Origin of the sequence: Lactobacillus bombicola (genome assembly GCF_900112665.1) — a bacterium.
Taxonomy (GTDB): Bacteria; Bacillota; Bacilli; order Lactobacillales; family Lactobacillaceae; genus Lactobacillus; species Lactobacillus bombicola.
The window spans coordinates 288,859-341,186 of sequence record NZ_FOMN01000001.1 but is presented as its reverse complement, the minus strand read 5'-3'; the positions used below and the strand labels follow the sequence as shown (position 1 = coordinate 341,186).

Here is a 52,328-nt window from a genome sequence, read left to right as displayed (position 1 = left end):
TCATGTGCCCCAGTATTTATTAGATAAGCATTACTATCGAAAGCATGGTCAAGGAGCATATTACGGGCAAAATAATGCCCAGTCGCAGACCCATGCGAAAAGAAAATAAAGTTTTAAATTAGGAGACAATAATTATGACAAACACTATTTATACTAATCCGTTAATTATCCAAAGGGCTGATCCGTTTATTTATAAGCATACCGATGGTTACTATTATTTCACTGCTTCAGTTCCATCCTATAACAGAATTGAGTTAAGAAGGGCAAGAACGCTTGAAGGTTTAGCGCACGCTACTCCAAGAACAATTTGGCGAAAACATGATAGTGGAGAAATGAGCCAATTAATTTGGGCACCAGAGATTCATTATATTAATGAAAAATGGTTTATTTACTTTGCTGCTGCAGAAACTACTAAACTTGACAAAAACGGAATGTTTCAGCACAGAATGTTTTGTATTGAATGTGATGAAGAAAATCCAATTACTGATGAAAAAAATTGGATTGAACATGGACAAGTGAAAACAGGAATAGATAGTTTTTCGTTAGATGCTACTTGTTTTGAGTATAAAAACAAGTTGTACTATGTTTGGGCACAAAAAGATCCAAATATTAGAGGCAATTCTAATATTTATATTGCTCAAATGAAAAATCCATGGACGTTAAAAACAAAACCAGTTATGTTAACTAAACCTGAGTATGACTGGGAAACTAAAATATTTTGGGTAAATGAGGGTCCTGCTGTAATACATCACGATAATAAATTCTTTTTAACTTATTCTGCTAGTGCTACCGATGAAAATTATTGTATGGGAATGTTAGATGCACTTGATGATGATGACCTACTTAATCCTAATAGCTGGCATAAGAGTAAAAAACCTGTGTTTCAAAGTGATTTAGAACACGGTCAGTTTGGTCCAGGGCATAATTCTTTTACTAAAGCAGAAGATGGAAATACTGATATTCTAGTTTACCATTGCAGAGATTATACAGATATTAAGGGGGATCCGTTATATGATCCTAACCGACATACTAAAGTCCAATCATTTACTTGGAATCAAGATGGAATGCCTGTATTTGGGAAACCAGTTCCATATAATTATGAATAGGATGGGGAATAAACATGAGTAGTGAAATAAAAAATGAAAATAAGCATTTTTGGGGTTTTCCATTTACCCACTTTGCATACTTCTTTATTTGGGCCACAGTAAATGGTTATTTAACACTATGGATGGAACAAGTTGGACATTTGAATGGAGCAGAGTCTGGGCTTGTATTTTCTATGATGGCAGGTATATCACTAATTTTTCAGCCATTTTTTGGAGTTATTTCTGATAAATTACTATTTAGGAAAGATTTAATAATAACTATTGGAGTTGTTGGAATTTTTATTGGACCTTATTTTCAATGGGCATTTTTACCATTAATGAAAATTAATTCATTTCTAGTAGCGATAGTGACAGGTATATTCTTAAGCTTTGTTTTAAATGGTGGAGTTAGTGTAATCGAACAGTACGTTCAACGGGCTAGTTTAGCAAACGGCTTTGAGTACTCCCATTCACGTTTAGGTGGTTCTTTGGCAGGTATTGTGGCTTCTTTAATTGCAGGTCGACTATTTCTGTGGAAACCAGACTCAATTTTTTGGTTGTGTTCTATTTCAGCAACAATATTTGTGGGGTTGCTGTTATTTAGTGACAAGATAAATATGGATAATGCTTCTGCAGCAGGTGATACTTCAAATTCATTGAACATGGAAATTGTAGGCTCTGTTTTTAAAAATAAAAATTTTTGGGTCTTGTCAATATTTTATATGGGAGCTTCGGCAATTTTTGATGTTTTTGATCAACAGTTTATTATTTTCTTTAAGACATTTTTTACTACAGCAGCGCAGGGTACATTAGTATATAGTTATATGTCTTCAGCTCAAACTTTAATTGAATTTTTTCTAATGATACCAATGCCATGGATTATTAATAAAATTGGAGCACGAACGGGTTTAATTGCATACGGATTTTTAACTTGTATACGTATATTGGGATCAGCCCTGTCACCAACCTGGGGCTGGGTAGTATTCTTTAGATTACTTGCTGGATTAGAGATGCCTTTACTTTTGACATCAATTATGAAGTATATTGCTGGAGCATTTGATATTAGATTATATGCAACAGTTTATTCATTAGCATCTAATTTTGCTAAACAGATATCTGTATTTATATTTTCAACATTAGCAGGACATATGTATGATGGCTTTGGTTATCAACATACATATGTTATGATGGGTATTTTTGTATTTATTATTACATTATTTGCGGCGATTACATTAAAAAAAGAAAATCGTGTTCAAGCTGGTGAAATTGAAGATGAAACTGCTAGTTCAAGTAATTCTGCAACTGATTCTACGAGGTAGCAGAAATGATAAAGGCTAATTTTAAAGTAACTGCAGATGTGGTTATTGGTAAGATTGATCCCCGAATGTGGGGCTCATTAACTGAGCAACTTGGTAGATCTGTTTATAACGGAATCTATCAACCTAATCATCCCTTAGCTGATAAAAATGGTTTTCGCCGAGATGTAATTGATGCAGTCAAAAAGCTAAAAATACCATTGGTTCGGTATCCAGGAGGGAATTTTGTTTCTGGTTATAACTGGGAAGATGGTATCGGTCCAAAATCAAAGCGACCAATTAGACTAGATTTAGCTTGGAAAAGTATCGAACCTAATCAATTTGGCTTACATGAATTTTTAACTTGGTGTAAGACAATTAATGCTCAGGCAGATATGGCTATTAATCTTGGAACAAGAGGAATAGACGCTGCGCGCAATCTAGTTGAGTACTGTAATTTCCCAGCTGGTACTTATTGGAGCAATCTTCGCATTAAAAATGGACAAAAAAATCCGTTCAATGTTAAATTGTGGAGCTTGGGTAACGAAATGGATGGTGAGTGGCAGATTGGTCATAAAACAGCCTATGAATATGGACGACTTGCACACGAAACTGCTAAAGCAATGAGAATTATTGACCCGTCAATAGAATTGATTGCTTGTGGTAGTTCGTTACATTCCATGCCTTCATTTGGTAGCTGGGAAGAAGAGATACTGGATAATGTTTATGATGATGTCGAGTATTTATCATTACACCAATATTATGATGATAATGATCATGATATTAAGAAGTTTTTATCTTCATCTATTGATTTAGATAGTTTTATTAACGAAGTAATTTCAATTTGTGATGCGGTTAAAGCCCGCAAACATCAGACTAAGACCATGTATTTAGCTATGGATGAATGGAATGTTTGGTATCATTCAAAAGAATCTGATACTAAACAAAAACCTTGGCAACAAGCACCTAATTTACTAGAGGATCATTATACTTTTGCAGATGCACTAGTGGTCGGTTCATTGGCACTAACTTTAATTAAACATGCTGACAGGATTAAGATTGGATGTTTAGCTCAATTAATTAATGTTATTGCTCCAATTGTGACTAATAATGAGGGAACGCCAACAATTTGGTACCAATCAATTTTTTACCCATTTATGCAAGTTGCAAATTACGCTCAGGGAACTGCTTTAAAGGTAAATAGTAAAGTCGCTGATTATACAGTTTCCAATCGGGTAGTTCCATATGTTAGTTCTTCTGCTGTGTATAATCAATCTAAGTGTGAAGTTGTTCTATTTATTGAAAATAAAGCGGCTGAAGAAGTTGATTTTGATTATAAATTAGCTGATTTTCCACAGGTTACGTTAAAAGAAGCAACTCAATTTGCAGGCTATGACTTAGATGAAACTAACGAAAAACAAACTATGCAAATTGAGAATTTAAAGGATATTAATGTTAATAATCAGAATTGTGTTAATGGAAAAATTGCACCATATTCCTGGAACATGATTCGTTTATCAGCAATCAGTCATGGCTGATAGCAACTAAAATCGTAATTAAGATAGTTACTTACTACTATCTGACTAAAGAAATTTTGAGAGGTTAATAATGAAATTAAATAAAGGAAAAGGCCTACTCTTTTCATTAGGAGTTGCGTCATTAGGATTGTCACTTCTAGGTGGAATTAATGAAAAAGTCAATGCTGATTCAAGTACGCCAATAACTACCATTGCTAGCAAAAATCAAATACCAGGAACTAAAAGTCCAAGTTTTCTGTATGGTAGGGGACTTGTAACTACTCATACCGATAAAAGTCACAATGGCAAATTATATGCTACATCCGAACACTATGTGAATGGTACGCCAACATTTTTAATTTTTGAAAGTTTAAATAATGCAAAAAGTTGGAAAAAAATTAGTGAAATTAATGATACCCACAACTTTTTAGCCAATAACACCCCATGGGGCAATCGCTACCAACCATTTTTGTATGAATTACCTGAAAAAATTGGCAAAATGCCTGCTGGAACAATTATCTGCGCTGGCAATTCGATTCCTAATGACTTGAGTAAGACTTCAATCGATTTATATTTTAGTAAAGATCATGCCCGTAGTTGGCAATATCTGAGTACGGTTGCTGTTGGTGGACATGCTGATGTTAATACCACAAGTAACGGTCCAGTTTGGGAACCATTTGTTAGCGTGATTGATCATAAATTAGTCTGCTATTTTTCTGATGAACGTGATAAACCACTTCACAGTCAAAAACTATCACACCGGGTATCAAAAGATGGTATCAACTGGGGTAACGAAGTAGATGATGTTGCATTCAAAGAACCAGCAGCTCGTCCAGGTATGGTTACTGTAGCTCGAATGAAGAATGGTAAATATATCATGACATACGAAGTGGTTAATTCAGGTGAATGGAGGACTAACTACAAGATTTCTGCTGATGGTTTAAACTGGAATGCAAGCGATGAAGGAACTAGATTAGCTTATGGTGGTGCACCTTATGTAGTTACTTTACATAATGGTGATATTGTTGCTAATACTGATGGTAGCGGGGACTTATACATTAACAAAAATAATGGTGATGTCAGAGCATGGCAAGATATCAAAACCAATATTCCTTTAGCTTATTCTCGTTCACTAACAGTTTTACCTAATGATGATTTGTTAATTGTAAGTGGTGGGCCTTTGAAGGCACCGACAGATCCGAATAGTAACGATTTAACATCAACTATTTTTAGTTTTAAATAAAAAAATTAAAGTATCTAGTGAATTACGGTGAATCACTAAATATATAAGTAATGCAAGGAGATTTTTTAAAATGTTAGAAGTACCTAAATATGAATTTTGGTTTGCAGCTGGAAGTCAACACTTGTATGGTGAAGAAACATTAAAAGAAGTAGCTGAAAATTCAAAGAAAATTGTTGCAGGTTTAAATGAAAAAGGTAATCTTCCATATAAAATAGTCTTTAAAGCCGTTTTAACTACAGCTGACGAAGTTACTAAGTTTATGAAAGAAGCTAATTATCAGGATAATGTTGCTGGTGTAATTACTTGGATGCATACTTTTTCACCTGCAAAGAACTGGATTCGGGGCACAAAATTATTGCAAAAACCGTTATTACATTTTGCAACACAATATTTAGACTATATTCCTTACGACACTATCGATTTTGATTATATGAACTTAAATCAAAGTGCCCATGGTGATCGGGAATATGGCTATATTAATGCCCGTTTACAAAAGCACAATAAAATAATTTATGGTTATTGGCAAGACCCTAAAGTGATGAAGCAAATTGCTGATTGGGAAGATGTAGCAGTAGCATATGACGAATCATTCAAACTAAAGGTTTGTCGCTTTGGGGATACAATGCGTGATGTTGGGGTTACTGAAGGAGACAAAGTTCAAGCTCAAATTCAATTGGGCTGGACTGTTGACTATTATGGTGTCGGTGACTTAGTTGCTGAGATGGACAAAGTGAAAGAATCAGAAATTGATGAGCAATTTGCTGAATTAAAAAATGAGTATACTTTAGTTCCTGGCGATATGGCTGAAGCTGAATATGAAAAAACGGTTCGCTATCAGTTGAAGCAATACATTGCTTTAAAACGGTTCTTAGAACGGGGTGGTTACACTGCATTTACTAGTAACTTTGAAGATCTTCATGGTTTAGAGCAATTGGAAGGATTGTCAGCTCAGCTGTTAATGCGTGATGGTTATGGCTTTGCTGGTGAAGGTGATTGGAAAACAGCCGCTTTACTTAGAACATTTAAGATTATGACCCATAATCAAAAGACGGCCTTCATGGAAGACTATACACTTGATTTACGTGAGGGCCATAAAGCAATTCTGGGTTCACATATGTTAGAAGTAGATCCTTCTATTGCTTCAGAAAAACCACGTGTTGAAGTTCATCCGCTAGATATTGGTGGAAAAGCCGACCCAGCCCGTTTAGTATTTTCAGGTTCAGAAGGTGACGCAATTGATGTTACTCTGGCAGATTTTAGAAATAACTTTAAGTTAGTTACTTATGAAGTTGATGCGCATAAAGCTGAAAAAGAAACGCCACATTTACCAGTTGCTAAACAAATGTGGACACCAAAAGTCGGCTTAGAAAAGGGATCTAAGCAGTGGATTCAAGCAGGTGGTGGACACCATACAGTCTTTTCATTTGCGGCAACTGAAGAGCAAGTTAGCGATCTGGCTACAATGTATGGTATTGATTTATGTAGCATAAAGTAAGGACAATTATTAAAAATAAATACACTATTTCAATGTTTTTTGGAGTAGTGTATTTTGCTAGTAAGGAAGAAAAATGGAAATTATTACACAAAAATTTGAAAAATATCAAGCTCAAGAAATTAAAAAAGTTACTCTAAAAAACGATTGCGGTGTGGCAATTTCATGTTTATCAATGGGGGCAACTTGGTATGAATTTTTAGTACCAGACAAAGATGGAAATAAGCACAATTTGATAATGAATTTTGCACACTGTGCTGACTATTATTCAAATGGCTTGTGTTGCTGTCAATCAATTGGACGGGTCGCTGGGCGAATAAAAAAAGGACATTTTAAGTTAAATCAGCAAGAGGTTCAATTGCTACCTAATGAGAATGGCAATACTTTACATGGTGGTAATCATGGCTTCCGTTTTTTGAATTGGAAGATAACTACCCAAAAAGAGCATAATAGTGTTAGCGTGATTTTTAGCAATAAAATCAGCGAAAAGATTGATGGGTTTCCTGGGGATCTTAATGTAGAGATTAAATATACACTAAATAATCAAAATCAAGTAATGATTTTGTATACGGCTAAAGGTGGTTCGAAATCGACATTATTCAACCCAACTTGCCATGCGTATTTTAACTTGAGTGACCAGCCTAATTTAGCTTCACATAAATTAAAAATTAATAGTACACAATATTTAGAATTAGATACGGAATTAATCCCAACAGGAAATATGCTTGCGGTTGAAAATACTCCCTATGATTTTCGCGACTTTCAAAATCTTGAATCTGCCATAAGTAAGAATAATGGCTTTGACGATGCCTTTGTCATTGATGGAGCAAGCACTAATTTACGACCAGTTGCAGTTTTAAGTGAACAGACAAGTGGTCGAGCAATAACAATATCTAGCGATAGTAATTGCTTAGTTGTGTATACTATGTCGCAAAATCAACCGGGGGTTAAGTTTATACGTGATGGAGGTAAATTTGCTCAACCTAGTGAAGCAGTGGCATTAGAGGCACAAACATTGCCTGACGCAATTAATAATGACGATTTTGGTAATATTGTTTTGCCAGCAAATACAACAAAAAGTCATGAAATAGTATTTACCTTTACGCAAAAATAAGATTGGCTATTTTAATTTATTTCTTTATTATTGACACCGCTTACATAAAAAGATAAATTTACTAGGTAAGTTAATTTGTAAATTTAGAAATGAAAAGGAATATACCATGAAGTACCATGAAATTACTCAAGCTGATTGCGCTAATTTATCTAGATTTATCTCAGAAGCAGATCAATTTATTACTAATCCAACGCAGCACTGGGATCATGATCAATTCAAAACAATTACGGCTATGCCTGATTTAGTTATTCAGCCAGTAAATAATGAAGAAGTAATAAACGTTGTTAAATATGCTAATGATAATAATATTCCTATTGTAGCTAGGGGAAACTCCACTGGCTTAATGGGAGCCAACTTAACTGTTAAGGGTGGCATATCTTTAGATATGGTTAAAATGAATCGGGTTCTAGAATATGATCCGAAAGGATTGACTATGACAGTTCAAGCTGGTATTAGACTAAAAGATATTGAAGAATACCTTGCAGATAAGCCATTTACTTACATGCCAGCGCCAGCGATGCATTGGGCAACACTCGGAGGTAATGTATCGACAAATGCTGGGGGACTTAAAGCAATTAAGTATGGTGTTACTAGGGAACATATTCGGGAGTTAAAAGTTGTTTTAACTAATGGTCAGCTATATAAATTTGGTTCAAAAGCAGTAAAGTCTTCATCGGGTTATTCATTAAAAGACTTAATTATTGGTGCTGAAGGCACGTTGGGTGTTATAACTGAAATTACGATGAGACTTTATCCTAAACCACGTAAGTCAATTAATGCCATCATTCCATATCCTACATTAAATGATGCAATCAAGTCTGTTCCGGCAATTTTAGCATCAGGCGTCGTGCCGACAACAGTTGAATTCATGGGGCGGAAAGTAATAGAATTATGGGAGGAATATTCTAATGAGCAATTTCCAATTTCAAATGGAGACGGCTTCCTTATTATCGGTCTAGATTCATTTACTGATGAAGAATGGCAAGCTCAATTAAAGCAAACACTAACAGTAGTAAAAGACTTTAAGGCTGAGGATGCAATAATTTTAGCAGCTGATTCAAAAGAAGCTCAGAAAATTTGGCAATGTCGGGAACAACTTTTGCTTGCAATCCAAAAATCGACTCCCAAAATGGATGAAATTGATATTTGTGTGCCAATTAATCATATTCCAGATGTTTTAAAACGAATTGCCGAATTGGAAAGTGAATTAAAAATTCGTATCCCTAATTTTGGTCACGCAGGTGATGGCAACTTACATATTTATCTTTGTTCAGATAACTTAACCGATAATGAATATAAAAAAATAAACGCTAAAGTTATTTCTGAACTTTATAAAACTGCTAAATCTTATGATGGTAATATGTCCGGCGAACATGGTATTGGCTTTGCCCGTGCTAATAACTATGAAGACTTTTATGGTAAAGAATATACTGACTTATTACGACAAATTAAAAATTTATTTGATCCGAAAAACGTTTTAAATCCAGCTAAGATTTTTAATCTTTGAAAAGACCAAAAAAGGTATGGTTAAGCCATACCTTTTTTAAATAAATGTTATTTAATCATGTATCTCCTAGTCATCGGTAGATTTTCACCTGATGGTCCTTTGGTTAGTAGATACTGGACTACATCAATATTGCCAGATTCAAAAGAGGCTGCACAGGCTTGCAAGTATAAATCCCACATTCTAGTAAACCGCTCACCCATTTTCTTTTGAATAAGATTACGTTGTTTATTAAAATTTTCATCCCATATCTCTAATGTTCGTTGGTAGTGACGGCGTAGCATTTCTAAGTCATCAATTTGTAAACCACTAGCCACAATATGATTGATATTTTCGCCTAAACCTGGAACGTAGCCACCAGGAAAGATATATTTGTTAATCCAAGCATTTTTTGCCCCACCTTGTTGACGGGTAATACCATGAATTAAGGCAATGCCGTCTTTTTTTAGATATTTAGCGACATCGTTAAAATATTGACCTAAGTTTTCTTGCCCAACATGTTCAAACATACCTACGGAGGTAATATAGTCCCATTCTTGGTTACCTAATTCGCGATAATCTTCTAGTTTAACTTCAGCCATGTCTTGCATATTTTGATCATAAATTTTCTTTTGTACGAATTTATATTGCTCTTCGCTTAACGTTACTCCCGTAACCTTCAGACCATATTTTTTAGCAGCGGTCAGCATTAAGGTTCCCCAGCCGCAGCCAATGTCAAGTAGCGTTTTACCTTTTTGGGGATGTAACTTTTCAAGAATATGATTGATTTTAGCTATTTGGGCTTTTTCTAAATCATCCTTATTGTCTTCATCAAAATATGCACAAGAATAAGTAAGGGTAGGATCTAACCATAATTTATAAAAGTCATTCCCAATATCATAATGGCTTTGAACATCTTTTTCACTTTGAGCTTCCGTATGCTTTTCATGTGGTAAAAATTTACGAAATTTACTTGAGCGCATAAAACTACCAGCACTTTCATAAGCTCCCAAAATCAAGTGTTGGATATTACCTTTGATTTCAATTTTTTTATTCATATAAGCTTCACCCAAAGCCAGTGAAGCATTATTAGTAATAGAAGACACAGGAATTTCTTCATTAAAAATAATTTCAATATTTGGCGTGCCATTTCCATAAATTTCACTTTTTCCGTCCCAATAAGTTACTTTTACAGGGAAGGGAAAAGACTTGCTCAACATTGTTCGATAAAATGTTTTTTCTAACAATTTTCGAATACCTCCATTCCGTTGTCACTATTTTTATTCTAACACTAAAAAAAGAGATCGAATTCATTATGAACTCGATCTCTTTTATCTTTTATTTTGGTTGATAATGAAAAGCTGGATCTTGTTCATAATCTAACTTTTCCCAAGCAGTTTGTAACTGGTTATCTAAAATTTTTTCATTTTCATGAGTTAATTTGATTTTACGATCAATTTGAATAGGATCACCAAAGCAAATTTCAAGTGGTTGCCGCTTCAATACCCCTATAAAGGTCAATGGTCCTTGATAAACGACGGGAACAATTGGTTTACCGGACAATTTGGCGATTGCAATGGTGCCACCTTTTAGTTCGGAAGAATGGCGTGTACCAGATGGAAAAATAATTAATGAATAATTTTTTTCTTTTAATCCCTTAATAGGTGTTTTGATTGCAGAGGGACCGGGATTTTGTCGATCTACTGCAAAAGCGTGAGCATGCTTAAGGATGAAGCGCAATGGTGGGAATTTAAATAGTTCGATTTTGGCCATGAACATAAATTCTGCAGGGCTTGCAGCTAAAGCAAATAAAATTGGTTCCCACCATGTTCGATGGGGTGCAGCTAAAATATAGTTTCCTTCAGGAATGCGATTTTTATGGTTAACGTGTAAGTGACCGTTAATTACCCAAACAATAAACCGGGCAACGGCGCGAATAAAATGATAAAACATAATTTCCTCCATTTGATGTAAAATATTATAACAAAGCTTTTGAAGAGGATAAAATTTTATGGTAAATTTGGAAAAAAATGAGCGCATAGATTATATGTATAGTGACAATTTAAAGATTATTCAGGACAAAAGTTCCTTTAGTTTTTCACTTGATACGTTATTATTAGCTGCAATGGCAAAAGAATCAATTCGTGATCGATCTAAGGTGGCTGATCTTTGTGCTGGTAATTGTGCAGCAACAATGTATATGGCATATTTTAATCGAGCTAAATACGATGCAGTAGAAATTCAACCTGAAATTGTTTCTCAAGCTAGACGTTCAATTGAGTTGAATCATATGGAAAACCGCATAACCGTTTATCAAAAAAATGTTAAAGATGTAGCTGTTTTCTTACCTAAAGATTCTTATGATCTGGTGGTGGTTAATCCACCTTATTTTAAAGTTGTCGAAAATCATAAAATTAATCCTGAGCGACAGAAGGCAATTGCTCGCCATGAGATATTAATTAATTTAGAAGAAATAATTTCTTCTGCTAGCAGTTTGCTTAAAATGAAGGGCAAATTATTTATGGTGCATCGCCCAGAGCGCTTAAATGAAATTGCTTATTTTTGTATGAAACACGACCTTAGTATAAAAGTGGTTCAGCCATATGTTTCTCACCGCGGTGAAAATAGTAACTTGATTGTTATTGAAGCGGTTAAACATACAGGGACAGATGGGTTGATTTTAAAAGATGCAATTGAGGTACATGATGAACAGGGAAATTATTTGCCTGCAATCCAGTATATTATTCATGAGCCAAATCCCAATTCAGAGGATAAGCGAGCACAAAAAACATATTACTTTTATGTTCTATTATGTAATGACAATAGTTTTTATGGCGGTTTTACTGATGATTTACAAAAACGCTTAACAGCACATAATGATGGTAAGGGTGCTAAATATACCAAGGCACGTCGACCGGTCAAGCTGATTTACCACGAAAAGTTTGCTGATAAAAAGTTGGCTCTTAAACGTGAATACTGGTTTAAACACCACTCCAGACAATGGAAGGAAGATTTTTTAAGGGAACACCGTGTTGACTTTTAGTCTTGCATCTTTAATAAAAATTTAGTATCATTTTCTAGTGTGCTATAAGTACATGGATAAAACATCAAGGGCGATTAACGTTTTGGTGCCAGACATTGGTGAATCGTTAAAATGACCGCTTGAGAGGAACAAAACCATAGGAGGAATTTATTATGTCAGTAGTTTCAATGAAACAATTACTTGAAGCTGGTGTTCACTTTGGACACCAAACTAGAAGATGGGATCCTAAGATGGCTCCATACATCTTCACGCAAAGAAATGGCATCTACATTATTGATTTGCAAAAGACAATCAAGATGCTAGATGATGCGCATGACTTTATTAGAGCTGTTGCTCAAAATAATGGTGTTATTTTATTTGTTGGTACTAAGAAGCAAGCGCAAGATTCAATTGCTGAAGAAGCCACTCGTGCTGGTCAATATTATGTTAACCAACGTTGGCTAGGTGGTACTTTAACTAACTGGAAGACAATCCAAAGCCGAGTACAAAGACTTAAAGACTTAAAGAAGATGTCAGAAGATGGTACTTTTGACAGATTACCAAAGAAGGAAGCTTCACTTCTTACTAAAGAAATGGATAAATTAGAGAGATTCTTAGGTGGTATTGAAGATATGCCAAGAATTCCTGATGTATTATTTGTAGTTGATCCTAAGAAGGAAAAGATTGCAGTTCATGAAGCTAATATTTTAGGTATTCCGGTTGTTGCTATGGTTGATACTAATACTGATCCGGATCCAGTTGATGTTGTTATCCCTTCAAATGATGATGCTATCCGTGCTATCCGTCTAATTTCAGGCGCAATGGCTGATGCTGTTATTGAAGGTAAGCAAGGTCAAGATGATAATGAAGAAAAAGTTGAAACTGAATTGACTGAGAGTAGCGAAGAAGTTACTGAAACTGAAGAAGTTTCAGATGAAAATTAGTTTTTATTTGGAAGGAAACTTTAATGGCTAACATTACTGCTAAACAAGTTAAAGAGTTACGTGATCGTACTGGTGCCGGTATGATGGACTCCAAGAAGGCTTTAGTTGAAGCTAACGGAGATGTGGAAAAGGCAATTGATATCTTAAGAGAAAATGGTGTTGCTAAAGCTGCTAAAAAGAGTGGTCGTATCGCAGCTGAAGGTCTAGCTGAATTTGCATTTGAAGGCAACGATGCTGTTTTAGTTGAGATTAACTCCGAAACTGATTTTGTTTCATCAAACGATAAGTTTATTAAATTAGTTGATGACGTTACTAAGGCAATTTTAAGTGCTAAACCAGCAAATGTCGAAGAAGCATTGAAGGCACCTATGGGTGACTCAACTATTGGTGATGAGATTACTAACTTAACGGCTGTCATTGGTGAAAAGATCACTTTAAGAAGATTTGACTTGATTTCTAAGAATGATGATGAAGTCTTTGGCGCATACAAGCATAACGGTGGTGCAATTGTTGCTGTTGTTACTTTAAAGGGTGATAACGAAGAAGCAGCTAAGAATATTGCAATGCACGTAGCAGCAATAAATCCTGAATATTTGAATAAAGAATCAGTGCCAAAGGCTGACTTTGATCGTCAAAAAGAAGTCTTTACTAAGGAAACTGAAAATGAAGGCAAGCCTGCTAACATTATTCCTAAGATTGTTGAAGGTCGGGTTAATAAGTACTTAAGTGAAATTTGCTTGGTTGATCAACCTTACGTTAAGGATGGCGATATGACAGTTGCTGAGTACGCTAAATCAGTAGGTTGTGAAGTAGTTGCATTTACTCGCTACGAAGTGGGCGAAGGTATTGAAAAGAAACAAGAAGATTTTGCGGCTGAAGTACAAGAACAAATGAAGTAAGTCGGGTATAAATAAATAGGGGATGTCTCTAAAAGAGACCCCCTTTTTTATTTATTACAATTATTGGTTAATTTGAACTAATTATCTAATGCTTTTCCATTAGTTTTGATTATGTTTTTTTATCCATTTAAACGATTTTTTTGGAATTCTTTTTAAACCACCATTTCCTAAGTCATCCATATCTACATATACAAAGCCATATCTTTTTTTCATTTCTTCGGTTGAAAGTGAAATCAAATCAATTGGAGCCCACATGGTATAGCCAATACATGAACTTTGTTAATATTAATTGCATCAGCCATTGCTGAAAGATGTTTCTGTAAGTAGTCAATTCGATAATTATCTTCTACATAATTATTTTCGTCTAGCTGATCAATAGCTCCTAAGCCATTTTCTACAATAAAGATTGGTTTTTGAATTCGATCATAAATCATGTTCATTGTATAGCGTAAGCCAAGAGGATCGAGTCCCCATAACCATTTGGTTACTTTTAAATATGGATTAGGTAAATACACCGATATTAAACCAAGAATCACCGGTTTTTGAAATGGTCGAACGGTAATAGCTAAAGGCAATAAAATCCAATTGACTATTTTTAAGTGTAGTTATATCTTCAGCTTCCATTTTAATCTTGTTTAGACCACTAATTCCATAAGGAAGTCTCATAATTCAAAATTCTTACCGGGAGGGTAAAAAGTGTTGGCGTTCCAACTAATTTGGTTGTAGCGCCATATGCGACTACAATTGGCATGAAGTAAATAGGGGCATCTCCGATAGCAGAAAGTAGCATATAACTAGAGGTTTTAACAAAATTTGAATTAACAAATGTAGTAATTAAGATCAAAACTACTTTGATCATTCCTCCTGCGATAAGTCCTGGGATCATTGGAGTAATGCTGCTGGAATAAACCCTATGGTTTTACTACCAACGTTTTGCTAGATATTTGCTGGGTTATCAAGATTTTCATTGACAGGTTTTTCTGTAGTTAAGTTAAAGTTTTGAACGACTGCACTATAAGTTGGAAGTAAGTTTGACCCTAAAATTCTAGGTATTACTCACCTGCACACACAACACCTAGGATTTTATCAATATCTTCTAAATTTTTTTATTTGTTCTGGTAATATCTTTAAGTGAAAATCTAAGTCTGATCATAACTTATTTAGTTACTTTTAATCCAGATGCGAGTCTCAGAAAAGACTTTAGGCATTTAATTGTTTTGCCAGGTAGTCATTTGTCTATGACGCTTCATTTGATATCCAGTCATTAGTTTCTCTTTTTGTCGAGTTAATCATTGAATGTATGGTTAAAATTGAAGAAAACAGCTAATTATAAAGTAAGAAACATGAAAAGTTTTACCATTAAGTTTATTCTTTCAGTTGTTATTTTTACTTTTTCTATTGTAAAATTATAGAATCTAATTAAGATATTAGAAAGTTATAAATGAAAGAAAATTATGAAAAACTATTTAAGCATTGATATTGGCGGTACTGAAGTTAAGTACGCCCATTTAAGTTCATCTGGGAAAATTATTAATAAGGGTAAAATTGAAACTTCAAAAAATAAAGTTGATTTTCTTAATAGTATCGATAAGATAATCCAACAAGATGTAGCTAACCTGAAGGGGCTGGCAGTTTGCGCTCCTGGTAAAATTGATAAAACAAAAATTTGCTTTGGTGGGGCGCTACCTTTTTTAGATGGCATTGATTTTGCACAAGTATATGGCGATAAATATGATTTTCCAGTAGCAGTAATTAACGACGGAAAAGCAAGCATTTTAGCAGAAAGTTGGTTAGGTAATCTAAAAGGGGAAAAGAATTGTGCCGCTATTACTTTGGGTACGGCAGTTGGTGGTGGCATCATGATTGATGGTCATTTATTATCTGGGGTACATGCACAAGCTGGAGAATTGAGCTTTATGATTTGTGATAGTTCGCAGGCAAAGACAATGCTGGGTAGTATGGCATATCGCGGTTCAGCTGTGCAGTTTATTAGAAAAATTAATCAGGTGCTGCACTATCAAGATGAGACTGATGGTAAGTATGCTTTTGCCGCAATAAAAAATCAAGTTCCAGAAGCTGTGGCAATTTTTAATGAGTATTGTTTAAAAATTGCAATTCTAATTTTAAATCTGCAAACGGTTATTGATATTAATAAAGTAGCAATTGGTGGTGGTATTAGTGCACAATCAATTTTAATCGAGGAAATTAATGCAGCCTACGACCGTTTTACTACAATAGATAACCCAATTATTGGTCAAACTTTAGTCAAACCTAATATCGTTTCTGCCAAGTTTAGAAATGATTCGAATCTTTATGGGGCGCTTTATAATCTATTGTTGCAAGTCAATAATGAAAAATAATATTGTGAAAGTCCATTCTTTAGGAATGGATTTTTTGTTAAAATAAGTTAGTTAAGGTTGGTTACTGAATCCGGCTGTTTTGATGTACTACATTTGTATGCTTTATATGGTAGAATAATTTAAGTTAATAGAGGAGGTTGTCATGACTGAAGTTAAATATAAGCGAGTCGTTTTAAAAATTTCCGGTGAAGCATTAGCTGGAACTAAAGGTACGGGAATTGATCCTACAGTTATCAGTCATTTAGCACAAGAAATAAAGGCGGTTCACGACTTAGGCGTCGAAATTGGCATTGTTTGTGGTGGTGGCAATATGTGGCGCGGTGAAACTGGTGCTAAGCTAGGAATGGAACGCTCTCAAGCTGATTATATGGGGATGTTAGCTACCATAATGAACGGTTTAGCACTTCAAGATGGATTAGAACATGTAGGTGTTCCTACTAGATTGCAAACTTCAATTGAAATGAGACAAATTGCTGAGCCATATATTAGAAGAAAAGCAATTCGTCATTTAGAAAAAGGACGCGTAATTATTATGGGTGGAGGTACTGGTAACCCATATTTTTCAACTGATACAACGGCAGCTCTTCGGGCAGCAGAAATTGGTGCAGATGTAATTTTAATGGCCAAAAACGGTGTTGATGGTGTTTATACTGCTGATCCCAAAATTGATCCTAATGCCACTAAATATACTGAGTTGACCCAACTTGATGTTATTTCAAAGAACTTAAAAGTTATGGATCGAACGGCAAGCTCACTTTCAATGGATACAAATATACCTCTAATTGTATTTAACGTTAATACTGAAGGTAATATTAAGCGAGCTGTCATGGGTGAAAATATTGGTACAATGATTGAAGGAGGAAAAAATGAGTAACGAAGTTATTAATAAGGCAAAGGAAAATATGGATAAATCGATTCATGTTTTTGAAAAGAATCTGGGCACGGTTAGAGCTGGGGTTGCCAATGCAGCGATTTTAGATGGAATTAAAGTTGACTATTATGGTGCCCCAACGCCTTTAACACAAATGTCCAGTGTAACAATTCCCGAACCACGTGTGCTATTGATTACACCATATGATCAAACTAGTATTGATAATATCGAACATGCTTTGTTAGCTTCTAACCTGGGGCTAACCCCAGCCAATGATGGTAAAGTTATTCGGTTAGTAATTCCGCAATTGACTGGAGAAAGGCGTCAAGAAATTGCTAAAGAAGTAAATAAAATGGCTGAAGAAGGTAAAATTGCGGTTAGAAATGTGCGTCGCGATGCAATGAATAGTTTGAAAAAATTGCAAAAAGATGATGAAATAACTGAAGATGAACAGCGAAACTTAGAAAAGCAGGTTCAAAAGGTTACTGATGAAGCAACTAAAAACATCGATGTGTTAGCAGATAAAAAACGAAAAGAAATTACTCAAGGATAAGTAATGGTAGAAAAAAGGAATCAGTTAAACCATCTTGCCATTATTATGGATGGCAACGGGCGATGGGCTACACAACAAGGTAAGCAACGCATTATGGGGCATCGAGAAGGAATGTATAATGTCGAACGTATTACCTTAGCCGCTAATGAACTGGGAATTAGAGTTCTATCATTGTACGCCTTCTCAACTGAAAATTGGGCTCGTCCCAAAGAAGAAGTTGCGTATTTAATGAATTTACCAGTACGCTTTTTTGATAAGTTTATGCCTACGCTAATGGAAAATAATGTTAAGGTTAACATTATGGGCTATCTTGACGAATTGCCAAGTAAAACATACGATGTTGTACAACAGGCAATGGCTGAAACAGCTAATAATACCGGATTAATCTTGAATTTTGCTTTTAATTACGGCTCAAGAAGAGAGATTCTAACAGCTATGCAAGAATTAGGGTCTCTAATTGAAATGGGGCAATTAACTAGTGCACAGATTGATGAAAAAATGATTGCTCAACATTTAATGACCGCTAATTTTGGTAAATTTCAAGAACCAGACTTGTTAATTAGAACTTCTGGCGAACAAAGAATTTCTAATTTTATGCTTTGGCAACTTGCTTATTCTGAATTGGCTTTTAGTTCGAAAAATTGGCCGGATTTTAATAAAAATGATTTACAAGAATTTGTCAACGACTTTGAAAATCGTCATCGTCGATTTGGTAAACTTGATGAATAAGGTAGTTAGGTAAATATATGAAACAACGTGTAATCACAGCAATTATTGCTTTAATTTTGTTTATTCCGATTGTTTGGGCAGGTGGGCTTTGGATGGACTGGCTCACTGTTGCTTTTGCAGCAATTGGAATCAGTGAAATATTTTTAATGAAAAAGCAAATTTTAGTATCAGTTAATTTTGTATTAGCATTATTGGCAACGATAACTTGGGCAATTCCAGATACCTTTATTAAGGCAATGCCATTTAATTGGACTAAGTATGGCATCTATTTTGCATTAATCATGTTAATGTTAACATGGACTGTTTTATCAAAGAATAAAACAAATTTTGATGATATTGGTGTTTATACTTTGGGATCACTGTATATTGGCACTGGCTTTCACTATATGGCAGGAATTAGAAATAGTTCGCATGGACTGGCTTTACTTTGCTATGTATTTGTAGTGGTTTGGTTAACAGACACAGGGGCTTATATGATCGGTCGAAAAATTGGTCGACATAAATTATGGCCAGTGATTAGTCCCAATAAAACTTGGGAAGGTTCAATTGGAGGAACAATTTGCGCAGTTATTTGTGCAACAATTTATGCCTATTTTGTTCCATTAGGTTATTCTTTAATTGAATTGGTGATTTTTGCTTTAATCTTATCCATTGTTGGCCAGATGGGGGACCTAGTTGAATCTGCCTACAAGCGTTTTTATAATGTAAAAGATTCTGGTAAAATTTTGCCTGGTCATGGTGGAATTTTAGACAGATTCGACAGTATGCTGTTTGTTTTGCCAGTTTTTGCTGCTTTATTAGGTATTGTCCACTAGGAGATTTCTTTTGAAAGGTATACTAATTTTTTTAATTGTATTTGGGTTGTTAGTTTTTGTCCATGAATTCGGGCACTTCATTGTTGCTAAAAAATGTGGTATTTTGGTACGTGAATTTTCGATTGGAATGGGGCCAAAACTTTTTCAAGTGCGTCGTAATCCAACCACGTATACCATCCGTTGGCTGCCATTAGGTGGCTATGTTCGTTTAGCAGGTAAAGATGACGACACAGCACTTGAACCCGGGATGACGGTGATTCTACAGTTAAATGAGCAAAACGAAGTTATCAAAATTGATGCTTCTAAATCAGATGTGCCAATTGAGGGCATCCCAGTCTTAATTACAAAAGCTGATTTGGTTGATGAGTTATTTATTTCAGGATATGAAAATGGCAATGAGGCAGATCGAGTAACCTATCATGTTAATCATGATGCTACTATAATCGATCAAACAAAAACCGAATTAATTATTGCTCCGCGTGATACTCAATTTCAAGAAGCCAATGTTTGGCAAAAATTAGCGACTAATATCGCTGGTCCATTAATGAATATTATTTTGGGCTTTGTTGTTTTTATGATTTGGACCTTTACAATTCCAGGTCCAGCTACAACAACTGTTAGTCATGTCGATACTAATTCACCTGCTAAATTGGCGAAAATCGAACCAGGCTCTAGACTAATTAAAATTAACAATTACAAGATTACTACTTTTCAAGAGGTTTCTGACTTTATTAATCATAGTAAGGGAAAAAATATTAAAGTTTCCTTTATTAATAAAGATGGTCAAACAAAGACAGCTAGTGTTAAGCCAAAATCAATTAAAGTTCAGGGCCAAACCATCTATCAAATCGGAATCCATGCACAAAGTGATGAGCATATTTCTGCCAAGGCTCAACGAGGATGGGAGATGGCCGTATCAACAACTGGAATGATTTTTAATGCTGTTGGTGGATTGTTCAGACATTTTAGTTTAAATAAACTATCAGGTCCAGTTGGAATATATTCACAAACATCACAAGTATCACAATTAGGGTTACCGTATATTTTGGCATTTTTAGCGATGATTTCAATAAACTTGGGGATTGTAAACATGATTCCAATTCCTGGTTTAGATGGAGGAAAGTTTTTGCTTAATTTAATTGAAATTGTTCGTGGTAAACCAATTTCAGAAGATCATGAGGCGTTAGTAGAACTAATCGGTTTTGGACTGTTACTTATTTTGATTATTGCAGTGACTGGCAATGACATATATCGCTATTTTATTAAATAGAATTTTTTAAAAAGTTATTTTGGGGGAGAAATTAATGCGTCAATCTAAATTATTTATACCTACTTTAAAGGAGGCTCCAGCTGATGCAGTTGCGGCTAGTCACAAGCTGATGCTTCGGGGTGGTTATGTTCGGCAAGTAACTGCTGGTGTTTATGCATATTTACCATTAGGTTATCGCGTCTTAACCAAAGTTGAACAGATAATAAAAGAAGAAATGGCCAAAATCAATGTGCCGGAAATGGCTATGCCAGAATTACTACCTGCTTCATTATGGGAAGAATCAGGGCGTTGGCAAAAATACGGTTTAGAAATGTTTAGATTAAATGATCGGCATGGTCGGCAAAGTTTACTAGGACCGACTCATGAGGAAACATTTACGCAAATTGTTGCTAAAAGCATCAAAAGCTATAAGCAAATGCCAATTGCTTTATACCAAATTCAAAATAAATTTCGTGATGAAAATCGGCCACGGTTTGGTTTATTAAGAACGCGTGAATTCATTATGCTGGATGCCTATAGTTTCGCTGCTACTAGAGAACAATTGGATGAACAATTTAATGATGAAAAGAAGGCATTTGAAGCTATTTTCAAACGTTGTGGAGTTAATGTGACAGCAGTAATTGCCGATTCTGGTACCATGGGTGGTAAAAATTCTACTGAATTCCAAGCTCCGGCAGCTATTGGAGAAGATACAATTGCCACTAACGAAACTAATACATACTCTGCTAATTTAGAAATGGCGGTTAGTGTTGATACTTTCAAGCCTAGTCAAGAAAAGGAAGAAGCAATTGTTAAGGTTGCCACTCCAGGACAAGAAACCATTGCTGATTTAACGAAATTTTTAAATGTGCCAGCAACTAAAATTGTAAAAAGCATCCTTTATATAGTTAATGAAAAAGATCATGTACTGGTCTTAATTCGTGGTGATAAGCAAGTTAATGAAGTAAAGCTTACTCATCTACTTGATGCAGATTCAGTAAGAGTCGCTAGTGATGATGAATTATACCAGCTTACTGGCTTGAAAAAGGGAAGCGTAGGTCCAATAAATGCTACCTGGGCTGATCAAATTATTGCTGATGAAACAATTAAGAATTTAGTCAATACTGTTGTTGGCGCAAATGAGAATGGTTACCAATTAAAGAACGTTAATTTTGATCGTGATCTTAAAATTGACCAAGTCAGTGATCTTCGTGTTGCCAATGAAGGTGAACCTGATCCAGTCGACCATTTACCGCTTAAATTTACTACTTCAATTGAAGTAGGACATATTTTTAAACTTGGTACATATTATACTGAAAAAATGGGAGCTGATTTTTTAGATCAAAATGGAAAATCACAACCAGTGATTATGGGCTCATACGGTATTGGCGTTACACGTGTTTTATCAGCTGTAATTGAGCAGCATTTGACGAAATTTGGTATTGCATGGCCAAAAGAAATTGCTCCATTCAATTTGCACATAGTCCAAATGAAAATGAAAGATGAAGCACAGACTAGATTAGCTGAGCAACTTGAAGCAGAGTTCAGTAAAAATTATGATGTTTTATACGATGACCGCAATGAACGTCCCGGTGTTAAATTTGCTGATGCTGATTTGATTGGTGCTACCGTTCGTATTACAATTGGTAAAAAGGCTAGTGAAGGAATTATTGAAGTTAAGCGACCAAGTGATGAAGTGGCTACTGAGATGACAACTACTGAACTAGCAGATTTTGTAAATAAAGAGTTAGGATAATTTTCGTGACGAATAAAAACGAACTTTTCTTACGCCTGTTAGAGCAGATTAATTTCCCTAAACAATTTGAAGATGAGGATATACTGCAAAAGGGCCAAATTGAGAACGTGGATGTTTACGCTAAAGAGCATAGATGGGATATCCATGTTCTTTTTGCTACACCGTTAAAGTTTGCCACTTATGATGCTCTAAATAAGGCAATGACGGCAAGCTTTTCTTCATTTGTTAAAACACATTTGTTTGTGCGATCAGAAAACGGAGATGATAATTATTTAACTGACTATTGGCAATATGCAGTTCAAACCTCGCAACTATTGCAACCAGTTGCACGAGAGTTCATTGCAAGCCATCAACCGCGAAAAGAAGATGGACGGTGGATTATTCCGGTTGACAATTTAGTGGTAGATGGGTTATTGGAACAAAAGGTATTAGACCAGTTAGCAATTGAAATGAGAGATTACGGCTTTTTCAATTTAAAGTTTGTAACGGAAATCGATGAGGCCAGCTCACAAAGTAATTTAGCAAGTTTACAGCAATTACAGGAGCAGCATGAGCAAAATATGCAAGAGGCTTATTTGGCAACCCCACCAAAGGAATACTCTAAAAAACCGATTTATCAAACTAAAAAAACGCGCTATGGTAACCGAACACTTGATAAAAAAATGACAGTAACTCAAATTAAGGATGTTATTGCCGGAACCAGAAATGTGGTTATTGAGGGCAACATTTTTAATACTGATGTACGGGAACTTAAAAACGGCTCTCATATTTATATGGGAGAAATTACTGATTATACTGATTCAATTTCATTCAAAAAGTTTATTTCGGATGATGAGCAACTAGAAAATATTAGTAAATTGAAACGGGGAACTTGGGCTAAGATGCAGGGTACTGCAGCTGAAGATCAATGGAGCCACGACGTTGTTTTCAATATTTCTTCTTTTGAAATAGTTGAGCATACTGAGAGAATTGAAAAGTATAAAGGTGAAGAGAAGCGTATTGAATTGCATTTGCATACTAATATGAGTCAGCTTGATGCAACTAATACAGCGACTGATTTTGTTTTAGCAGCTAAACGATTTGGGCAAAAGGCGATTGCTATTACAGATCATGCAGATGTACAAGCCTTTCCTGAAGCTTATAATGCTGGCAAGAAGAATGGTATAAAGATTGTTTATGGTCTTGAAGCAAATATGATTGATGATCATGCCTTATTGATCCTTAATCCTGCGCCAATGAAATATGAAGATCAAGAATTCGTAATTTTTGATGTTGAAACAACTGGATTATCGTCAGTTTATGACACTATTATCGAAATTGGTGCTGTAAAAATGAAAAATGGCGAAGTAATTGATCGGTTTGATAAATTTATAAATCCGCATCACCCTTTAAGTGAACAAACGATTAACTTAACTTCTATTACGGATGAAATGGTAGAAGCTGCTGATGATGAAGATGTTGTAATCAAACAGTTTCAGGATTTTTATGGTGCAAGGCCGCTTTGTGGGCATAATGTTCAATTTGATGTCGGTTTTGTAAATGCTGCTTTAAAAAGAGCAAATTTGAGTGAAATCACACAGCCAGTAGTTGATACCCTTGAAATTTCAAGGCTACTTCATCCAGAACAAACGCGACACACCCTCGATTCATTAGCTAAAAAATACAATGTTGTACTTGAACATCATCACAGAGCAAATCAAGATGCAGAAGCAACGGGCTATTTAATGTTTAAACTACTTACTGCCTTTACTGAAAAATTTGGTGAGGACGATTTGGGGAAAATGAATGATTATGCGGCTCACGGTCAAGTGTTTAAAAGAGCACGACCGCAACATATGTCTATATTGGCTCAAACTCAAGCTGGCTTAAAAAATATGTATCGTTTAATTTCTATTGCGAGCACTGAAGACTTTTATCGTATTCCACGTACCCCTAAATCTGATTTAATTGAAAACCATGAAGGCTTGCTTTATGGATCTGGCTGTGGTGAAGGTGAAGTTTTTACTGCAATGATGCAAAAAGGGTATGATGAAGCACGCAAGAAGGCAGAATTTTATGATTATTTGGAAATTCAACCACCTGCAAATTACGCCGCAATGATTGACGATCACCTAATTGCCGATGAAGCAGAATTAGAAGAAATTTTAAGTAATATATATCAATTAGGGCAAGAATTAAATAAGCCCGTTGTTGCAACTGGAGATGCCCATTACGTTGAACCGCATGACGCTATTTACAGGACAATTTTAATTTCTGCGCAAAGGGGTAACCCTGATCGAAATAAAAAACAACCTGATTTGCATTTTTATACTACTCAAGAAATGCTAGATGCTTTTAGTTTTCTGGGTGAAGAAGCGGCTCAAGAAATTGTTATTACAAATCCAAATAAAATTGCTGAATCAGTTGAAGAAATTGCACCAATTAAAGATGGACTTTATCCGCCACATATTGAAAATGCTGATGAAGAAATGAAAAAGCTGACGTATGATAAAGCGCATGAGCTTTATGGCAATCCGCTACCTAAGCTAGTTCAAGACCGTGTTGATATGGAATTGCATTCGATTATTTCAAATGGCTATGCAGTAATTTACTTAATATCACAACGATTAGTTGCTAAGTCAAATAAAGACGGTTATTTAGTTGGTTCACGTGGGTCAGTTGGTTCTAGTCTTGTTGCAACAATGTCTGGAATTACGGAAGTTAATCCACTCGCGCCGCATTATCGTTGTCCGAAATGTAAATATTCCCAATTTTTTGAGAATGGTGAATATGGTTCTGGCTATGATTTACCTGATAAAAAGTGTCCCAAATGTGATACAGATTTGGTCAAAGACGGCCAAGATATACCTTTTGCCACTTTTTTAGGTTTTCACGGAGATAAAGTTCCAGATATTGATTTGAACTTTTCTGGTGACTATCAACCAGTGGCACATAATTTTATTCGGGTGATGTTTGGCCCCGTAAATTCTTATCGAGCTGGGACAATTGCGACAGTTGCAGATAAAACAGCATATGGTTATGCTAAACATTACGATGATGAAAAAGAGTTAAATCTGCGAAGAGCAGAATTAGATCGTTTAGCAGCAGGAGTCAGCGGAGTAAAACGAACAACTGGGCAACATCCAGCTGGTATTGTTGTAGTTCCGGATGATATGGATATTTATGATTTTACTCCAGTACAATACCCAGCAGATGATGTTAATGCAACATGGAAAACAACTCATTTTGATTTTCATTCGATTCATGACAATATATTGAAATTTGATATTTTAGGACATGATGATCCAACGATGATTAGAATGCTTCAAGACCTATCAGGAGTAGACCCACTGTCTATTCCACCTGATGATCCCGGCGTTATGTCATTATTTTCTAGTCCTGATATCTTAGGAGTGACACCAGAGCAAATACAATCTAAAACTGGAACTTTAGGAGTACCAGAATTTGGAACGAGATTTGTTCGTGGTATGCTTGAAGAAACTAAGCCAACTACTTTTTCCGAACTATTACAGATTTCTGGTCTTTCTCATGGGACGGATGTCTGGTTAGGTAATGCAGAGGAACTAATTAATAATGGTATTTGCAAACTGAAAAATGTAATTGGTTGTCGTGATAATATTATGACAGATCTTATTCACTGGGGCGTTAAACCTGAAGTTGCCTTTTCGACTATGGAATCGGTTCGGCATGGTCGTGGTATCAGTGAGGAAGACATGGCTGTTTTACAAGAAAATAATAAAATTCCTAGTTGGTATATTCAGTCTTGTTTGAAAATAAAATATATGTTTCCGAAGGCCCACGCTACTGCTTATATTTTAATGGCCTTAAGAATTGCTTGGTTTAAAGTTTACTATCCTGAAATATATTACACTGCTTATTTTTCAGTTCGGGCTGATCTGTTTGATTTAGTAGCAATGAGTCATGGTAAAAATACTGTTAAAAAGGCAATGAGTGACCTTCAAGCCAAAGGTAATGATGCTTCTGCTAAAGATAAAAGTCTATTAACTGTTTTAGAAATTGCTAATGAGTGTCTTGAACGTGGTATTAGTATAAAAATGGTTGATATTAATAAATCTGAAGCAACTAATTTTACAATTGTTGACCAACATACAATTTTAGCGCCATTTAATGCCGTTCCTGGCTTAGGGATAAATGCTGCAAAACAAATTGTTGCTGCACGAGCAGAACAAGAATTTTTATCAAAAGAAGATTTGGCAAAAAGGGGCAAAGTATCGCAGACAATCATGGACTATTTAGAAGAAAATGGTGTTTTGGAAGGCTTGCCTGATCAAAATCAACTATCACTCTTTTGATTTTTGCAGTATTAGTATAAATATGATATAATTAATAAAGAAGTTCGAATAAGTGATTCGGAGTGAGCATTGATTGCTCACTCTTTTTATTACGGAGGAAAGTACTTGGCGAAAGTTAAAGAAGCTGTTCTTGCAGAAATTATCCCAATTATAAAGTCACGTGGAGATGAATTGGTAGATAGTGAATATGTGAAAGAAAAAGGACAAAATTATTTACGCATATATGTGGATCGAGATGATGGAATTGATATGGATGAAATTGCTGGGCTTAGTGAGCTGATTTCTACTAAGTTAGATGAATTAAGCCCCGATCCATTTCCTGACCCCTATATTTTAGAAGTTTCTTCTCCTGGTATTGAGCGACCAATAAAAACTAATAATGATTGGCAAAAGGCTTTGAATAATTACATTCACATTGCACTTTATCAAAAAATCGATAACCAAAAAGAATATGAAGGTATTTTAAAGTCATATACTAATGACGAAATAAAATTGGAAATTAAAATTAAAACAAGGCGGAAGCAGTTAACTATTCCCCGTAAACTAGTTGCAAATGTTCGATTTGCAATTGAATTTTAGAAAGGTTGATTAAAACTTATGTCTAAAGAAATGCTAGAGGCGTTTGCTACTTTAGAAGAAACAAAAGGTATTAAGCAAGAGGTAATTGTTGAAGCAATTGAAGCAGCCCTCGTTGCAGCATATAAAAAGAATTATAACCAAGCAACTAATGTTGTAGTTAAATTTGATGAACGTAAGGGCGACTTTAGGTTAATGACTGAGAAAGTTGTTGTGGAAGAAGTTCATGATGATCGACTAGAAATTAGTTTAAAAGATGCTTTAGCAATCAACCGTGCATATGAATTAGGGGATACAATTCGCTTTGAAGTTGCACCAAAGAACTTCGGTCGCATTGCAGCTCAAACAGCCAAACAAGTTATCATGCAACATTTACGTGAAGCTGAAAGAAATCAGATAATTAGTGAATATTCAAAGTACGAAGATGAATTAATTACTGGAACAGTTGAAAGACGTGATAATCGCTTTGTCTATGTTAAAATTGGTAATGTAGAAGCTGTTATGCCTCGCAATGATCAAATGCCAAATGAAATTTATAATCCTCAAGATCAAATTCGTGTACTAGTAACTCATGTTGGTTCTGATTCCAAAGGAGCTCAAATTACAGTTTCACGAACTGCACCAGATATGGTTAAAAGATTATTTGAACAGGAAGTCCCAGAAATTTTCGATGGTACAGTTGAAATCATTTCTATTGCGCGTGAAGCTGGTGATAGAACTAAAATCGCGGTAAAATCAAATGATCCTAATATTGATCCTGTTGGAACCTGTGTTGGTCAACGTGGTACACGTGTGCAAAATGTCGTTAATGAACTTGATGGTGAAAATATTGATATTGTCAATTACGAGCAAGATCCGTCAGACTTTATTGCTAATGCCCTAAATCCTGCAGAAGTTATTGCAGTTCAATTTGGCGATGAAGCAGATGAAAAAAGTGCATTGGTAATTGTACCTGATTATCAATTATCACTTGCTATTGGTAAGAAGGGGCAGAATGTTCGCTTAGCTGCACGCTTAACTGGCTATAAAATTGACATTAGACCAGAATCTGAAGTTGAGTTTGTTGATGAAGCAAATGACAATACAGAAGAAAGCACTGATTCTGTATCAAATGAGAAACAATCAGGTACTGACAATGAAGACCAATTGAGTGATATACAAGAGACTAAGCAAAATTTAGAAATAAATGAGCATATTGATAATGAATAAGGCAAGGAGGAATTTTTTTGAAAAAAAGAAAGATTCCAATGCGAAAAGATTTATTAACTAATAGTATGCAACCTAAAAAAGAGTTAGTTCGCATTGTAATTGATAAAGAAAAAAATGTTTTTGTTGACCCAACTGGTAAAAAGCCAGGTCGTGGTGCTTATGTTTCATTAGATCCTACCAAAATCAAGTCTGCACAAGAAAAAGGCGTGTTAGATCGCAGTCTCGGAACTAAAATTTCAGCAGCATTCTATGACGAGTTATATGCTTATGTCGATCATCAAAAGGCAAGAAAAGAATTATTTGGTGATAGTTAGATTTGCAAAGTAGACAAAAAGCGTTGAATTTGCTAGGTCTTGCGGAGCGAGCTGGGAAAATAATTTCAGGTCAGGAACTTGTTCTTGCGGGTCTTAAAGCAAAGAAAATCAAAGTTGTTATTTTGGCTAATGACTGCCATGAAGGTACAAGTGAAAAGGTCAATAGAATTACTACCAAAAGTGGGATAAGTATTATTTCTGCTTTTAATAGTGATGAAATTTCACATGCAATTGGCAAAAAGCGTAAAGTATTAGGTATTACTGATATTGGTTTTTATAAAGCATTAGTACAAAAGATTAATGAAGGAGTGTGATTGGATGACTAGAACAAGAATTTATGAAATTGCAAAAGAGTTAGGCATCGAGAATAAAGTTGTGGTTAATAAAGCGAAAGAACTCGGTTTCAATGTAAAGAATCATATGTCATCACTGGAAGATTCAGAAGTGAATCAGATAAAGGGTAGTTTTCAAAACCCCGCTCCCACTAAAAAGGAAGAGAAATCCGCTTCGAAAAGTAGTAAAATCAAAGTTTCTGTAACTTCAATTCGTAAAAACGAAAAAAAGGTTGATGAAAAAAAGACTACTAAAAAGCGGAATACTAATCGTGTAAATGATCAGGCGCATCGTGATCAAGTAAACAAAAAACAAAAGATTAAAACAAATCATAATGAAAAAACGTCTAAGCCGGTAGCACAAGACTTGCTTAAGCAGTTAAAGCAAAAACAGCGAGTTGAAGAAAATTCATTAAATCAGCAAACAAAACAGGTTAGTCGACATGATTTTGAAAAGTCAAATGAAGAAAAGCCAACTAAAAAAATAGAAGAAGTGAAAAAAATAAGTTCAAATGAAAAGCAAACTGTTAAAAAAGTAGCAGTTACTCCTAAGACAGTCGGTCCTAAAATAATTAAGCCTTCGCCAGCAAGAATGAAACAAAATCAGGCGTCATCTTCGGTTAATAAGCATCGAGTTATTGAAGATAATACCACGATAGAGCCTGTAAAAGATGAGAATCGGCGTGGTAATGGTCATACTCGCAATTCTGGTAAGCCTGGTCGTAAGGGAAAAAATCAAAATTATGCTGGCAATAATTTTTCAAAGCATCAAGAAAAGCGCAAAAATAAGGGTAAAAAGCGGCAATTTGAACAATTACCTAAAAAACAACCAACTCAACGCAAAGAGCGCCCATTGCCAGAAACTTTAGTTTATGAAGTTGGGATGAATGCTCAAGATTTGGGTAAATTATTGCATCGTGAACCAGCAGAAATTGTTAAAAAATTATTTATGCTTGGAGTGATGACCAATCAAAATCAATCATTAGATAAAGATGCAATTGAGTTAATTGCGGCTGAATATGGGATTAACGCTGAAGAAAAAATTCATGAAGATATTTCCGACATTGATACTCTTTATGAAAAACAAATGGAAGCTTCGCAAAATTCGAAATTACAAGTTAAACGCCCACCAGTCGTTACAATTATGGGACACGTTGATCACGGTAAGACAACTTTATTAGATCGCTTACGCCATACACAAGTTTCAGCACATGAAGCTGGTGGTATTACTCAAAAAATTGGAGCTTATCAAGTAAAAATAGATAATAAGCCAATAACATTTTTGGATACTCCAGGTCATGCGGCATTTTCAAATATGCGTGAACGTGGTGCAGAAATAACAGATATTGTTGTTTTAGTTGTTGCAGCTGACGATGGAGTAATGCCACAAACTATTGAAGCAATTGATCATGCTAAAAGTGCAAAAGTGCCAATAATTGTTGCAATTAACAAAATGGATGTGCCAGGTGCTAACCCGGAACATGTTACCGAACAATTAATGAAATATAATTTAATACCAGAAGATTATGGTGGAGATACCATTTATGTTCAAATATCTGCTAAAACTGGTGAAAATGTTGATGAGCTTTTGCAAATGATTTTACTCCAAGCTGATTTAATGGAACTAAAGGCTGATCCTAAGCAAAAGGCGATTGGTACAGTAATCGAAGCTCGGTTATCTCGGGGACGTGGTCCAGTTGCTGATTTATTAATTCAGCAAGGTACGTTGCATACTGGAGATCCGATTGTTGTGGGGAATCGTTTTGGACGCGTTCGGGTAATGACCAATGATCGTGGACGTCAAGTTGAAAAAGCTACTCCATCGATGCCAGTTGAAATTACTGGGCTAAATGATGTGCCAGAATCTGCTGATAAGATAGTTGTCTTTGATGATGAAAAGACAGCACGTAGTGTCGGCGAACAGAGGGCGCAACAAGCATTACAGCAATCCAGGGAAAATGTACAACATGTAACCCTTGATAATCTTTTCGATACAATGAAGAAAGAGAATATGAAAGAAGTTGGTGTTGTCTTAAAAGCTGATGTTCAAGGATCTGTTGAAGCTTTACAACAATCATTTGAAAAAATTGACGTTGAGGGTGTCCGGGTTAATATTATTCACGCTGGTGTTGGTGCAGTTAATGAATCCGATGTAACATTAGCTGCCGCATCGAACGCATTTATTATTGGTTTTAATGTTCGTCCGACTGTAACCGCTAAGTCGCAGGCGGAAACAGATGGCGGAGTCGACATACGTTTATATAGTGTTATTTATAAAGCAATTGATGATGTTAAAGCCGCTATGCAAGGAATGCTTGAGCCAACATATGAAGATAAAGTTGTTGGGAATTTGACCGTGCGTGAAACATGGAAAGTTTCTAAAGTCGGCACTATTGCTGGAGCTTTTGTTGATTCAGGCTATATCTCACGTGATGCGGATGTTAATTTGATACGTAATGGTGTTGTAATCTATACTGGTAAAGTTGGTTCATTAAAACGGTTTAAAGATGATACCAAAATTGTTAAGCAGGGCTTTGACTGTGGTTTAACAATCGAAGGTTATAATGACATTAAAATTGGCGATGAGCTGGAAGCAGTTGAACAACAGGAAGTTAAGCCACAAAAATAGTGTGATTAGGAGCAAAGTATGAAACATAGAATTGGTCGTGTTGAAGGCGAAATTCTGCGTGAATTAACTAAAATTTTACGAAAAGATATACGTGATGCACGTGTTAAAGATGTAACGATTACAGCAGTTGAATGTACCAATGATTTGTCTTATGCTACTGTTTATTACAGCATTCTTTCTGAAAATCCAAAAAAGGAAGAAGAAACGGCTATTGGTTTAGAAAAAGCTAAGGGAATGATGCGTCATCTCTTAGGACAAATTTTAACTGTTTATAAAGTTCCAGAATTAATTTTTAAACGGGATAATTCAGTTAAATATGGTAGTAAGATTGATCGTTTAATTGCAGAAGTAAAAAAGCAAGATGCAGATCGCAATAATTAAGAAAAGCGCTGGTTAGCGCTTTTTTAGTAGGTAGGGAAATGATTAACGGAATATTAGTAATTGATAAAGAAAAGGGTATGACGAGTGCAGATGTTGTTTACCATTTGCGTAAAGTACTGCATATTAAAAAAATTGGCCATGCGGGAACTTTAGACCCTGATGTAACTGGAGTTTTACCAATTGCAATTGGACAAGCAACAAAATTGATTGAATTAATGCATCAAAAAAATAAAAAATATTGTGGTGCAGGCCTGTTAGGTTATGCCACGGATAGTTATGACACATCTGGTAAAGTGCTCGAAACTAAGCGTTTAACAACGAAAATTAGTAAAGATACTCTGCAAACAAGGATGCAAGAGTTTATTGGAAAAATAGAACAGGTTCCACCAATTTACTCAGCTGTACGTTTAAATGGCAGGCACCTCTATGAATATGCACGCGAAGGTATTGAGGTTGAACGACCAAAGCGATTAGTTAAAATTTTTGCATACAACGCGGTTGATGAGCCTCAATTTGACTTAGAAAAGGGACAAGAAACTTTTAATTTTGAAATTGAATGTAGTAAAGGCACATATGTGCGTTCACTTGTCAATGACCTAGGCGAAAATATAGGTGTTCCGGCAGTAATGCAAACCTTACGAAGGACAGCAAGCTCAGGCTTTAATCTCAGTCAAGCTGTTAAACTAGATGAAATTATTAGCAATCCAGCTATAGCTAAAAAAGCAATACAACCAATCGAAGTATTTTTCAAAGATTATCAGACAATTGACTTGAACGAAAATCAATGGCTAAAGGTAAAAAATGGGGCAGCAATTGCTTTGAAAACGAATGCAAAAAAAGTTGCATTAAGGTACAATAATAAAGTTAAGGCGATTTATCAAGCCAGAGGTACAATGTACCGTCCTGAATTAATGCTTTTGCAAAATAATTAGATGAAATGAAGGTTCAACAGTGCAAATTATTCATTTATCTTATCCAGTTAAAAAGAATATTGTCCCGGGTAAAATTGTATTGGCTCTCGGCTTTTTTGATGGTGTTCATCGTGGACATCAGCAGTTAATAAAGGTTGCAAAGAACACTGCCAATAGTAAGGGCTTACCCTTAGTGCTAATGACATTTGATCGGCATCCTAAGGAGGTCTATCAAAACCAAGTAGTGAGTTATATTGATACCCTAGATGAAAAGATATATAAAATGCGGCAGCTTGGAGTAGATTATTTGTTGGTGATGCATTTTAATGAGCAATTTAGCAAAGTAAGTGCCCAAGAATTTGTAGATAATATTATTGTTAAACTTAATACTGAGACTGTTGTTGCTGGTTTTGATTATACCTATGGACCTAAAAATATTGCCAATATGCAGAATTTACCCAAATTTGCGCAAAACAGATTTGAGCTTATTACGGTTCCGGAACAAACATACAATGGCCAAAAAATTGGCTCAACAGAGATTAAAAGAGCTATTAAAAATGGGAAAATGGACTTAGTTAAAGACTTACTTGGCACATCTTATGTCATGTCCGGTTATATTGGGCATGGACTACGTAATGGTCACAAGTTGGGCTTTCCAACTGCTAATTTAGTTTGGGATGAGAATAAGGTGATTCCTAAAGTTGGCGTTTATGCTACAAGGACAATGATTAATGGTAAGTGGTATGAATCAATGACTAGTGTAGGCTATAATGTAACAATTAACAGTGCCCAAAAAATATATATTGAATCTAACTTATTTGGTTTTAGTGAAGAGGCTTATGACCAAAAGATAATAATTAAATGGTATAAGTATACACGTGGCGAAATAAAGTTTGCTAATTTAAATCAACTAAAAGAGCAAATGAAACAGGATAAATTAAAGATTACAGACTATTTTGAGCGGTACAGGTAAGTTGAAATTGTTGCAAAAATTTATTTCAAAATAATTAGCACTCAGCTTGACATTCTGCTAAATACTAGTATCATAATAATTGTTAGCACAAAGCAAATAAGAGTGCTAAAAGTGAGGGCGATATTTATGTTGACCGAACGTCAAGAATTAATTTTAAAAACAATTATTAATAATTTTACACAGACACATGATCCTGTCGGTTCAAAAACTGTAATGAACCAACTGCCAATTAAAGTTTCCAGTGCAACTATTCGTAATGAAATGGCTCTTTTAGAAGACAAGGGCTTAATTGAAAAAACTCATTTATCTAGTGGCCGTTTACCATCAACTGAAGGCTATCGGTACTATTTAGATAATTTAGTTGAGCCATTACGTTTGCCAGCATCAGTATATGATAGAATTATGCTACAATTTAGCCAGCCATTTCATCAAGTTAATGAAATTGTTCAAGAGGCGGCCAAGATTTTATCTAATTTGACTAATTATACTGCTTTTGCTGAAGGACCAGAGAGTAATTCTTTAACTATTACTGGTTTTCGAATTGTTCCATTAGTGAATAGGCAAGTTATGGCTATTTTGGTTACCAGTGATGGGAATGTTCACAGTCAAGTTTATCGTTTACCCTATAATATTGGTGGCGATGAAGTTGAAAAAGCTGTGCGAATGCTAAACGATGAATTGGTAGGTAAGACTTTAAACGAAATAAACCCGAGTTCATTAAGTCAAGATTTAAGTGAAAAATTTGGTCTTCATCATATCACTGAATTAATTGAATTGGTTGAAGATGTGGTTAAAGAGGCTACTAGTGAGCAAATGTATGTTGACGGGCAGCTAAACCTTTTAAATAACAGTTCACTAAGCGATGCTTCAAGTTTGAAATCGCTCTATGAATTACTGGGTCATGAAGATATAGTTTCGAATTTAATGACTAATGTAATGAACTCAAGTGATAGTCACTCACCCATAAGAGTTAGTTTAGGTTCGGAATTATCTAATGATTTATTGAAGGATTATAGTCTTCTTACTGCAGAGTACAGTGTAGGGTCATATGGTAAGGGTATTATTGCTTTACTTGGTCCTAATAATATGCCATATTCGCAAGTGATTGGCCTACTAGAATATTTTAGAAATGAATTAGCTAAAAAGCTACTGGAATATTATGGTAGATTTAAATAAAGGGGGTTAACTGTGAGTAAAGAAAAACAGACTAATGAAAAAGATTTTATAGAAAATCAACCGGCAACGGATGAAACGAAAGATTTTGAAGCTCAAGTAGATGATCAACAAGCATCTGAATCTGAAAAAGATAAAATCAAATCAGAGTTAACTAGGGTGCAGGAACAAAATAAAGATTTAGAAGATAAATACTTACGTAGTCAAGCAGAAATGCAAAATATGCAAAATCGTTATAATAATGAACGTGCACAATTGATTAAGTATGAATCTCAGTCTTTAGCTAAAGATATTTTACCGGCAATGGATAATTTAGAAAGAGCTTTAGCAATTGAAGTAGATGATGAAGCTTCAAAGCAGCTTAAAAAGGGTGTTCAAATGACTCTTGACTCCTTGATTAAAGCGATGAAAGATCATGGAATTAGTGAAATCGATGCTGAAGGTGTAGAATTTGATCCAAACTTACATCAGGCAGTTCAAACGGTTACTGCTGAAAATAATGAGCAGAAGAATTATATCGTTCAGGTTTTACAAAAGGGATATTTATATAAGGATCGCACATTAAGACCAGCAATGGTTGTTGTTGCACAATAATTGAAAGGAAGTTTTATTAATGTCAAAAGTTATCGGTATTGATCTTGGAACAACTAACTCTGCAGTTGCAGTTCTTGAAGGTAAGGAACCAAAAATTATTACTAATCCAGAAGGTAACAGAACTACTCCTTCAGTAGTTGCCTTTAAGGATGGTGAAATTCAAGTTGGTGAAGTAGCTAAACGGCAAGCAATTACTAATCCTAATACTATTTCTTCAATTAAGCGTCACATTGGTGAGGCTGGTTATAAAGTCAAAATTGGGGATAAGGCCTATACACCACAAGAAATTTCTGCAATGATTTTACAATATATTAAGAAATTTTCAGAAGACTATTTAGGTGAGAAGGTTACTGAAGCAGTTATTACGGTTCCAGCTTACTTTAATGATGCTCAACGTCAAGCTACTAAAGATGCTGGTAAGATTGCTGGTTTAGAAGTAAAACGGATTATTAACGAACCAACTGCTTCATCACTTGCTTATGGTTTGGATAAAGATGCTGAAGATGAAAAAGTTTTAGTATATGACCTTGGTGGTGGAACTTTCGATGTTTCTGTTTTGCAACTAGGTGATGGTGTTTTTCAGGTATTGTCCACTAATGGTGATACACGTCTTGGTGGTGATGACTTTGATAATAAGATTATTGACTGGCTTGTTAAAGGCTTTAAAGATGAAAATGGCGTGGACTTATCAACTGATAAGATGGCACTACAGAGATTAAAAGATGCTGCTGAAAAAGCTAAGAAAGATCTATCTGGTGTATCTTCAACTCACATTTCACTTCCATTTATTTCTGCTGGTGAAGCCGGTCCATTACACTTAGAAGCTGATTTGACTCGTGCTAAGTTTGATGAATTAACGGCTGATCTTGTTGATCGAACTAAGATTCCATTTGATAATGCACTAAAAGATGCAGACTTAACTGTTAATGATATTGATAAGGTTATTTTAAATGGTGGATCGACTAGAATTCCAGCGGTTCAAGAAGCAGTTAAGAAGTGGTCTGGCAAAGAACCTGACCACTCAATCAATCCTGATGAAGCTGTTGCCTTAGGTGCTGCTATTCAAGGTGGTGTTATTTCAGGTGATGTTAAGGATGTCGTTTTACTCGATGTTACTCCACTTTCACTTGGTATTGAAACCATGGGTGGTGTCTTCACTAAATTAATTGAAAAGAATACCACAATTCCAACGTCTAAGAGTCAAATCTTTTCAACTGCTGCTGATAATCAACCTGCTGTTGATGTCCACGTTTTGCAAGGTGAACGTCCAATGGCTGCTGATGATAAGACCTTGGGTCGTTTTGAACTGACTGATATTCCTGCCGCACCTCGTGGTGTTCCACAAATTCAAGTAACCTTTGATATCGATAAGAATGGAATTGTAAATGTTTCGGCTAAAGATATGGGTACCGGTAAAGAACAAAAGATTACCATTAAGAGTTCATCTGGTTTATCCGATGAAGAAATTCAAAAGATGCAAAAAGAAGCTGAAGAGCATGCCGAAGAAGATAAAAAGAAGAAAGAAGAAGTTGACTTACGCAATGAAGTTGACCAATTAATTTTCTCAACTGAAAAGACTTTGGGTGAAGTTAAGGATAAAGTTTCTGAAGACGATATTAAGAAGGTTCAAGATGCGCTTGATGAATTGAAGCAGGCACAAAAGGACAATAACTTGGAAGAAATGAAGACTAAGAAAGATGCACTATCAAAAGTTGCTCAAGATTTAGCGGTTAAGTTATACCAAGCTAATGGTGGAGCTCAAGGACAACCTGGTGCTGAAGCTGATGGTCAAAATGGCAATGCAGGTGATGGTTCAGCTAGTGATGGCGAATTTCATAAAGTAGACCCTGACAAGTAATGGGTTTATAATTGAATAAATTAGAAAAGAACTGCCATGAAAGTAGTTCTTTTCTTTTGGAAAGTAAGGAGCTTTTAGATGGCACAAGAAGATTATTATAGTGTGCTAGGTGTTGATCGAAATGCCAGTGATAAAGAAATTAATTCTGCTTATCGTAAATTAGCTAAGAAATACCATCCTGATATCAATCATGAACCAGGTGCAGAGGAAAAATACAAAAAAATAAATGAAGCTTATGAAGTTCTTCATGACCCACAAAAGAAGAGTCAGTACGATCAATTTGGTGCAGCTGGTGTGAATGGCCAAGCTGGCTTTGGTGGTGCAGGTCAAGGCTACGGTGACTTTAGTGGTTTTGGTGATTTTGGTGATATTTTTAACGATTTCTTTGGTGGCGCTTCTAGTGGACAGCGACGAGCAGATCCGACTGCACCAACACGCGGCGAAGATTTAGACTATACTCTAACTATTGATTTCATGGATTCTATTACTGGTAAAAAAACGCAAGTTTCATATACTCGTAGTGAAATTTGTGGGACATGTAAGGGAAGTGGTGCTGAAAAGGGTACCCATCCAATTACTTGTGACAAATGTAATGGAACTGGCTATATGACAGTTACGCAGAAGTCAATGATTGGGATGATTCGACGACAAACGGTTTGTGACAAATGTAATGGACGAGGGATTATTATTGAACATCCTTGTGGTACGTGTCATGGAAATGGTGTTGTAGATGGTAAAAACACTATAGAAGTTAATATTCCAGCCGGAATTGACAATGGTCAGCAGTTACGCTATGAAGGTCAAGGTGAAGCTGGTAAAAACGGTGGGCCTTATGGTGACTTATATATTTCATATCGGATAAAACCGTCCAAGGACTTTAAGCGTGAAGGGAATACAATTTATACAACGGTGCCAATTTCATTTGCTCAGGCTACTCTTGGGGATGAAATTACAGTTAAAACTGTTCATGGGGAGCAAAAATTAAAAATTCCTGCTGGTACCCAGCCTAATAAAAAATTCACATTAAGAGGTGAGGGAGTTCCATATTTACGTGGTAATGCACGTGGTGATCAAGTAACAACAGTTGAAGTACAGATTCCTAAGACCATTAACGAAAAACAAAGAGCAGCCTTGGTTGACTTTGTTAAGGCTGGCGGGGGATCCATTAATCCACAAGAAAAAGGTTTCTTTGAAAGATTAAAAGAAAAACTGCAATAATTAAGAAAACGCAATTTAGTTATTGCGTTTTTTTATTCTGCTAAACAGTCAATGAAAATCACAGCATTTAAAAATTCCTGCTAGATAATTAATTTAATTGATTTTAGTAGTAATAATTACTTAAAAGTTAATGTTAAGACTTTATTCTGAAACATAGGTCTAACTTGCAGTTATTTTTTCAATATGGGGGTATGGTATAATTGTCTTACACAGAAAGAAGAAAGTAGTCTTCACAATAATATAGTAAATAATTATTAATCTGAAAGTAATTAAGAAATAAAAATTGCATCAATCAGCATTAAAACGTTGATTGGTCAATGACAGAAAAAATAAAAGGATGCAAATGATTTATGGATCTAACAAAATTAGAAGATTATCAAAAACATATTCGCAACTTTTCAATTGTTGCTCATATTGATCATGGTAAATCAACGATTGCTGATCGAATTTTAGAGTTAACCGATACGGTTTCAGAGCGGCAGTTAAAGAATCAAATGCTAGATGATATGCCACTTGAGCGTCAACGAGGAATTACAATTAAAATGAACTCAGTTGAAATTAAATATCATGCTCAAAATGGTGAAGATTATATTTTTCATCTTATTGATACACCAGGTCATGTTGATTTTTCTTATGAAGTTTCAAGGTCACTAGCTGCTTGTGAAGGAGCGCTTTTGGTCGTTGATGCTTCTCAAGGTGTACAGGCACAAACCTTAGCCAATACATATTTAGCTATTGATGATGATTTAGAAATTTTACCGGTTATTAATAAAATTGATTTACCATCAGCAAATCCCGAGCAAGCAAAAGAAGAGATTACCGAGATGTTAGGATTAGATGCGTCTAATGCGGCTGAAGTTTCAGGTAAAACTGGGCAAGGTATTGGTGATTTATTAGAAAGAATTGTACAAGATATTCCTGCTCCGGATGGTGATTTAGAGGCACCACTTAAGGCTTTGATTTTTGATTCAAAATATGACGACTATCGTGGGGTCGTCTTATCAATTAGAGTCGAAGATGGAATGGTTAAACCTGGTGACCATATTAAAATCATGAACACGGGAAAAGAGTATGAAGTAACTGAGGTTGGTGTTTCTAGTCCGCATCCCGTGAAAAAAGATCTTTTAATTGCTGGAGATGTTGGCTATCTAACAGCTAATATTAAGTCAGTTCGTGAAACTGGGGTGGGAGATACAATTACTTCAAGCGAAAATGCGACAGCTGAACCACTTCCTGGCTATCGTCAAATCCCACCAATGGTTTATTCGGGTATGTATCCAGTTGATAACTCAAAATATGACGATTTGAAAGAGGCACTTCAAAAATTACAATTAAATGATGCTGCACTGGAATTTGAACCAGAAACTTCTACTGCATTAGGATTTGGTTTTCGTTGTGGCTTTTTAGGTCTATTGCATATGGATGTGGTTCAAGAAAGATTAGAGCAAGAATTTAATTTAGATCTAATTATGACAGCCCCTTCAGTCGATTATCATGCAATTATGAACGATGGCTCTACAAAAGTGATTGACAATCCATCTGATTTGCCTTCAGCTGGAGAATATCGTGAAGTTCAAGAACCTTATGTTAAAGCAGAAGTAATGGTACCAAATGACTTTGTAGGTCCGGTAATGGAACTTTGTCAACGTAAACGCGGTGAATTTGTTACAATGGATTATTTAGATAAATACCGGGTTAATGTAATTTATAATATGCCTTTAGCCGAAATAATCTATGATTTCTTTGATGATTTAAAATCGTCTACTAAAGGATACGCATCACTAGACTACGAAATTACTGGCTATCGTGCAACCGATTTAGTCAAGATTGATATTTTGCTAAATAAACAAGTTATCGATGCCTTGAGTTTTATTGCTCATCGCGATGAATCACAAAATAGAGCAAGACAAATGACTTCAATGCTAAAGAAGCTGATTCCAAGGCAAAACTTTGAAGTTGATATTCAAGGAGCAATTGGAGCAAAAATAATTTCGCGAGCAACAATTAAGCCGTATCGTAAAGATGTTACTTGGAAAATTCATACAGGTGACCCTGATCGTCGGGCAAAGTTACTTGAAAAACAAAAACGTGGTAAAAAGAGAATGAAGGCTGTTGGACAAGTTGAAGTTCCCCAAGATGCGTTTATGGCAGTTCTAAGAATGAATGACGATGATTTAAACTCAAAATAAATTTTAACAAGATATTTTAATTCCAAAGATTTAATATGGTACTGTGACAATTTTTAAGTTCCAGCATCGCAATATTTAACTTTGGAATTTTACTATTTTAGAGAAGGCATAATTAAGTAAATGATAAAGTGGAAAGAGCGCACTAGTAAAGAATTAGCTCCTGAATTAGTTGAAAAATATCAGCTAAAACCCATTGCTGCAAAATTGTTTGCATTACGTAATCTAAATACAGTAGAGAAATTAGAATATTGGTTAAATGCTACCGAGGAAGATTTAGCTGATCCTAATTTAATGCATGATATGGCTAAAGCAGTCGCACGTATTAATTTAGCTATTGAGCATAATGAAAAAATAACTATTTATGGCGATTATGATGCAGATGGAATAACAGCTACTGCTATTATGATGGAAACACTGGAAATTTTAGGGGCTGATGTGCACTATTTTATTCCTAATCGTTTTGAAGATGGTTATGGGCCCAATTTAGCGGCATATAAGAAAATAGTTGCTAATGGGACTAATTTAATTATTACCGTTGACAATGGTATTACTGGAGTAGAAGAAGTAGCTTATGCCAAGTACAAGGGTGTTGATACCATAATTACGGATCATCACAAAATGCAAGAAAATGTACCTGATTGTTATGCCCTAGTGCACTGCAACTATCCGGGACAAAAATATCCGTTTGATGATTATTGTGGTGCGGGAGTTGCTTATACAATTTGTCGTGAATTGATGCAAGATCCGATGCCTGAATTATTAGAGCTTGCGATGATTGGCACAATTGGTGACATGGTGAAAGTTTCAGGTGAGGGGCACATTGTTGTCAAACGTGGTTTAGAAGTACTAAATCAAACCGATAGACCTGGGCTGAAGGCACTAATTAAAAATTCAGGATTGCAAAGTGGTCAAATTGATGAGAATGATGTTGGCTTTAATATTACTCCCAGATTAAATGCAGTGGGAAGACTCGATAATGCTAGTTTGGCAGTTGAACTATTGTTGTGTGAAAGTGAAGCTGAAGCGCAAAAAATAGCTGATAAGATTGAAAACCTTAATGAACAGCGTAAAGATTTAACAGCTAAAGTATATAAGGCATGCTTACAGCAAGTTAAAGTCAATAATTGGCAATCAAGGGAAACACTTGTTATCTATTCTGCTGACTTTCACGAAGGTGTCTTAGGACTGGTGGCTAATAAAATTGCCGAAGAGTTACATAAGCCAACAATTATTTTAACTAAAAATAGAGCAGGAATTATCAAAGGTTCAGGGCGTTCAGTTGCAAATTTTAATATTTTTAATGCGTTAGATAGCTTAAAACAAAATTTATTTCTTAAATTTGGTGGTCATGACTTTGCTTGTGGGCTATCAATGGAAGAAAGCAAAATTGCTACCCTTAGAACCGAATTTGAAGCTAGTTACGATATTCATGAAAGTACAGTAGTTAAGTATTATGATTTTGAATTACCATTTACGCATCTTTCTCTTGATATTATGCACCAAATTAATCAAGTTGGACCCTATGGAACTGACAATGTAAAGCCAATTTTCAGTATTTCTAATTTAGAAATCAGCAGTTGCTTTTTTATGGGTAAGGATAAGAACCATATTAAATTAACATTAAGCCAAAAAAATAATAAATTAGAGGTAGTGGGCTTTAATAAAAAATACATAACTAAAGGTTTATTACCATATATAAACCAATTGTTTATCCAACTTGGTGAAAATAATTATCGTAATCAAGTTAAATTACAGGGAATAATCGAGGGAATTGTTTTTTCAGCACCTAAATTTTTGTTTTCAACTCCAGTAATTGATTTGCGTCAAGAAAAGCATATAATGGGCTTTGCTGATCGCTATCTTTTATTTGACAAGCAAAACTTAGAAGTGGCAAATAATAGTTTTGATATTGATTCTAAAAAAATCACCCTAATTGATGAATATGATAATGACAGTGATCGTGAAGTTGTGGTCTTTCTCGATACACCTCATAATCAGGTTGAATTGGATCAAGCCTTGAGTAAAAATTATAAACAGCTTTATTTACGCTTTCTGCTAGATCAATTACCAATTAAATTAATGCCGGCAAAGAAATATTTTGAAGTACTTCTTAAATATGTATACCAGCATCCAGGATTAGAAATTAATGAATATCGACAGGTGGCACCATTTTTAGGTATTGATTATCAGAATATACTATTTATTATGCGTGTTTTTTATGAATTAAAATTTATTACAATTAAGCAAAATAAAATTTGGGGTATTAAAAATCCAGAAAAAAAAGCCTTGACTGCTTCAAAGTATTTTTGTGCTATTCAATCACAGCTTAATTTTATTCAACAATTACGACAAATGCCAAGTGAAAAGTTGCTAATGTATGTTAATCAGCAATTAAAGAACAATAATTAATAGCATTTAATGCTTTTAAGATAAAAGTCTGGTAGAATAGATAAGTCAAATAAGCTGTAGCAAGCAATTGAATTTGGAGGTTTTTTTCTTCTTATGGCAAACGTTTTTGAAGATCATATTGCAAGTGTCAAGGATTTCCCGAATAAAGGAATTACTTTCCGCGACATTACACCCATCTTGCAAGATGGGAAGTTATTTCGAGAAGCTACTCACCAATTGGCGGAATACGCTAAAAGTAGAGCGGCTGATGTAATTGTAGGCCCTGAGGCACGCGGTTTTATTGTTGGCTGTCCAGTAGCAACTGAATTGGGCTTAGGTTTTGTTCCCGCCAGAAAGCCACAGAAACTACCACGTGAAGTTGAGCGCGCATCCTATGATTTAGAATATGGTTCCAATATTTTGGAAATGCATAAAGATGCAATTAAACCCGGACAACGAGTAGTCATCTGTGATGATTTGCTTGCTACGGCTGGAACTTTAAGAGCATGTAAGGAACTTGTTGAAGAACTAGGTGGCGAACTAGTAGGAGCTGCTTTTTATATTGAACTACCTGATTTAAAGGGTAAAGAGAAGTTGCCAGGCTTAGATGTCTTTTCTCTTGTTCAGTATCACGGAGCTTAAGAACAATAAAAAAGGCTTGATGCACAAGTGTATCAAGCCTTTTATTTATAGGACTCTGGTATTTAAAAGTAGGGATCAACTTAATTTTCTTAAACAGAACGTAATCATCGCAAACTTTTTTTAATTTTAGGACGAAATCTTTTTACAAATAGTGTTCAAGTATTTATAATGGGACGGTATCTCAAAAAAGGAGCATAATAATTTGAAATTAAGAAAAGCAACCATGGCCGATTTTGACCAAATTATGACGATTTTGAAAGATGGCGCTAACCAGTTAGCTGAAAGAGGAGTTGATCAATGGCAAGGAGATTATCCTTCTAAAGCTCAAATTAAAGAGGATATTGAACATGGTTCAGCATACCTAGCTTCTTCAGCAGATAGTGAAACAATTGGGGCAATTTCTATTGTAAACGCTCCTGATCATGCTTACGATAAGTTAGTTGGCCAGTGGTTATGTAATACTGATAAATATGTAGTTATTCATCGAGTAGCAATCCATTCAAATTATGCAGGGAAGGGCTATGCAACAGAATTATTAAGTTCTGTTATTAATTATATTCTCGATAATAGAACAGATATTGATTCAATTCGCATTGATACTCACGAAGATAATAAGGCAATGCAACATTTAATTAATAAGATGGGCTTTACTCGAGTAGGTACTTTGCATGGTGTATATAGACCAAATGAAACATCTTATGTGTATGAATTAAAGAGTAATAATTAATAAAAGGTTCCGTTAACTTTGGGAATCTTTTTTAATTTATTGTTGTTTTTTTAGCTAGTTTTGTAGTATATTTAAATAAACTGTTTAAACAATAACTACTAAAATACAAATTATATATTGATTTATTGCAAAAAATAAAACAGTTAAAGCTTATTAAATTAAAACCGTATAACTCGATAAAATCAACAATTTTAAGGGGGTGGTTAGAGGGTCATTGATATATTATGATTTATGTTAATGATTCAAATTTTAAATAAACTAATTAAATTTCCTGATTAATTAAATATTTTTTCCTATTTTTAATTTTTATAACCAAACACATATACAAACACATATACAAACATATTTTATTAGGCGAGGATAGTCAGGAACGCCTGATAATCTTTAAAAGCTGAGTACGTCAAAATGGCGTGCTCAGCTTTTTTAATTATTAAAGAGGCAACAAGAAGCAGCTCATATTTGAGAGACAATAAAAATCGCTCCCAAACTTATCACAAGAGATATTTGGAGCGATCTACTTCAGTTTTAGTTATTTATTTTTCATAATTGGTTGATAAAATAAATCAATTAAGATTGCTGCTATTAAACTAATAAAAATAGTAATTAGCAAATTTATCCAATTAATCTGAGTCATCGCAATTCCGCTTAGTGCAAGCACAATTGTTAGAATAATATCTCCCATTTGCGTTAATCCAACGGCTTTAGAAGGATAGTCTTGCCAAAAGTAATGCTTTGTCCGAGTTATTAAAATAATAAACATTGCACTTAAAACTAGATATACATAGACCATAGTTGAAATAGTACCATGACTAAAGTTATGGTTATTTAAGTACCAAATACCTGCTATGCCAATTAGGGTCCAGCCGAATGCTAGTGAAAAAGCAATTTTAGCTAACTTAGCCATATCCCAATTTTCTGGTCGGTAAGTGATGTGGGTGCGATCAGTACCAATCATCATTGTAACCATGTTATTCATAATGGTATAAATAACCATTGCATTTAAGGCCATAGGGATATAATCGAAAAATAAATAGCCAAAAGTAAGTAGCATAGTGAGTTGAGCAGTTCTAGCTAATTTTGTTAACGACCAGGTAGTCATTCGCTGATATACCCGATGTCCAGCGTCTAGAATTTTAACAATGGATGTTAAGCCATCATCAAGAAGAACCATCTTACTGGATCGTTTGGCAACGTCGGCTGCATTTGAAACAGCGATTCCAACTTCGGCTTGTTTTAATGCAGGGGAATCATTGACACCATCCCCAGTCATTCCTACAATATAACCTTTTTCTTGAAAAAATTTGACCATTCGTAATTTATCTTCTGGTAACACGTCAGCAATTCCAGCAAGATGTTGAATATCAGTTTGATCATTAAAATCATGAATAGAAATAACTTTTCCGCTTAGGTTAACTTGTTTTGCAACAGCCTGAGCGGTTTTTTGGTTATCACCAGTTAGCATAATTGGCAGAACACCACGTTTTTTAAGTTCAGCTAGAGCAGCTTTTGAGTCAGATCTTACTTTATCTTCTAAAATAAATACTCCCGCTAAAATATCATCAATTAACACAGCAACTGATCGTCCTGAACTAAAATCAATATCTTTAACTTTGGTTAGGGCAGTTGAATCAATTAAAGATAATTGCTTGAATGACCCTAATTTAACATTATGGTTATCAACATTGGCCATTGAATAGCCTCTTGCAGAGGTAAAAGGAGTAAAGTCCTTACTAGTTTTAATCTGTAAGTTGCAGTTGGAAATATAATCGGTAATCGCAGTATCAATAATTTTTTTATTTCTTTGATCAATGGCGGCAGAAGCAAGTTCTAATACCGTATCATTGCTCATCTCACTAAAATTAGTCCATTGAGAAACAGCTGTTTTATTTTCGGTAATTGTTCCAGTTTTATCTAATAAAATTAAATTTAAATTAGCTGCATCTTGAATACCGGTTAAATCAGATGTCAAAACCCCCTCTTTGCTTAATCTAGTAGCTTCAAAGGAATTGGAGAGGGCAAAGGTTGAAGGCATCGCAACAGGTATGGAGGCAATAAACATCATTGCCAAAAATGGTAGCATATCAATTAAATTCTTTAAATCACCACCTTTAAAGAAGGAAGCAATCACGATTACTAAAGTTAAAATTCCATCAAGGATACAGAGATAATAAATAATTTTAGTTAATAGTTGTTGCAAGTGACCTGGAGCAGCTGAATTATTAATTAAATTAATGGTTTTCCCAGAACGTGAATTTGCCCCAGTTGCGGTTACACGAGCTAGGGAACTTCCTTCGGTTACAGTTGTACCCGCAAAGGCGATATCTGTAATGTTCTTTTTTACGGTTTTTGCTTCACCCGTAATAGAACTTTCATCAAAAGAAACTGGGCTATCAAGTATTTGAACATCTGCCGCTAGCACATCGCCAGATTGGATACTAATCAAATCGCCTGGAACTAAATATTTGGAATCAATAGTTTTCCAAATTCCATCGCGTTGAACTGATACCAGCGGGGTTAATTTATGAGAAATAGTGTTTAAAACACGGCGAGACTGCTTTTTCTTTGAAGCACCATTCCAAGCAGCAAATAGTAACATTAATAAAACGAAAAAAGATTGGATCCATTTACCTAAAAGACACTCAAGAAGTAAGGCAGCTTCTAAAATCCAGGCGGATAGATTCCATAATTTAGCTAAAAATTCTTTAAAAAAGTTAAATTGAGGTTCGGGTACTTCGTTTAACCCATTTTTTGTTAGTAATTCATCTGCTTCGGCTTGACTTAAGCTAGCAATTTTTTCAGACATAATTTTCCTTCCTTAACAAGTAATTCTTTATTTAAGTTAGCATAAATATGCCCCGTTTTCTAGCAAATAAAACGGAATGGTTTTACTTACAACAAATAGGGCACAAAAAAAGCTTGCTTATAAGCAAGCTTTTTTATGATAAGACTAATTAGTCCTTGTTAACGTTATGTGGGAAAGTAGCTAAACGTTCACCTGCACCAAGTTCTTCTTCGATTTCAAGTAAACGGTTGTACTTCTCAACACGTTCTGAACGAGCTGGAGCACCAGTCTTCAATTGACCACCATTAATTGCAACAGCGAAGTCAGCAATGAAAGTATCACCAGTTTCACCTGAACGGTGAGAAATCATGGTGTTGTAACCATTCTTACGTGAAAGACGAATAGTTTCCAAAGTTTCAGTAACAGTACCAATTTGATTCAACTTAATTAATGATGCATTACCAGCACCTTCCTTAATAGCTTTAGCTAAAAGTTGAGGATTAGTACAAATGAAGTCATCTAAAACGATTTGAATTCTGTCTTTGTGAGTTTGAGTAAACTTAATCATTCCTTCAACATCATTTTCATCGTATGGATCTTCAATTGAAATTAATTCAGGGAATTCATCAAGTAACTTGTCGTAGTATTCAGCTAATTGATCGTCGTCAAAGACTTTACCTTCAAAGTGGTACTTACCATCTTCTTTGTTGTAGAAGTATGAAGCAGCACAGTCACAAGCAATTGCAATATCTTCACCAGGCTTGTAACCGGCCTTAACAATAGCATCGTGTAAAGCTTGCAAAGCTTCTTCAGAGTTCTTCATGTTAGGAGCGAAACCACCTTCGTCACCAAGACCAGTTTCGTAACCCATGTCTTCAAGAACCTTCTTTAATGTGTGGTAAGTGTTAACAATCTTTTCAAAACCGTCACGGAATGAAGTCTTTTTAACTGGGGTAATCATGAATTCTTGAACATCGATACCGTTGTCAGCGTGTTCTCCACCGTTAATAACGTTGTGGAAAGTTTGAGGCATTTCAAGGTCAGTTCCACCAAGGTAACGGTATAAAGGTTGATGAGTATCTTTAGCAGCAGCAGCAGCAGTAGCCATTGATACACCCAAAATTGCATTAGCACCAAGCTTAGCCTTGTTAGGGGTACCATCTAATTCAATCATAACACGGTCAATATTTGCTTGATCGTGAGGATCTAAACCCTTTAAAGCTTCGGCAATCTTAGTATTAACGTTTTCAACGGCTTTGGCAACACCTTTACCGCCAACACGATTATCACCATCACGCAATTCAACAGCTTCGTTTTCACCTGTTGAAGCACCAGATGGAACTTCGGCCTTGCCTACAACACCATTTGAAAGCGTAACAAATGCCTCAACAGTTGGATTACCACGTGAATCATAGATTTCCAGTGCATGAACATTTTCAATGACTGATTTTAACATCTAAAAACCTCCTAAATAATAAATGCTGTACTAATTAGTACATACATTAGTGGAGCAGAGCTCCAAGTCTACATGACAAATTTTAGCCTAAGTTTGTGATTATGTAAACATTTGTAACCGTTTTCTAGTATTAAAAATTTTATAAGCATTTATTCGCTTTTTTAGTCGATTTGCATTATTATTTAACTATACAATCTTAACTTTGATTGGTTTATTTTTAATAAGGATATTCAATAAATGGAAGAAGTAAAATTAATAATCGATTCTAGTGCTAATGAAAAGATAAGTGAAAGACTGACAGTCGTTCCTTTAACAATATCAATTTCAGGTAAAGACTTTATAGATGATCAACATTTAAATATGGCTGATTTTCTTGATTCAATGGCGAAAAATACCGAAGAGGGAAGGACATCTTGTCCAAGTATCGATGAGTGGCTTAAAGCCATAGAAGGTAGTAGCCGAGCAATTATGTTAACAATTACTAGTGGACTTAGTGGTAGTTTTTCTTCAGCTTATCAAGCAAAGCAGATATATGAAAAAGATAATCCTAATAGTCGGGTCATCGTTATTGATTCTAGAACTGCTGGACCAGAGGTTTCAATGATTCAACGTGAAATTGAACGCTTGGTTGATGATCAAACTAGGTTTGTAGATATAGAACAAAAAATTTCGGAATACAAAACGCATACACACTTATTGTTTGTGCTACAATCCCTACATAATTTAGCTTTAAACGGTCGTGTAAGTATGGCAGTAGCTAAAGTAGCTAAAATGTTAAAAATCAATCTTGTTGGGACAGCTAGTGAGCAAGGGAAATTGGAACCAATTGCTAAAGTACGTGGTATGAAGCGTTCTTTAAATGAAATATTAAAATTGATGAATGAAATGAACTATCAAGGTGGGCGAGTAATCATTGATCAGTGTAATAATGAAAAAGATGCGCAAGTACTTAAAGAAAAAATTCTCATATCATATCCGCAAGCAGAAATAATAATTCGACCAATGCATGGTCTGTGTACTTTTTACGCAGAAGCCGGTAGTTTAATGGTTGGTTTCGATGAGCGGTAATTTTTAAATAGCGAAAAGCAGTTCAACATAGCGATGTGATAGCGATGTGAACTGCTTTTTTGGTAATTATTTTATTACACTTTAAAAAAATGACGGTTAAGATACATTGATAGTAATTTTGGCGATTAGTAAAAGACCAATTTGAGTAAAACCTTAAGAAGTAAGCCATAAATCGTATCCGATACTATGAAATATGTCTTATGCTATTTAGCTAAGATAGTATTATTGTTCTAATAATTTGGTATTTATAAAAAAGCAAGAAAAATTTGCTGTGATAAGGTAAAACAGAAGACAGCTAAAGAAGTTGCACCAATAACGTCTGAAGGATAGTGGGCTTTCAAACTAATCCTTGATATCACTACCATTATCCAAATGACAGCTAGTGTAATTATTAACCCATTACCAAATTTTGTTCCAAAAATTTCCCAAATAATTAAGATCATACTAGTAGTTCCTAAGACATGACCACTAGGAAAACTATAACCGTCTTCAAGACTGGAGTGCATGAGTGGACGCTTGCGGTGCATCCACTTTTTTAATAGCAGCCCACTTAAATCGGTAAAACCAAGAGTAAATAAAACCCAAAGTGCGGCTAAATTCTTTTCTTCATTAATTAGGAAACTAGCCAAAAAAATATCCCAAACTACTAAGAGTTTTGGATCATTGATGAAAGTAATTATTTGCCAGCTAAAACCATCATGTTGCCCAACTAATTTGTGATGGAGCCAATGGTCAAACAGATTAAATCGACGTGAGTTTCTAACATTAAAAATAAGTAGTACCAGTATTAGAGCGGACATAATTGCAACCCAGATGTTTAAATACAAGATAAATCCCTACCTATCAAACTTTAACTTTATTTGACTGTATTTTAACAGTTACCGAGGTTTCAATATACTTTAAAGTACACTCTTGAGTAAAAATTAAGAAAATTGCTAGTTATAAATTTTTTTTGTCATTAACTTGTTATTGGTTTAGTTAGAATTATAAACAATTAATTTTAAAAATTTAGTCAAATGTAATTGAATATTCCTAGGAAAAAATATTTCTACATGACTTAATAAATCAAGCTCTAATGCATGTCTTAGAAACTTAGCTTGAAAAAATGCCAACTTTGATTATAAGATATTATAATCTTAAAAGTCTAAATAGGAGAAATTAGAGGATGAAAAAACAAGAAACAGTTTTACTGAATTACTCTAACTTGTTTTTGTTTAGTTTTGTGAAAGTACGATTTTTTAGATTATTTAGTTAACTTTTTTTAAAATAATATTAATTTAAGAGAGGAATTAATTATGAAAAATGCAACAAAAAAAATACAATTTTATTTGCTAAAAAATGCGGATTTAATTGAAATACGCGGAGGCAAACATTCTGAAACAAATTTATTAAATAAATACATACATAAATACATGGGTTTTTTCAGAAGTATCAAAGACTAAAGAAATTAAAGCTAAGGGGTTTTTATTATAATCAAAAATAATTTTGTTCTACTTAAAATTAATAAAAACATATTACTGTTACCTATAGACTTATAGCAAAGATTGTCTAATGAAAAAGTTGATTAATCTAAGAGAGAAGTAGGCTAGAAATTATTTTTTGTGAGTTTTTTTATATTAAAAGGACTAAAAAAAACTATTGTTGTAATAATAAATGTGGTAATCAAAACATATGTAATTGAAGCTAAAGTAACTAAAATATTATTTATATAATCTGTCGAATAAGAAGAAAAAAGGTAGTTGTTTTTAAATAATAAACAGCAATTTAGTATAAGAAAAACAAAAATAGAACATAAAAGAAAGACAAGTGCTTTTGGTTTAGAAAATTTACTCCATTCAGAATAAAAATTAAGATAAACAATATTGATTATAAAAGCTATAAATGGAGTATATTTAATAATCAATTTAAATCCAAAAAATCTCAGATAAGTCATTACGGCAAATGCACATAATAATAAATATAGTATAACGGTTAACGGCTTATTTTTCTTTTTTACATTATTGTCTTTTTTTAATTTTGTATCTTGTATACTACCTAGTTCATCAAGTGAAATTTCAAATATACTACAAAGTTTAGAAAGCATTTCAATATTTGGTGTACTACGATCATTTTCCCAGCTTGATACTGTTTTACGAGAAACTAGTAATTTTTTAGCCAATTGTTCTTGT

43 protein-coding genes and 2 pseudogenes (1 of these 45 running past the window's edge) are annotated in these 52,328 nt (G+C 34.8%); 37 read left to right on the top strand and 8 right to left on the bottom strand.

From position 1 onward, the window contains the following. From araD to BM203_RS01580, 8 genes and pseudogenes are all read left to right on the top strand, one after another. Nucleotides 1–109, top strand: a pseudogene (araD, locus tag BM203_RS08300) (L-ribulose-5-phosphate 4-epimerase); the annotation flags it as partial. Between the two features lie 25 nt (nt 110–134). Continuing rightward, nucleotides 135–1,106, top strand: coding sequence for a glycoside hydrolase family 43 protein (locus BM203_RS01610; protein WP_090092223.1), 972 nt, complete (start codon nt 135–137; stop codon nt 1,104–1,106). A 14-nt stretch (nt 1,107–1,120) separates the two neighbouring features. After that, nucleotides 1,121–2,404, top strand: coding sequence for an oligosaccharide MFS transporter (locus BM203_RS01605; protein WP_090092221.1), 1,284 nt, complete (start codon nt 1,121–1,123; stop codon nt 2,402–2,404). Nucleotides 2,405–2,412: 8 nt separating this feature from the next. After that, on the top strand, nt 2,413–3,918 hold the full coding sequence (gene arfA, locus BM203_RS01600; RefSeq protein ID WP_407656041.1) for an arabinosylfuranosidase ArfA: 1,506 nt from the start codon (nt 2,413–2,415) through the stop codon (nt 3,916–3,918). Nucleotides 3,919–3,988: 70 nt separating this feature from the next. Continuing rightward, nucleotides 3,989–5,140, top strand: a complete 1,152-nt coding sequence (locus tag BM203_RS01595; RefSeq protein ID WP_090092220.1) for a sialidase family protein — start codon at nt 3,989–3,991, stop codon at nt 5,138–5,140. 70 nt (nt 5,141–5,210) lie between these two features. After that, nucleotides 5,211–6,635, top strand: coding sequence for an L-arabinose isomerase (araA, locus tag BM203_RS01590; protein ID WP_090092218.1), 1,425 nt, complete (start codon nt 5,211–5,213; stop codon nt 6,633–6,635). Nucleotides 6,636–6,708: 73 nt separating this feature from the next. Next, the gene (locus tag BM203_RS01585; protein WP_090092217.1) at nt 6,709–7,746 is read left to right on the top strand and encodes an aldose epimerase family protein; all 1,038 of its coding nucleotides are present in this window, start codon (nt 6,709–6,711) and stop codon (nt 7,744–7,746) included. Nucleotides 7,747–7,852: 106 nt separating this feature from the next. Then, on the top strand, nt 7,853–9,253 hold the full coding sequence (locus tag BM203_RS01580; RefSeq protein WP_090092215.1) for an FAD-binding oxidoreductase: 1,401 nt from the start codon (nt 7,853–7,855) through the stop codon (nt 9,251–9,253). Between the two features lie 47 nt (nt 9,254–9,300). Here the strand turns inward: BM203_RS01580 and BM203_RS01575 are convergent, their stop codons facing one another. After that, a complete protein-coding gene (locus BM203_RS01575; protein WP_090092213.1) occupies nt 9,301–10,476 on the bottom strand; it encodes an SAM-dependent methyltransferase in 1,176 nt (391 codons plus the stop codon). A gap of 91 nt (nt 10,477–10,567) precedes the next feature. After that, a complete protein-coding gene (locus BM203_RS01570; RefSeq protein WP_090092211.1) occupies nt 10,568–11,182 on the bottom strand; it encodes a lysophospholipid acyltransferase family protein in 615 nt (204 codons plus the stop codon). Nucleotides 11,183–11,240: 58 nt separating this feature from the next. Between BM203_RS01570 and BM203_RS01565 the strand changes: the two genes are divergently transcribed. From BM203_RS01565 to tsf, 3 genes are all read left to right on the top strand, one after another. Further along, nucleotides 11,241–12,272 (top strand): GIY-YIG nuclease family protein, encoded by a 1,032-nt coding sequence (locus BM203_RS01565; RefSeq protein WP_090092210.1) that lies wholly within the window; start codon nt 11,241–11,243, stop codon nt 12,270–12,272. 152 nt (nt 12,273–12,424) lie between these two features. After that, entirely contained in the window at nt 12,425–13,195 is a 771-nt protein-coding gene (gene rpsB / locus BM203_RS01560; RefSeq protein ID WP_165777865.1) for a 30S ribosomal protein S2, read from the top strand. 23 nt (nt 13,196–13,218) lie between these two features. Continuing rightward, nucleotides 13,219–14,094: a translation elongation factor Ts gene (tsf, locus tag BM203_RS01555; RefSeq protein WP_090092206.1), complete on the top strand. Its 876-nt coding sequence runs from the start codon at nt 13,219–13,221 to the stop codon at nt 14,092–14,094. Between the two features lie 77 nt (nt 14,095–14,171). On the opposite strand, the pseudogene BM203_RS01550 reads toward tsf, so the two are convergent. Continuing rightward, nucleotides 14,172–14,688 (bottom strand): annotated as a pseudogene (locus BM203_RS01550) (family 1 glycosylhydrolase); the annotation flags it as partial. 49 nt (nt 14,689–14,737) lie between these two features. Continuing rightward, nucleotides 14,738–14,953, bottom strand: coding sequence for a hypothetical protein (locus BM203_RS01545; RefSeq protein WP_090092204.1), 216 nt, complete (start codon nt 14,951–14,953; stop codon nt 14,738–14,740). A gap of 595 nt (nt 14,954–15,548) precedes the next feature. On the opposite strand from BM203_RS01545, the gene BM203_RS01540 reads away from it, so the two are divergent. The 24 genes from BM203_RS01540 (at nt 15,549) to BM203_RS01425 (ending at nt 44,854) form a co-directional block, all read left to right on the top strand. Beyond that, a complete protein-coding gene (locus BM203_RS01540; protein ID WP_090092202.1) occupies nt 15,549–16,454 on the top strand; it encodes an ROK family protein in 906 nt (301 codons plus the stop codon). 142 nt (nt 16,455–16,596) lie between these two features. Next, nucleotides 16,597–17,328 carry a UMP kinase gene (pyrH, locus tag BM203_RS01535; protein WP_090092200.1) on the top strand — a complete coding sequence of 244 codons (732 nt, stop codon included), beginning with the start codon at nt 16,597–16,599 and terminating at the stop codon, nt 17,326–17,328. Beyond that, on the top strand, nt 17,321–17,878 hold the full coding sequence (gene frr / locus BM203_RS01530; RefSeq protein ID WP_090092199.1) for a ribosome recycling factor: 558 nt from the start codon (nt 17,321–17,323) through the stop codon (nt 17,876–17,878). Before pyrH ends, frr begins: the two co-directional genes overlap by 8 nt. A gap of 3 nt (nt 17,879–17,881) precedes the next feature. After that, complete coding sequence (locus BM203_RS01525; protein ID WP_090092197.1) at nt 17,882–18,607, top strand: undecaprenyl pyrophosphate synthase; 726 nt, start codon at nt 17,882–17,884, stop codon at nt 18,605–18,607. A 17-nt stretch (nt 18,608–18,624) separates the two neighbouring features. Further along, nucleotides 18,625–19,422, top strand: a complete 798-nt coding sequence (locus BM203_RS01520) for a phosphatidate cytidylyltransferase (protein ID WP_090092196.1) — start codon at nt 18,625–18,627, stop codon at nt 19,420–19,422. A gap of 10 nt (nt 19,423–19,432) precedes the next feature. Next, the gene (rseP, locus tag BM203_RS01515) at nt 19,433–20,692 is read left to right on the top strand and encodes an RIP metalloprotease RseP (protein ID WP_090092194.1); all 1,260 of its coding nucleotides are present in this window, start codon (nt 19,433–19,435) and stop codon (nt 20,690–20,692) included. 34 nt (nt 20,693–20,726) lie between these two features. After that, complete coding sequence (locus tag BM203_RS01510) at nt 20,727–22,427, top strand: proline--tRNA ligase (protein WP_090092192.1); 1,701 nt, start codon at nt 20,727–20,729, stop codon at nt 22,425–22,427. Between the two features lie 5 nt (nt 22,428–22,432). Beyond that, nucleotides 22,433–26,740: a PolC-type DNA polymerase III gene (locus BM203_RS01505; RefSeq protein WP_090092190.1), complete on the top strand. Its 4,308-nt coding sequence runs from the start codon at nt 22,433–22,435 to the stop codon at nt 26,738–26,740. A 105-nt stretch (nt 26,741–26,845) separates the two neighbouring features. After that, nucleotides 26,846–27,319, top strand: coding sequence for a ribosome maturation factor RimP (rimP, locus tag BM203_RS01500; protein WP_090092189.1), 474 nt, complete (start codon nt 26,846–26,848; stop codon nt 27,317–27,319). Between the two features lie 18 nt (nt 27,320–27,337). Then, nucleotides 27,338–28,525 (top strand): transcription termination factor NusA, encoded by a 1,188-nt coding sequence (gene nusA / locus BM203_RS01495; protein WP_090092187.1) that lies wholly within the window; start codon nt 27,338–27,340, stop codon nt 28,523–28,525. Between the two features lie 17 nt (nt 28,526–28,542). After that, nucleotides 28,543–28,839 carry an RNase P modulator RnpM gene (gene rnpM / locus BM203_RS01490; RefSeq protein ID WP_090092186.1) on the top strand — a complete coding sequence of 99 codons (297 nt, stop codon included), beginning with the start codon at nt 28,543–28,545 and terminating at the stop codon, nt 28,837–28,839. A gap of 2 nt (nt 28,840–28,841) precedes the next feature. Continuing rightward, nucleotides 28,842–29,153: a L7Ae/L30e/S12e/Gadd45 family ribosomal protein gene (locus tag BM203_RS01485; protein WP_090092184.1), complete on the top strand. Its 312-nt coding sequence runs from the start codon at nt 28,842–28,844 to the stop codon at nt 29,151–29,153. 4 nt (nt 29,154–29,157) lie between these two features. Next, entirely contained in the window at nt 29,158–31,800 is a 2,643-nt protein-coding gene (infB, locus tag BM203_RS01480; RefSeq protein ID WP_090092183.1) for a translation initiation factor IF-2, read from the top strand. 18 nt (nt 31,801–31,818) lie between these two features. Continuing rightward, a complete protein-coding gene (locus BM203_RS01475) occupies nt 31,819–32,181 on the top strand; it encodes a ribosome-binding factor A (protein ID WP_090092181.1) in 363 nt (120 codons plus the stop codon). 38 nt (nt 32,182–32,219) lie between these two features. Continuing rightward, nucleotides 32,220–33,113, top strand: coding sequence for a tRNA pseudouridine(55) synthase TruB (gene truB / locus BM203_RS01470; protein ID WP_090092179.1), 894 nt, complete (start codon nt 32,220–32,222; stop codon nt 33,111–33,113). Nucleotides 33,114–33,132: 19 nt separating this feature from the next. Further along, nucleotides 33,133–34,065, top strand: a complete 933-nt coding sequence (gene ribF / locus BM203_RS01465; protein ID WP_090092178.1) for a riboflavin biosynthesis protein RibF — start codon at nt 33,133–33,135, stop codon at nt 34,063–34,065. A 126-nt stretch (nt 34,066–34,191) separates the two neighbouring features. Then, nucleotides 34,192–35,241, top strand: a complete 1,050-nt coding sequence (gene hrcA / locus BM203_RS01460; protein ID WP_090092177.1) for a heat-inducible transcriptional repressor HrcA — start codon at nt 34,192–34,194, stop codon at nt 35,239–35,241. Between the two features lie 12 nt (nt 35,242–35,253). Further along, nucleotides 35,254–35,832, top strand: a complete 579-nt coding sequence (gene grpE, locus BM203_RS01455; RefSeq protein ID WP_090092175.1) for a nucleotide exchange factor GrpE — start codon at nt 35,254–35,256, stop codon at nt 35,830–35,832. Between the two features lie 19 nt (nt 35,833–35,851). Next, a complete protein-coding gene (gene dnaK, locus BM203_RS01450) occupies nt 35,852–37,690 on the top strand; it encodes a molecular chaperone DnaK (RefSeq protein ID WP_090092174.1) in 1,839 nt (612 codons plus the stop codon). A 78-nt stretch (nt 37,691–37,768) separates the two neighbouring features. Next, nucleotides 37,769–38,908: a molecular chaperone DnaJ gene (dnaJ, locus tag BM203_RS01445; protein ID WP_090092172.1), complete on the top strand. Its 1,140-nt coding sequence runs from the start codon at nt 37,769–37,771 to the stop codon at nt 38,906–38,908. A gap of 350 nt (nt 38,909–39,258) precedes the next feature. After that, a complete protein-coding gene (gene lepA / locus BM203_RS01440) occupies nt 39,259–41,097 on the top strand; it encodes a translation elongation factor 4 (RefSeq protein ID WP_090092171.1) in 1,839 nt (612 codons plus the stop codon). Between the two features lie 123 nt (nt 41,098–41,220). Beyond that, nucleotides 41,221–43,506: a single-stranded-DNA-specific exonuclease RecJ gene (gene recJ / locus BM203_RS01435; protein WP_090092246.1), complete on the top strand. Its 2,286-nt coding sequence runs from the start codon at nt 41,221–41,223 to the stop codon at nt 43,504–43,506. A 93-nt stretch (nt 43,507–43,599) separates the two neighbouring features. Further along, nucleotides 43,600–44,127 carry an adenine phosphoribosyltransferase gene (locus tag BM203_RS01430; protein ID WP_090092169.1) on the top strand — a complete coding sequence of 176 codons (528 nt, stop codon included), beginning with the start codon at nt 43,600–43,602 and terminating at the stop codon, nt 44,125–44,127. Between the two features lie 202 nt (nt 44,128–44,329). Continuing rightward, complete coding sequence (locus BM203_RS01425) at nt 44,330–44,854, top strand: GNAT family N-acetyltransferase (RefSeq protein WP_090092168.1); 525 nt, start codon at nt 44,330–44,332, stop codon at nt 44,852–44,854. Nucleotides 44,855–45,383: 529 nt separating this feature from the next. On the opposite strand, the gene BM203_RS01420 is transcribed toward BM203_RS01425, so the two are convergent. Both BM203_RS01420 and eno read right to left on the bottom strand, forming a co-directional pair. Beyond that, complete coding sequence (locus BM203_RS01420) at nt 45,384–47,657, bottom strand: HAD-IC family P-type ATPase (protein ID WP_090092166.1); 2,274 nt, start codon at nt 47,655–47,657, stop codon at nt 45,384–45,386. Nucleotides 47,658–47,805: 148 nt separating this feature from the next. Beyond that, on the bottom strand, nt 47,806–49,092 hold the full coding sequence (gene eno / locus BM203_RS01415; RefSeq protein ID WP_090092165.1) for a phosphopyruvate hydratase: 1,287 nt from the start codon (nt 49,090–49,092) through the stop codon (nt 47,806–47,808). Between the two features lie 237 nt (nt 49,093–49,329). Here eno and BM203_RS01410 point away from each other — a divergent pair, with 237 nt between their 5' ends. Continuing rightward, the gene (locus BM203_RS01410; RefSeq protein ID WP_090092162.1) at nt 49,330–50,160 is read left to right on the top strand and encodes a DegV family protein; all 831 of its coding nucleotides are present in this window, start codon (nt 49,330–49,332) and stop codon (nt 50,158–50,160) included. Nucleotides 50,161–50,405: 245 nt separating this feature from the next. Here the strand turns inward: BM203_RS01410 and BM203_RS01405 are convergent, their stop codons facing one another. Further along, complete coding sequence (locus BM203_RS01405; protein WP_090092245.1) at nt 50,406–50,960, bottom strand: phosphatase PAP2 family protein; 555 nt, start codon at nt 50,958–50,960, stop codon at nt 50,406–50,408. A gap of 495 nt (nt 50,961–51,455) precedes the next feature. Between BM203_RS01405 and BM203_RS08405 the strand changes: the two genes are divergently transcribed. After that, on the top strand, nt 51,456–51,602 hold the full coding sequence (locus tag BM203_RS08405; protein WP_159428278.1) for a hypothetical protein: 147 nt from the start codon (nt 51,456–51,458) through the stop codon (nt 51,600–51,602). A 143-nt stretch (nt 51,603–51,745) separates the two neighbouring features. Here the strand turns inward: BM203_RS08405 and BM203_RS01400 are convergent, their stop codons facing one another. Continuing rightward, nucleotides 51,746–52,328 carry the 3' portion of a helix-turn-helix transcriptional regulator gene (locus BM203_RS01400; RefSeq protein ID WP_090092160.1) on the bottom strand. 50 nt of this gene lie beyond the right edge of the window, so 583 of the gene's 633 nt are visible here — the last part of the coding sequence; the start codon falls outside the window, past its right edge; the stop codon is at nt 51,746–51,748.

Bases quoted from the DNA above. Each gene is read 5' to 3' on its own strand.
- BM203_RS01565 (WP_090092210.1), top strand. From the start codon at position 11,241: ATGGTAAATTTGGAAAAAAATGAGCGCATAGATTATATGTATAGTGAC.
- BM203_RS01525 (WP_090092197.1), top strand. From the start codon at position 17,882: ATGGTAGAAAAAAGGAATCAGTTAAACCATCTTGCCATTATTATGGAT.
- BM203_RS01580 (WP_090092215.1), top strand. From the start codon at position 7,853: ATGAAGTACCATGAAATTACTCAAGCTGATTGCGCTAATTTATCTAGA.
- BM203_RS08405 (WP_159428278.1), top strand. From the start codon at position 51,456: ATGAAAAATGCAACAAAAAAAATACAATTTTATTTGCTAAAAAATGCG.
- BM203_RS01410 (WP_090092162.1), top strand. From the start codon at position 49,330: ATGGAAGAAGTAAAATTAATAATCGATTCTAGTGCTAATGAAAAGATA.
- BM203_RS01405 (WP_090092245.1), bottom strand. From the start codon at position 50,960: ATGTCCGCTCTAATACTGGTACTACTTATTTTTAATGTTAGAAACTCA.
- infB (WP_090092183.1), top strand. From the start codon at position 29,158: ATGACTAGAACAAGAATTTATGAAATTGCAAAAGAGTTAGGCATCGAG.
- BM203_RS01570 (WP_090092211.1), bottom strand. From the start codon at position 11,182: ATGTTTTATCATTTTATTCGCGCCGTTGCCCGGTTTATTGTTTGGGTA.
- dnaK (WP_090092174.1), top strand. From the start codon at position 35,852: ATGTCAAAAGTTATCGGTATTGATCTTGGAACAACTAACTCTGCAGTT.
- BM203_RS01540 (WP_090092202.1), top strand. From the start codon at position 15,549: ATGAAAAACTATTTAAGCATTGATATTGGCGGTACTGAAGTTAAGTAC.
- BM203_RS01605 (WP_090092221.1), top strand. From the start codon at position 1,121: ATGAGTAGTGAAATAAAAAATGAAAATAAGCATTTTTGGGGTTTTCCA.
- rpsB (WP_165777865.1), top strand. From the start codon at position 12,425: ATGTCAGTAGTTTCAATGAAACAATTACTTGAAGCTGGTGTTCACTTT.
- frr (WP_090092199.1), top strand. From the start codon at position 17,321: ATGAGTAACGAAGTTATTAATAAGGCAAAGGAAAATATGGATAAATCG.
- BM203_RS01510 (WP_090092192.1), top strand. From the start codon at position 20,727: ATGCGTCAATCTAAATTATTTATACCTACTTTAAAGGAGGCTCCAGCT.
- BM203_RS01595 (WP_090092220.1), top strand. From the start codon at position 3,989: ATGAAATTAAATAAAGGAAAAGGCCTACTCTTTTCATTAGGAGTTGCG.
- BM203_RS01430 (WP_090092169.1), top strand. From the start codon at position 43,600: ATGGCAAACGTTTTTGAAGATCATATTGCAAGTGTCAAGGATTTCCCG.
- truB (WP_090092179.1), top strand. From the start codon at position 32,220: ATGATTAACGGAATATTAGTAATTGATAAAGAAAAGGGTATGACGAGT.
- BM203_RS01420 (WP_090092166.1), bottom strand. From the start codon at position 47,657: ATGTCTGAAAAAATTGCTAGCTTAAGTCAAGCCGAAGCAGATGAATTA.
- nusA (WP_090092187.1), top strand. From the start codon at position 27,338: ATGTCTAAAGAAATGCTAGAGGCGTTTGCTACTTTAGAAGAAACAAAA.
- dnaJ (WP_090092172.1), top strand. From the start codon at position 37,769: ATGGCACAAGAAGATTATTATAGTGTGCTAGGTGTTGATCGAAATGCC.
- tsf (WP_090092206.1), top strand. From the start codon at position 13,219: ATGGCTAACATTACTGCTAAACAAGTTAAAGAGTTACGTGATCGTACT.
- pyrH (WP_090092200.1), top strand. From the start codon at position 16,597: ATGACTGAAGTTAAATATAAGCGAGTCGTTTTAAAAATTTCCGGTGAA.
- BM203_RS01475 (WP_090092181.1), top strand. From the start codon at position 31,819: ATGAAACATAGAATTGGTCGTGTTGAAGGCGAAATTCTGCGTGAATTA.
- araA (WP_090092218.1), top strand. From the start codon at position 5,211: ATGTTAGAAGTACCTAAATATGAATTTTGGTTTGCAGCTGGAAGTCAA.
- eno (WP_090092165.1), bottom strand. From the start codon at position 49,092: ATGTTAAAATCAGTCATTGAAAATGTTCATGCACTGGAAATCTATGAT.
- BM203_RS01585 (WP_090092217.1), top strand. From the start codon at position 6,709: ATGGAAATTATTACACAAAAATTTGAAAAATATCAAGCTCAAGAAATT.
- BM203_RS01545 (WP_090092204.1), bottom strand. From the start codon at position 14,953: ATGATCAAAGTAGTTTTGATCTTAATTACTACATTTGTTAATTCAAAT.
- lepA (WP_090092171.1), top strand. From the start codon at position 39,259: ATGGATCTAACAAAATTAGAAGATTATCAAAAACATATTCGCAACTTT.
- BM203_RS01610 (WP_090092223.1), top strand. From the start codon at position 135: ATGACAAACACTATTTATACTAATCCGTTAATTATCCAAAGGGCTGAT.
- hrcA (WP_090092177.1), top strand. From the start codon at position 34,192: ATGTTGACCGAACGTCAAGAATTAATTTTAAAAACAATTATTAATAAT.
- BM203_RS01520 (WP_090092196.1), top strand. From the start codon at position 18,625: ATGAAACAACGTGTAATCACAGCAATTATTGCTTTAATTTTGTTTATT.